The organism is Halopenitus persicus, assembly GCF_900107205.1.
Lineage (GTDB): Archaea > Halobacteriota > Halobacteria > Halobacteriales > Haloferacaceae > Halopenitus > Halopenitus persicus.
Window position 1 is genome coordinate 1 of sequence record NZ_FNPC01000015.1, and the last position, 42,313, is coordinate 42,313.

Annotated in this window: 37 protein-coding genes, 1 tRNA gene and 1 rRNA gene; 22 read left to right on the forward strand and 17 right to left on the reverse strand. The window is 57.8% G+C overall.

Going from position 1 to position 42,313, the window contains the following annotated elements; translation table 11 throughout:
• The 5 genes from BLV25_RS15590 to BLV25_RS17065 all read left to right on the forward strand — a co-directional run.
• Positions 1-708: SDR family oxidoreductase (locus tag BLV25_RS15590; RefSeq protein ID WP_143114497.1), on the forward strand; the 708-nt coding region annotated here is incomplete at its 5' end.
• A 654-nt stretch (positions 709-1,362) separates the two neighbouring features.
• Positions 1,363-1,515, forward strand: coding sequence for a DUF7837 family putative zinc-binding protein (locus tag BLV25_RS17570; protein WP_176819519.1), 153 nt, complete (start codon positions 1,363-1,365; stop codon positions 1,513-1,515).
• A 55-nt stretch (positions 1,516-1,570) separates the two neighbouring features.
• Complete coding sequence (locus BLV25_RS15595) at positions 1,571-1,984, forward strand: TRAM domain-containing protein (RefSeq protein ID WP_176819520.1); 414 nt, start codon at positions 1,571-1,573, stop codon at positions 1,982-1,984.
• A 2,145-nt stretch (positions 1,985-4,129) separates the two neighbouring features.
• A complete protein-coding gene (locus tag BLV25_RS15610; protein ID WP_092735151.1) occupies positions 4,130-5,776 on the forward strand; it encodes a beta-alanine-activating enzyme beta-propeller domain-containing protein in 1,647 nt (548 codons plus the stop codon).
• Positions 5,777-7,210: 1,434 nt separating this feature from the next.
• Positions 7,211-8,404: a hypothetical protein gene (locus BLV25_RS17065; protein WP_143114498.1), complete on the forward strand. Its 1,194-nt coding sequence runs from the start codon at positions 7,211-7,213 to the stop codon at positions 8,402-8,404.
• A 45-nt stretch (positions 8,405-8,449) separates the two neighbouring features.
• Here BLV25_RS17065 and BLV25_RS15625 read toward each other — a convergent pair whose 3' ends face one another.
• The 6 genes from BLV25_RS15625 to BLV25_RS15645 all read right to left on the reverse strand — a co-directional run bounded on the left by BLV25_RS15625 (position 8,450) and on the right by BLV25_RS15645 (position 12,945).
• Positions 8,450-9,199 carry a recombinase family protein gene (locus tag BLV25_RS15625; RefSeq protein WP_092735160.1) on the reverse strand — a complete coding sequence of 250 codons (750 nt, stop codon included), beginning with the start codon at positions 9,197-9,199 and terminating at the stop codon, positions 8,450-8,452.
• A 163-nt stretch (positions 9,200-9,362) separates the two neighbouring features.
• Positions 9,363-9,524 (reverse strand): AbrB/MazE/SpoVT family DNA-binding domain-containing protein, encoded by a 162-nt coding sequence (locus BLV25_RS17070; RefSeq protein WP_143114499.1) that lies wholly within the window; start codon positions 9,522-9,524, stop codon positions 9,363-9,365.
• A gap of 548 nt (positions 9,525-10,072) precedes the next feature.
• Positions 10,073-10,645 carry a hypothetical protein gene (locus BLV25_RS15630; RefSeq protein WP_143114500.1) on the reverse strand — a complete coding sequence of 191 codons (573 nt, stop codon included), beginning with the start codon at positions 10,643-10,645 and terminating at the stop codon, positions 10,073-10,075.
• A 72-nt stretch (positions 10,646-10,717) separates the two neighbouring features.
• Positions 10,718-11,089 (reverse strand): hypothetical protein, encoded by a 372-nt coding sequence (locus tag BLV25_RS15635; RefSeq protein ID WP_143114501.1) that lies wholly within the window; start codon positions 11,087-11,089, stop codon positions 10,718-10,720.
• 159 nt (positions 11,090-11,248) lie between these two features.
• Positions 11,249-11,788: a hypothetical protein gene (locus BLV25_RS15640; protein ID WP_092735169.1), complete on the reverse strand. Its 540-nt coding sequence runs from the start codon at positions 11,786-11,788 to the stop codon at positions 11,249-11,251.
• A 566-nt stretch (positions 11,789-12,354) separates the two neighbouring features.
• Positions 12,355-12,945: a transcription initiation factor IIB family protein gene (locus tag BLV25_RS15645; protein WP_092735172.1), complete on the reverse strand. Its 591-nt coding sequence runs from the start codon at positions 12,943-12,945 to the stop codon at positions 12,355-12,357.
• A gap of 334 nt (positions 12,946-13,279) precedes the next feature.
• Between BLV25_RS15645 and BLV25_RS15650 the strand changes: the two genes are divergently transcribed.
• Complete coding sequence (locus BLV25_RS15650) at positions 13,280-14,173, forward strand: helix-turn-helix domain-containing protein (RefSeq protein ID WP_092735175.1); 894 nt, start codon at positions 13,280-13,282, stop codon at positions 14,171-14,173.
• A gap of 230 nt (positions 14,174-14,403) precedes the next feature.
• Here BLV25_RS15650 and BLV25_RS15655 read toward each other — a convergent pair whose 3' ends face one another.
• The 5 genes from BLV25_RS15655 to BLV25_RS18200 all read right to left on the reverse strand — a co-directional run bounded on the left by BLV25_RS15655 (position 14,404) and on the right by BLV25_RS18200 (position 20,353).
• On the reverse strand, positions 14,404-16,170 hold the full coding sequence (locus BLV25_RS15655; RefSeq protein ID WP_092735178.1) for a PAS domain-containing protein: 1,767 nt from the start codon (positions 16,168-16,170) through the stop codon (positions 14,404-14,406).
• Positions 16,171-16,276: 106 nt separating this feature from the next.
• Positions 16,277-17,878 (reverse strand): hybrid sensor histidine kinase/response regulator, encoded by a 1,602-nt coding sequence (locus BLV25_RS15660; protein WP_092735180.1) that lies wholly within the window; start codon positions 17,876-17,878, stop codon positions 16,277-16,279.
• A complete protein-coding gene (locus BLV25_RS15665; RefSeq protein WP_092735183.1) occupies positions 17,878-18,519 on the reverse strand; it encodes a response regulator transcription factor in 642 nt (213 codons plus the stop codon). The genes BLV25_RS15660 and BLV25_RS15665 overlap by 1 nt, the downstream gene beginning before the upstream one ends.
• A gap of 4 nt (positions 18,520-18,523) precedes the next feature.
• Positions 18,524-19,981 (reverse strand): ATP-binding protein, encoded by a 1,458-nt coding sequence (locus BLV25_RS15670; RefSeq protein ID WP_092735186.1) that lies wholly within the window; start codon positions 19,979-19,981, stop codon positions 18,524-18,526.
• 27 nt (positions 19,982-20,008) lie between these two features.
• Complete coding sequence (locus BLV25_RS18200) at positions 20,009-20,353, reverse strand: HalOD1 output domain-containing protein (RefSeq protein ID WP_176819521.1); 345 nt, start codon at positions 20,351-20,353, stop codon at positions 20,009-20,011.
• A gap of 83 nt (positions 20,354-20,436) precedes the next feature.
• On the opposite strand from BLV25_RS18200, the gene BLV25_RS15675 reads away from it, so the two are divergent.
• Positions 20,437-24,267 (forward strand): PAS domain-containing protein, encoded by a 3,831-nt coding sequence (locus BLV25_RS15675; protein WP_092735188.1) that lies wholly within the window; start codon positions 20,437-20,439, stop codon positions 24,265-24,267.
• 311 nt (positions 24,268-24,578) lie between these two features.
• Here the strand turns inward: BLV25_RS15675 and BLV25_RS15680 are convergent, their stop codons facing one another.
• Positions 24,579-24,770, reverse strand: a complete 192-nt coding sequence (locus BLV25_RS15680; RefSeq protein ID WP_092735191.1) for a hypothetical protein — start codon at positions 24,768-24,770, stop codon at positions 24,579-24,581.
• A gap of 67 nt (positions 24,771-24,837) precedes the next feature.
• Positions 24,838-25,866, reverse strand: a complete 1,029-nt coding sequence (locus BLV25_RS15685) for a tyrosine-type recombinase/integrase (protein ID WP_092735195.1) — start codon at positions 25,864-25,866, stop codon at positions 24,838-24,840.
• Between the two features lie 416 nt (positions 25,867-26,282).
• Here BLV25_RS15685 and BLV25_RS15690 point away from each other — a divergent pair, with 416 nt between their 5' ends.
• The gene (locus tag BLV25_RS15690; RefSeq protein WP_092735198.1) at positions 26,283-26,669 is read left to right on the forward strand and encodes a hypothetical protein; all 387 of its coding nucleotides are present in this window, start codon (positions 26,283-26,285) and stop codon (positions 26,667-26,669) included.
• A gap of 30 nt (positions 26,670-26,699) precedes the next feature.
• Here BLV25_RS15690 and BLV25_RS15695 read toward each other — a convergent pair whose 3' ends face one another.
• Positions 26,700-27,002, reverse strand: coding sequence for a hypothetical protein (locus BLV25_RS15695; protein ID WP_092735201.1), 303 nt, complete (start codon positions 27,000-27,002; stop codon positions 26,700-26,702).
• Positions 27,003-27,253: 251 nt separating this feature from the next.
• Here BLV25_RS15695 and BLV25_RS15700 point away from each other — a divergent pair, with 251 nt between their 5' ends.
• Positions 27,254-28,138 carry an NAD(P)H-binding protein gene (locus tag BLV25_RS15700; protein WP_021074639.1) on the forward strand — a complete coding sequence of 295 codons (885 nt, stop codon included), beginning with the start codon at positions 27,254-27,256 and terminating at the stop codon, positions 28,136-28,138.
• Here the strand turns inward: BLV25_RS15700 and BLV25_RS15705 are convergent, their stop codons facing one another.
• The gene (locus BLV25_RS15705) at positions 28,139-28,567 is read right to left on the reverse strand and encodes a hypothetical protein (RefSeq protein ID WP_092735204.1); all 429 of its coding nucleotides are present in this window, start codon (positions 28,565-28,567) and stop codon (positions 28,139-28,141) included. It abuts the gene before it with no gap.
• 163 nt (positions 28,568-28,730) lie between these two features.
• Positions 28,731-28,805: transfer RNA gene (locus tag BLV25_RS15710), tRNA-Val, on the reverse strand.
• A gap of 236 nt (positions 28,806-29,041) precedes the next feature.
• Here BLV25_RS15710 and BLV25_RS15715 point away from each other — a divergent pair.
• From BLV25_RS15715 to argF, 11 genes are all read left to right on the forward strand, one after another.
• Entirely contained in the window at positions 29,042-30,304 is a 1,263-nt protein-coding gene (locus tag BLV25_RS15715; RefSeq protein ID WP_092735207.1) for a M24 family metallopeptidase, read from the forward strand.
• Between the two features lie 308 nt (positions 30,305-30,612).
• On the forward strand, positions 30,613-31,857 hold the full coding sequence (locus BLV25_RS15720; protein WP_021074636.1) for an argininosuccinate synthase: 1,245 nt from the start codon (positions 30,613-30,615) through the stop codon (positions 31,855-31,857).
• 4 nt (positions 31,858-31,861) lie between these two features.
• A complete protein-coding gene (argH, locus tag BLV25_RS15725; protein ID WP_092735210.1) occupies positions 31,862-33,337 on the forward strand; it encodes an argininosuccinate lyase in 1,476 nt (491 codons plus the stop codon).
• Positions 33,330-33,452: a hypothetical protein gene (locus BLV25_RS18055; protein WP_256335769.1), complete on the forward strand. Its 123-nt coding sequence runs from the start codon at positions 33,330-33,332 to the stop codon at positions 33,450-33,452. The genes argH and BLV25_RS18055 overlap by 8 nt, the downstream gene beginning before the upstream one ends.
• A gap of 151 nt (positions 33,453-33,603) precedes the next feature.
• Positions 33,604-33,774 carry a lysine biosynthesis protein LysW gene (gene lysW, locus BLV25_RS15730; RefSeq protein WP_021074634.1) on the forward strand — a complete coding sequence of 57 codons (171 nt, stop codon included), beginning with the start codon at positions 33,604-33,606 and terminating at the stop codon, positions 33,772-33,774.
• Between the two features lies 1 nt (position 33,775).
• A complete protein-coding gene (lysX, locus tag BLV25_RS15735; protein WP_021074633.1) occupies positions 33,776-34,687 on the forward strand; it encodes a lysine biosynthesis protein LysX in 912 nt (303 codons plus the stop codon).
• Complete coding sequence (gene argC, locus BLV25_RS15740; protein ID WP_092735213.1) at positions 34,684-35,775, forward strand: N-acetyl-gamma-glutamyl-phosphate reductase; 1,092 nt, start codon at positions 34,684-34,686, stop codon at positions 35,773-35,775. Before lysX ends, argC begins: the two co-directional genes overlap by 4 nt.
• Positions 35,766-36,692 (forward strand): acetylglutamate/acetylaminoadipate kinase, encoded by a 927-nt coding sequence (locus BLV25_RS15745; protein WP_394327135.1) that lies wholly within the window; start codon positions 35,766-35,768, stop codon positions 36,690-36,692. The genes argC and BLV25_RS15745 overlap by 10 nt, the downstream gene beginning before the upstream one ends.
• Positions 36,692-37,831 (forward strand): aspartate aminotransferase family protein, encoded by a 1,140-nt coding sequence (locus BLV25_RS15750; protein WP_092735219.1) that lies wholly within the window; start codon positions 36,692-36,694, stop codon positions 37,829-37,831. The genes BLV25_RS15745 and BLV25_RS15750 overlap by 1 nt, the downstream gene beginning before the upstream one ends.
• A complete protein-coding gene (locus BLV25_RS15755; RefSeq protein WP_092735222.1) occupies positions 37,831-39,015 on the forward strand; it encodes a [LysW]-lysine hydrolase in 1,185 nt (394 codons plus the stop codon). Before BLV25_RS15750 ends, BLV25_RS15755 begins: the two co-directional genes overlap by 1 nt.
• A gap of 44 nt (positions 39,016-39,059) precedes the next feature.
• On the forward strand, positions 39,060-39,953 hold the full coding sequence (gene argF / locus BLV25_RS15760; RefSeq protein WP_092735225.1) for an ornithine carbamoyltransferase: 894 nt from the start codon (positions 39,060-39,062) through the stop codon (positions 39,951-39,953).
• A 62-nt stretch (positions 39,954-40,015) separates the two neighbouring features.
• Here argF and BLV25_RS15765 read toward each other — a convergent pair whose 3' ends face one another.
• The gene (locus BLV25_RS15765; RefSeq protein WP_092735228.1) at positions 40,016-40,219 is read right to left on the reverse strand and encodes a hypothetical protein; all 204 of its coding nucleotides are present in this window, start codon (positions 40,217-40,219) and stop codon (positions 40,016-40,018) included.
• A 352-nt stretch (positions 40,220-40,571) separates the two neighbouring features.
• On the opposite strand from BLV25_RS15765, the gene BLV25_RS15770 reads away from it, so the two are divergent.
• Together BLV25_RS15770 and BLV25_RS15775 are read left to right on the forward strand one after the other, a co-directional pair.
• The gene (locus BLV25_RS15770) at positions 40,572-40,889 is read left to right on the forward strand and encodes a non-histone chromosomal MC1 family protein (protein WP_021074626.1); all 318 of its coding nucleotides are present in this window, start codon (positions 40,572-40,574) and stop codon (positions 40,887-40,889) included.
• Between the two features lie 800 nt (positions 40,890-41,689).
• Positions 41,690-42,313: ribosomal RNA gene (locus tag BLV25_RS15775) — 16S ribosomal RNA — on the forward strand; the annotation flags it as partial.

The following is a 42,313-nucleotide window of genomic DNA, read 5'->3' on the forward strand; positions in this document are numbered from 1 at the left end:
CGAGCAACGGCGATCGAATTCGCTCGACACGGTGCATCCGTCGTCATCGCTGATGTTGACGACGACGGCGCAGCAGAAACCGTCGATCTGATTAGAGACGACGGTGGTGAAGCAGTTGCCGTTCATACCGACGTGACCGATATGGATGATGTCGACGGAATGGTTACAACCGCCGTCGACGAATTCGGAAGCCTCGACTACGCAGTCAACAATGCCGGTATCGGCGGCGCTCAGGCACCGGCTGGCGACCTTGACGAAGCAGAGTGGGAACTCACTATCGACATCAATCTCAATGGTGTCTGGCGGTCACTCCGTGCAGAAGTTGATCAGATGACCAGCCAGGACGACGGTGGCGTAATCATCAATATGGCGTCCGTCCTTGGTCACGTCGGGTTTCAGAATGCCTCGGCGTACGTGACCGCAAAACATGGTGTCCTCGGACTGACGAAGACAGCAGCGTGGGAATACGCCGATGATGACATTCGCGTCAACGCTGTGTGCCCTGGATTCATCGCAACAAACATGCTTGATGAAGGCGGTATTACTTCTGATGAAGAGCTCCGTCAAGAGATTGCCGGCCGACATTCACAGAACCGTCTTGGGGAACCGGAAGAGATCGCTTCGGCAGTCGTGTGGCTCTGTTCAGATGCTGCCTCATTTACGAACGGAGAGCCACTGACTGTCGACAGCGGCTACCGAGGTATTTGAATTGGAGACACAGATCAACGTCACACAAGCGGCGGGTTGAATAGAGTTGAAAGGTGAGGGGTCAACAGATCGAATGGTCTATACTCAGCTTCGGCCGCCTCACCAACTAGCGGTTGCATCAGTTCGGGGATGAAAGCCTGCTAAGCCCCCTGAGTGAGTGAAAAGGTACTGGATAGTCAATGGTCGATGATTCAGCAATGTCTCTGAATTCGTGGCTCTGATTGACCTATCTACCAAGGACGCACTATCGTGAAAGACGAAATAGGTATGACCGGATCTGTTGCAATACTCAGGAGATGACACGTTTTGGACTGGTGTGTCTTGAACACGGCAGGCTACTCTGAAATCTGGAAACGTTCTATCTCATCTGACCCACATTTAGGACACTCGTCTGCGCCTGACGCAAGAGTCTCACCGCACTGGCGGCATTCCACGACTACCTCTGTCTCGTCACCGGGCAGTAGCCGAGTCAGTACTGCGCGGACACTCATTGGGTTCCGAAGTTTTGGTGGCTGTGAGTTAATGCTACTGGTAATCAGTATCCCCCGGAAATCCGGTGCGTTCGACCCGTAAAGCTGCCAAAAGCTTATCTTGAAGGCCGATTGACATTCGTTTGGAAGGACCGCTGTCACACGCTCCTTCCACCCCCTTTCTATGAATGCTGACAAATCGTTCCTCGGTCGCTGTCCGGAATGTGGTGAGGACATCTCGGAAGCGTGGGTTCTTGTTGAGTACCAGAAGGACGACGGCACCGAGGGCGTGTGGACCGAGTGTCCAGCGTGTGAGGACGTTGTAGCCCCCGAATAGTCCCAGACAGCAGAGTAAAGTGTTCTTCGTCGCGTATCCGGAGTAAGACCTACAAATGGAGATTTCAGAGCAACTTCGCTGTCTGTTCTCGGGCACGGTCGAAGAGCGTAATGGGTCATATGTGGTTGAGGTACCGGAACAAGAACTCCGTCTTGGCGACCTACAAGCAGACGAAACGTACCGTGTGGCTGTTCTGCCAGGACCCGCAACCAACGAGGCCAACAACACTGCCACCGATCCACAGCCCGAGCAACCACCGCAGAAACCCCCTGTCGAGAAAGGGGAACAACGTACCGTCGAAATCGAAGACATTGGTGAGCAAGGTGACGGAATCACCCGTGTTGATCGCGGGTTCGTCGTTATCGTTCCCGACACTGAACAAGGCGAACGCGTCACTATCAAGATCATTGATGTGCGCGAGAATGTCGCCTTCGCAGAGGTTGTTGAGCGGGTAAGTTACTACGAGTAGTTGAATCGCTAACCCTCTTCGTTACGATCGTCGGGATGATTCTGGAGAGTGAACCCCGTTCCGACTAGTCATCTGTCGCCGACACCTGCTCAAAACGCGCTGCACACCAACCCACCGATCTGGCCGCAGTCATCGGATTCGCCAGAGCAGATAATTCCTACAAAGAGCACTATCACAGGCGTAAAATATATTATTATACAGCAAACAGAACCACACTATGATATATCAAGAATGGGGGAAGATCTGAATGGGAATTATACGTGACATCTTTCTTCTACAAGCGTTGCGGGATTCTGGAAAAAAGAAACTTGCCGAGAGAGATTCTGATGGGAATTCGGTGTGTGGGGGATGTCGAACACGGGTTAAAGAGTCGGCGACGAGTTGTCCGAATTGTACAGCCGATTTGTATACAAAACGAGGAAAGTTCGGGCGTCGAATAGGTACGTTCTTTGGGCTCTCGTTTCTTCTGATGGCATACTTACCCCCCGGAGAAGGACTAGGTGTTGGGCTACTCGGGTCGATAATTCTTGCACTACTGGGGCCTCTTCTCCTTTATTTAGCGATCCAATGGTATCGTAAACGTCCAGTCCGAGAGATGAACGTTCGAGGCCAGCTTCCGTTTTAAACCTCTTTGATAGCGTTGAAGATATTGGTCTCCCGCGAGTATATAAACCAACGCGAACCAGCGTTAGTATGCTCGCTGACAGCGATAAGCACCCGTCAATATACCTGTCACACATCTCGATCAACGGTGAGTCTGAGACTTTAGCATGGTCTGGAGCACACAAGGCGCGAGCATACATCGAGGATCGCGTCCCGGGCGGTGTGGATAACTGGGACACCGAGCTTAGTGATCACGTCCAGTTGCGGCGAGCACTGATGATGACATTGTAGCCCGTGTAGAGCGTATCAAGATTGCTGACCCGGCTTCGCTCGCCAGTACGATTGAAAAATATCCCTCACCGCGGCAGATTATCGATTTGGAGCTACCTGATGACTGTGAATAATTTAGTTGCTGTTTCAGAGCGGCTGGAGTGTTCTGCCGATCAAATCACCTGATGAGTTCCTTGACTGGTTGAGAGAGCCGCCAGCTGGCGTTGAATTGGGTGGACGGGTGAGTGAAGAAACGGCAACGGACACGAATGAATCTGAGAGCGGCAGTGGGGTGCTTGGCCGTGTCCGAGGATTGTTCAGTTGACGCTCCTAAACCAATACCGGAAGCTCGGCCGAACGCGCAGACAGAATTACCGGAGCGAAGCACTCACGTCGAAAAGCCGCGTGGGAAGGGGACTCGCCGGGGGGACGACGAACCAAATTCGGTTGTCAGAGGCACACGATTTGGGTTTCCCGCGCGGCAACTGATCATTTTATTTAGAGCTTATTAACCTTTCTTCGAATGATGTCAAGCTACCATACCACAATATGGATACACCGGCGGTATTGACCGCAGGTGAGTTATAACCCTCACCGATATGAGAATTCAACAGATCCGATACTCATTCTACCCTCTGTATTTTATACACCTCTTGTAACAAGTTACAGGAAAATCAAGGCTGCCACGATACGTGTATTTCCTGTATTGACCACAACCGGGTCAAGACGCGTCACCTACTGAGAGTTTCAAAGAGCTGTTTCGGTGGAAGTCACCAATATATGGAAGCGGCTTTGTTGAAATTCTTGGTCGCTGATAGTTCGTCGAGGCCGTGCTACATACAGAGCGCGGGTATATCACCAGAAATATTATCAAATTCAAATAGTGTTCGTTCGTGGCTGCTGAATATAGAGGAGAAATTTATCACTTATACTCTTAATAAACCAGTTATGGGGCTATTTGACTCACCTAGTGGTGCTTGCCACTTTTGCCGAGGGAAAGTGGAAGAAGGGAATGGGATGTACTGTGATACCTGCGATACGTTTGTCCATACAGACTGCCTGAGACGCAATAATCTTCTCAAAATTGAAAAGAAGAGATTGAGGTCAAATAGAGTAACTGTGAAATGTCCTGGCTGCGGTGAAACTAATACTGTCTATTGACTATCAATTGAGTAGTATGGATCCCCCAAATAAAAATAAAGCGTTGTGTGGGCTACTAGTAAGAATGAGATCCGAATCAGAAGATACTGACGATCAAAATTAGGATCGCATATGACCAAATTTCATAGAATACCGCTATCACGACGGCGATACGTCCAGACAATTGGTGCGATAGTAGCTGTCGGGAGCGGACTCACAAATATCGGAACTGTGGCAGCAGATAGTGGAGACGAGATCTGGTCTTTTGAAACCGAGGATAGGATCAATAGTTCACCAACGGTAGTGGACGGAACTGTTTTTGTAGGGTGTGATGATAGCAATCTGTATGCGATAGATACGGGAACAGGCGAACAAGAGTGGGTCTTCGAGACTGGAGATGGTGTCGTAAGTTCGCCTACAGTCGTAGATGAGACCGTCTATGTCGGATCCAACGATAACCACCTGTACGCAGTAGATGCAGTAGCAGGCGAACAAAAATGGGCTTTTGAGACTGACGACAGGATCAATAGTTCACCAACAGTAGTAGAACAAACCGTCTACGTCGGATCCTACGATAACAATTTGTATGCAGTAGATGCAGCAACGGGTGAACAAAAGTGGGTCTTTGAGACAGACGGTGGTGTCTATAGTTCACCAACAGTAGTTAACGGGATTATCTACGTCGGATCATGGGACGATAATTTGTATGCAGTAAATGCGACGACAGGTGATCAAGAGTGGGTCTTTGAGACAAACGATAGTATCGATAGTTCACCAACGGTAGTGGACGAAACTGTCTATGTCGGTTCTAATGATAAGCATCTGTATGCGATAGATACGGAAACAGGCGAACAAAAGTGGGCTTTTGAAACTAATTATGGTATTGAGAGTGTTCCGACTGTGGCGGATGGCACTGTCTATGTAGGAAGTAGGAAAACCTTGAGTACTGATGGTGGAACATTATATGCGATAGATGCAGCGACAGGCGAACAAGAATGGATCTTTGAATCACCTGGGGTAACCACTGCCCCGATACCTAGTTCGCCGACAGTAGCTGACGGGACGGTCTATGTTGGAACTGATAATCGGACTCTATATGCTGTAGATGCAGCGACTGGTAGTCAAGAGTGGGTTTTTCGATCTGAGGGAGCCATAGATAGCTCACCTATTGTGGTGGATGGAACCCTCTATGTTGGGAGTGATGGTGGGTTTGCAAAAGGGAACCTGTTTGCAATAGAAACGGATTCTCAAGGATCAAGTGAGGATTCTCGGGTGATGCTTGGTGTATTAGGCCATCATAATGATTGGAGATACTCCGGGCAGCAAATCAATGCTCCCCCCACGGCATCAATTCGAGTTGACGCCAATCGCCCTACTGTGGACGAACCAGTAATATTTGAGGGGACTAATTCATCGGATCCTGATGGATCTCTTACCAGCTACGAGTGGGTGATTGATGACACAGTACACAGCGGAGAAACGGTTGAATATGTTTTCACTAGTACTGGGACATTTTCTGTTGAACTGACTGTTACTGATGATGACGGTGCGACGGACACCACGACAACCTCAGTTACGGTCAAATCAGCAGAAATCAATAATGGCAGTAGTGCTATAGATGAATCCGATAGCGATGGAGAGGCCGATAATCAAAACGAGAGTAATGAGAATTCCAGTACCGGGCTAGGTTTTTCTATTGTGATAGCTGGACTTGGTAGTATAGCAGCTGGACTTGGTGGTCTGGCCTACCTACTCAAAAAGCGGTTGAACGACGAATAATAAGTTAACAAGATTGATGCTGTCTTTGCGCTTTGTATGCAGCAGCCGCTTTCTGACAGCATCTGGAGAGAACAAGCCACGCGATGATAGACCCAGACTCTATAGTCAGCACGCACGCCAAAACATATCACCACTCAAGGATTTCAACAGAGCCAATTTAAGCTATTCTGGATAGGTTTACTGAAATTGGCATATTACGGGTCGGGTGCATTACCAGCAAATTCCTCTCGCCGATCATTCACCCTGTCTTGCCACTTATTGCATAAATAAGGACAGCTACGATATCGAATGCCTCATCCCGTGAGAGCACCACACGACTGCCGAACTCACGGTCCGTGAATATTATCTCACGCACTCTACGTTTTATGTTATTGATCCATAGGATAGACAAGTACTATTATAAACCATATTTATACACTATATATGCTGATCGCCTTCGATACCGTTCGTGGAGTCGTTGTTGCTGGTCCAGAAACCCTACCAGATATAGAACCTCGATCATCCGAGGCATATGAACGAATACTGACCGACGGCGGAGTCAGAACACAATGTTCTACACCACCTCGGCCTGCTCCCGAGCACAATTCCCAGCATAAGGATACAGGAGACGTGTTTGGTGATAGCAGGGATTCACGGTATGAGTGCGTTGTTTGTGGTGAACCCGTCACCCGAAATCGAACTAATGTTCGAAAGCAAGAGGCAGATCAGTTCGAAGACGTATTTAGGTGGTTCGAACATACTAACAGAGACGCGGATTGTTTTGGCGATGGGTCGATGGGGGCTTCACACCGGGCAGCAGTCGAACTCTCTGCACGTCGACTCGCTCGTGCTTCTCGGCAACTAACCCGTGACTGGATCTCGGATGATCGAACCAGTTCCGTGCCACGTATCGAACCAGAAAGACGTGTGACTGCCCCAAGTAACGACCAGTGGATCGAAACAGACCTGCATCTGAGGTCTCCACCTATTGCAGTTGAGGTGTTCTCTGAGATTAGTCAACTCGATCTCAGCCGGCGTCTCACGGTACTGTTTGATGCCGGGTACGATGCGTACCTCGTGTTTGACGTTGACGGGCGGTACAATCCAAGTGAAATCGAGGTGTGGTTGCAGGATTTCGCAACGGTACCAGTTCGGGTTGGTCGGTTCGACAAAACACGTGCTGTATCGGGCGATCTGTCGTCATTAACACTTGGCACTCGATTATCGGAGAGTGTGATTGATCCCAGTGCGTTAACAGACTCTAACGTACCTGTGTTTCTCCAGTAAGGTATCACCTGGCGGTTCGCTATCTGAGTTAGAGTGCTATCAATAATGCGTAATTTTGCGAAAAACCACTATTTAAGTGGGTAAATCACAACTCGTTGAGTACCGGGAATCGACTCCATCGAAACGAGTCACGGGTGCTGAGACACCCGCAGACCCGGGCTGCCAATCATGACAGCAAACACGGATACAACCCGCGACCCTAATAGCAGTAACGATCAACCGAGAACCACCGACACTGGCGATGAATCTGGTTCACGTCTTGCGGACTTAACCACGAAACAACAAGCCATAATCATCGCCACACTAGAACACCCGGACGAACCCGCAGTCTCTATTGCTACGCGTGTCGGAACCGCACAATCCTACCCATCCCAAGTCGTTGATACCCATAGAGATGTGCTCGACGCGCTACGGAAACAACTCGAAATCGGTGATGGCGTAGTCGACGTGATTGAACGAGAGCTCAGCGAGCAAGACATAATCGAAATTGTCGACTGCGGCCTGCTTGACCAGGTTAACACGGGCCTCATCGAGAAATACACCGGCCAGAATGGAAGCAACAGTAGAGGGGGTACAGCAGATCTGAATAATGCTAGTGATGGAGACAGTATCCCCGCTGATCGACCTGTCACGAGTCAGCGTTCGTTTATGTCCGCCGCTCCAGACGACACTCAAACCCGCGATTCCAGTACGTGTGACGGTGACTCCGAAACGAACAATATCGGAATCAAGCAAACCACACCTTCTCAGACAAACCCGGACGTAGATACGAACAGCGGCTCTGACGACTATCCAGAAGGTACCAAGTCCAAAGGTAGCGTAGATGAAGAGGAATTACGGCAGTGGTATAATGCGTTGACAGAGAAGCAGCAGGCAATTGTTGATGTAATCGTGGAGAACCCGGATCTAACGGATACACGCATCGCAGAGCTTGCTTCTGAAAAGCTTCCGAGTGGTGAATCTGTCAGTCGTGCTTACGTTTCTATGATACGGTCAGAGGACGCAGCTTTTCTCGGAACTCTGCAAGAGCGCAAGAGTGAGTCACGGATCGAATCCGATTCTAAAGGCGATGGTAATTCGGAAATTCGAAGTGAGGATACCGAACAGAACCAACACAGAATTGCCGCTTCGGACAAGAAAATTCAGTCACAGCGTACTTCAATACCTATCCAGGAACTCAGGCGTGTTCGTGATCGGATTGCCTTCACTGCGGGTGTGATTGAACAAGAATACGCACTTACCCAGGACAGAATGGACAGAAGCGATGAAATCATCCCGTCAAAAACTCACGTCGCTGGAACTGTAGCGTTTGCCAGGCAAACACTCGCTGAAATAAACGAACTCCTAGAACACGAAAAGTAACAACCTCAACTCCAGTATGAGTGTCTGGTGAGTGTTCAAGTAATTTCACATACCCGCTTCGTCGGCAGTCTCACCGTCTATATCAATCCCCTCTGAGATGCTAAGTCCATGCCGGTCCGCACGTGCACGGGCCTGTTCGTATACTTCTCTTCGCTGGATAATCCGGTATGCCGTCGCGTACGCAACGTCTGTCTTTTCCTCGATCTCTCTGTAACTAATGCCGTCGTTTCGAAGTGCTAACACGCGTTCCACGTCGCACCACTCACCTGGGTCCGGCACGAGCCTCTTTCCGTACTCTTCAGTCACGCCGAACTTCAGCCCGTATGGGGCTTCCCCCATCCAGTATTCGTTGTCTTGCCGGGCTTCAGTAACTTCCAACCCCTTCTCAATCTCTTTGAGTTTTTCTTGATGAGCTGCGGCTGCCTGTAGGATCTCGATCGCCGCATGCATCGGATCCGCTAAGTCCAACTGTCCATCCAACACGGTGTGTAGTTCTACGTTGTACTCGCGGAAATCCGGGATAAGACGCATCACCTCGTCAACGTCCCGGGCGATCCGGCGCTTGTCGTGCAGTACGACCACATCCAGATCGTCGTCATCACGAAGCCGCTGCTTGAGTTCACTGTATTCATCGCGGGAGCCGTCCCATCCGGAAGCCTGCTGGCCATCATCGTAGATCCGATCTAGCTTCAGGCCGTGTTCATCACAATACTCCCGGATGTTCTGCTTTTGATTTCCTAAGCTCGTGTCGCTCTTTTGACTGAGTCGTGTATAGCCGATTGCGGTCTGTGTCATAGTCTGTCCACTTACTCTAGGTCAAGTCATTCGGAGTCTGTGTTCCGAAGTCCCTCAATGTGCTTCATCAACCGGTCAGCACGTCCCACTTCTGTCCTTGTGAACGGGAACGAGATGCCAAACCATAGGCACCCACAGTGTTGCCCGTTCTAGATCCTCTCATTCAGTCATCTTTCACTGCCATTTCGAGCTTTTCCGAACTGACTACATCCCACTCAACTGTCTCACCTGCGAGATCCATCGCGTCTGCGAGCGCTTTGGGGATGGTTACCTGGTACTGTCCTTCGGAGTTCCGAGTGACGGTTGTTGTCGTGGTTTTCGGCATCGTTCTAAGTCACCCACCAACAATATTGATTTGAATGTTTGATCTAATAAGGGAAGTCCCTGTTTCAGGGGTGCCGGCCCCTGAAACGCCCTGCCCAGGAACCGAACCCGGTCAAGGCACCAGCCGGGCGTTAATCAAACGTGTTTGAAATGACTGCACTCCCGGCATGCAACGAAACTACGGCCGGGCTCATCACCGAAACTTGGACTGTAGAATTTATCCATCACCCCAGCACAACCCGTCTCTGAATCGCACGGTTTGAACCCGACAATAGTGATGTGGCAGTCATGGTCATCCCACGTCGGGTGGTGCTCTGCTTCTATCTTATGCTTGTTATCAGTATGCTCCTCGCACCACCACTCACCGTACTGTTTCCGCAGACTTTCGGTGGATCCGCACTCGGTACAGTCCCTATCACGCTGCATATTTTGATTCTGACCTGAGGTGTTCTGTGTCATGATAGGTTGTTCACCTGAGGCCCTGCCGCGGAATCGAACCGCGGTGCGCCGTCAGTCCAGGGGAAACGCCTGCTCCCGCAGTCTACGCGTCTACTCGGGCGTCGGCTCGCCGTACGCGTCGTACAACTCCAGCACGAACTCGATACCGTGCGCTGAACCGACCGACTCACCACACGCGGTGCACTCCACGTCCGGGATCTTCTGTTGTACTGGCGCTTCCGGACGAGCGCCCGGTGCCGGGCCGAGACGCGTCGTGAACTTCACATTGTCCCGTGCAGCGAGTCGCGCACCACACGGACACGTTTCACCGGTCACCGGTTCCACGTCCCTGATGTCCGCCACGACCGGGTACTCCGTCCCATCACCGGGGCCGTGCATCGATGGATCGACATCAAGCGGGTACAGCCACACGTTCGTCTCCGCTCCAATTTCCGCGGTCCACGCGTCACCGCGGTACGCAACTGTGTCGCCTTCCTCGACCGGCGACTCGTCCAGCACACGGCGTCGCCGGTCGGATGCGCAGAACGAGCACCACAGTCCACCTTCCGTCACTTCACGACTGTTCCCGCATTCCGGGCACCCCATGCAGTCCAGGCAGTAGTTGATGTGTGGCGATTCCATCGTGACCCCATCGCCGCAGTTCGCACAGTTGATTTCTACCATTAGTAATCTCGGACTTGCGTCCTGAAGCGCGTCGGCGGAATCGAACCGCTATGCGAGCACCAGCTACGCGCGTTAGTCGTCAGTACTGGGCAGCGATACGTCAGCCACCGAGTACAACCGCAGCACCGAATCCAACCCGAATATCGCACCGACAGATGCACCGCACTCACTGCACTTCGCCACCGGAATATGCTGCTGCGCCGAAGCGGGCTCCCGCACCCCTGGTGCCGGTGCGTGCTCCGTTCCGAACTCGACATCTTCCGGGCCCGTTAATCGCGCACCGCAGGCACAGTCCTTGTCGACCACCCCACCGTCAAAAATCTCGATGATGAATACGACATTGTTCCCGGGCCTGAGTTCCGCCGCTAGGTCACTGTCCGCTCCGTTGACCGTGTCGATTACCGTTTCAACGTCGTCGAATAACGTGCCCTGGTCAAATTTCATCTCTCCGATTAGGCGCTTACTCGGGTCGTTTCGAATCTCTTCTCGCCGGTCGTTGCGTATTGTGGTTTCGCTCGTCATTGGTCGGTTACTCATCTTGAGGCACGCCCAGGGGGACGATCCCTGGTTTCGCCGCTGCTCACGTGCGTTATGTTTTGGATACTATCGCTCCTGGATCCTGACCGGGACCGTGGTTCCGACCACTCGGTCTGGGCCAGCTCCGCGCGTCGGGAAAGTGATCTCGCCTACGTCCTCAATACAGGCGCGTACCTCGTTGCGCCAAACCTCTAGGGTTGTTTCGCGCCACTCGTCCCAGGTCGTGTCATCGTCAGCGTCACGCTCATAGATGTCCTTATCTTCGAGGTGGCCGGGGTATTTCGCCCCGCTGTGGACGTTGTGGTAGTACTCGCGTGAGTCTCGTCCGTCTGCGTGTCCGCATAGAAACGCTAGCGGATCAATATGGACCGGGACGGGATCTATATCATCAGCATATCGTGTCCCCGGTTCACTAAAGAATAGGTTCGCTTCGACGCTCCCGCGGAATGGCGGGGTGACGCGAAGTATGTATGTCCCGCGGTTGCTCTGTTTGTGGTTCCGCTGGATGCAGTCGGCTACGTCGTCGGGAGAGATGACGATCTCGTTAATGTCCGCTAGTGGGTGTTTAGTCGCTGATTCGTCGCCATTCGTGGTTGTTTCAACCATTATACCTGTGCTTGTAAAGACAAAGTCATAAACGCCCCCCGGCGATCTCTCCATTGCTCCGAGAACACGCACTCAAAACCTCGACTCTATTTTCATAATTAGCCGATAGCGACACTCCCAATGGGCTTAATCCTACTTGACGACCATCTGTTTGACCGACCTGCCGGGAATTGTGCGATTAGAGTACCGAACACTACATACTGGTAATCAACACCCCGCGATCCCTGTCAGAAATTCTACCACCGTTCCGTACCAAGGCTGTGCAGTCTAGTCTATTATACGGACATTCTGGGGATAGCTTTCTATGAGGGAGAGACCCCCCTCTCCCCCTACATATCATATCCCCCGGAATAGCCCGTATGAATATAGCCCAAACCAGAATCCGTTAACCGATCGAAAATTAGGACTTATCGATGACGAGTGCAGTTGCGTCAAGGAGCGGCGTGAGTTCTACTATCCCCGTGCAGTTGCTTGATCACGTCATCTCATACATCGTCAACATAAACCAGCTAATTTAACGCGAGGAAAACTGGGAGAACAAGCCTTCATCGATAATAACTGTAGGATTACCCACTATCGATGTCGGACTGTACTTTTCGAAGCGTATATGCAGACGTGTGTGTCTCTCTGACGATGTCTTCTTGGTTGATATTCCGATCATTCTGTGATGCGAGTGCGGCCCATAGTGCGCCAGCTGCGGCAGCTGCTGGTGTTCTCAAGAAATGTACCTCGTTGAGGAGATCAGCAGCATTATGCCGGGTTTCGGTATCTGCATCGAGTTTGTCTGTCCAGTGGTCAAGATAGGTTTGGGCGTCGGTCGGTGTAGTGTGTTCACCGGTAACGTGCTGTATCTTCTGTGATTCCCGGGCGATCAGCTTCTCTTTGGCGTCTGTGACTGCGGCGATTTCACTGATGGATCGAGGCTCATCGTGCAACTGACAGGCGACTCGGACCGCTGCGGCAACGCCCACGATGGATCCACGACCTGCTAAACTGGTTCGCTCGTATGCCCTGCCGAACAGGTCGATAATCGTCTTGACGACAGGTGGTGAGAGATCAAGTGTATCGGCGTGTTCGTCGATGAGGTCGTAGACCCTGTCAGTGTCAGTGACCGGGAGATCGTGAATCGGATCCGAAGACGGAATATTTGTGCTCATATATGATCGCTAGGCGTACGGTGTTAAATTCGGATTCCGTCCATCGTTGTGTTTGAGCCGTGGTGGCGTGTGAGCGACTATTTCTATTCCTGTAGTTAGTATCGTAGGAATGCGAGCCAGTCATAGTAAGCACACAGTTTGTGTAGATAAGGGGTGAATCCCCTCACCCGTCTATTACCCTATACACCTATGGAAAATTTCCTGGGTATTTACCTACTAAAGTACCACCAGTTACCGCCTCAGAAGCCTCGAAAAATTTTTTCGCAGGCTTAGCAACACTAAGGGAAATCACACACCCGCCAGAGGTATGTGTGTAAAAACTCTATGTCCATATATGAAAACAATAGTCACATCGAACACCTTGAGTGGGAAAAATCGAAAGTCGATCGATGGGGCACCTGCACCAGATTCGGTCCTACTTATTCCCCGAGAAGAAACCGGATGGATCCAATACACCGAAGAGGCGATCGACGTAATACCCAGTCTTGACCGCGGGGAGATTCAAGATGTTCAATGGAATTTCGATGAGACGAACGCCGCATACGACATCGTCCGTGCATCGCGGCGACCCAGAGAGTATTTGATGTGGATAGCGAGGGAGTGGTGCGACGACGTGACTGAGGCGATCGAAGCGGAGACTTGTACCCGCCTTATGACCCCGAATATCGAGGCACTCCCGCCACGAGCCATCGAGTATGCTGTCCAGCAGGACACTCACGTCATCGGTTTTAACGAGGGACTCACAATCCGTGGAGACTCCGTATTCGACGTACTCTCGGATGAACAGCGCCGCGCGCTCGGTATCGATGCTGAGGCGGATTCAGATGACACCGACATCAACGCTGAATCCCACGAGCAGGGCGACACCAGAGAGGAGCGCGACGGCGACGGCACTGGAACTACCGAATCCGAACTGGACACCGAACCCGATACCGAGGATGATCAGCGGCAGGATCCGGACAAGGACAGCGTTGACGAACTCTCCGGGGAAGAGCTCCTCGCCGGAATCGATTGGGATGCTGGCCGCCCGCCGATTGGCTGCACCAGCGAAGCAGGGACTCTGAAACCTGACGACAACTACACTGACGTAAGAGACGCTCTCCGCCGAGTAGCTCGCGGCGAAATGAGTCAGTCAGCTGCAGCTGAAAGACTCGATTGCACAAGGAAAACAGTCGCTAATGCTCTGCAGCGCCCGCACTTGTACGGGGTCGATCCCGAGCAAGTGTGATCGGGGCAAATAGACTTGTCCACACCGAGTATAAACCCATCACCACCGAACCCTGCTAATCAAGGATTGGACTCTCCAACCCACACGTCGCCGCCGTCGCTTTCAACGAGCGACCGCACAGATACAACTCGATCCCTGTTTCCTCACTGTCGAGGCGCTTCTCGCTTTTCGGGATAATCGCCTCTTACCGTGTGTCAGGTACTCCCGGGCCATATTCGGAATGTCTATCTCTAAGCCATCTGACCTTTACTCGTGTTACGTCGATCCGAAGATGGGAGTTGAAACGTTAAGATAGTTCCTTGTGGTTCGTTGTCAGCGATCGTAAGTTCACCACCGAGTGTCGTTGCTACCCATTCCATCAACCATAATCCAACCCCGAGACTGTGATTCAGAGGTGTCTCCTCTCCCGACTCAATTACATCGCGTTCATCTTTGGAGATCCCCGGTCCGTTGTCGGCAACAGTAATCTGCACTTGGTCATTAGCCGGATCTCGACAGACTGTGATCTCAACTTTGGGAGATGACTGTTCGGTATGTTCGATCGCGTTTTCGACTGCCTCATCAAGTGCCAGTTCAAAGAGGTCTGCATCGGGAATCTGAATACTCGACTCACCATCTATTGTTACTGAGATTCCCGAGTCGGGATACTTGGTTTGATACGTCTCTATAAGAGTCTCTATATCAAGTTGATCCCATGTCTGCTGTTCCTCTGTTGGATCCCAGATCGCGCGAATGTCTGTAGTTCGCTCAGCGATCTTTTGCATCGCTGCAGCTTGCTCTCGAATTGCAGAGACAGACGCTTGCCGGGCATCAGGATCTAGGTCTTCATCTTCTAACAGTTCTGCGTGACCGTCGATCACATTAAGGGAGTTTCGCAAGTTGTGCCGTAAGACCCGGTCGAGCACGTCTAACGTTTGCTCTGTGAGCACCTTGTCGGTGATGTCCTGCTCAATACCCACGAAATGGGTAATATCTCCTTGTTCATCCGAAACCGGAATGATCTTCTGTTTAACCTCGAATAGTTCGCCGTGTTTGGTTTGATTCGTCAGTTGTGCGTCCCAAACTTCACCGGCCGTGATTTGGTCCCATAGCTCTGCGTAGAACGCCTCATCTTGTTGGCCGGATTTGAGAATTCGTGGATTGAGTCCAGTTGCCTCTGCAGCAGAATAACCAGTCAACCGTTCGAAGGCAGGATTAACATATTCGATTGTCCCTTCTGGATCAGTGATCAGTATCGCTTTGTCAGATCCTTCAGCTTGTTCTTTGAAGAGTGTGAGATCTTGTTCGTACCGTTTTTCAGCGGAGATGTCCTGTTGGTAGCCTAAATAATGGGTAACGGTTCCTGATTCAGACCTCATCGGAACGATCGTGACGCGGTTCCAGAACATCGAGCCGTTCTTTCGATAATTCCGCAGTTCGACTGTAACTGGCTCTTCGGCGTCGATTGCTGCCCGCATCTCAGCCACTGGCTCCTCACGTGTAGCATCTCCCTGTAGAAATCGACAGTTCTGGCCGAGAATCTCGTCCCGAGAATAACCAGTGAGATCGCAGAATCCGTCGTTTACATAGATGATTGGATTGTCGGGTTGGGATGGGTCTGTGATCGTTATGCCGATTGGGGCCTCGTCCATTGCGTGATCACGGAGCAGACGACCAGCTGGCGAATCTGCGCTATCGATTGGGAATACAGATGTCTGAACCTGCTGGGTCCCGTCCCATTTGACTAGGGAACTTACTGCGATAACGCTCTGGTGTCGGTCGGTAAATGTCTGGAATTCAATAGCAAGCCCAAACGCGGGTGTGTCGTTACTTTCGACTCGTGTTACTTGCTTATGGAGCGAAGAATGATAATCCGGTGTCACGAGATCCGTCAGTGACATCCCGATGAGCTGTTCTTGTGACTCCGCACCGATGAGCGTACAGAATGCGGGATTTGCATAGACGATCTCCATACCCGAGTGAATGAAAAACACTTCAGAGGGAGAATCAGATGTCATATGTGGTGTAATTAATCAGTTGATATAGTCTCCTCGGTAGAGTATGCCTGTACAGGAGCAGTAGTACTCTGGATAAAGGTGAGGTATGGTTCGTCAGTCACATAGCTCATCCTTCCAGCTCGTTATTCCAGTCTTCAGCAGGAATACTGAACTGGAATCGTGCGCCACCGTCTTCACTTTCCATAAGTTCAATGCCCCAGTCGTGTGCTGCTGCGATTTCACGGACAATCGCCAATCCGAATCCGGTTCCATCTTCTGTCGAGGTGTATCCAGGCTCAAAGACAGTATCTCTCTCGTCTGCTTGGATTCCAGGCCCGTCATCGGCAACGTAGAATCCCGTATACATATCTAACAGTTCGACTCGAACGGTCGTGTTCGGACCGGCGTGTTCAACGGCGTTACCGAAGAGGTTTTCGAGCAATTCACAGATTCGTGACGCATCGCCTGAGACGGTTGTTCCGTCCGAAATAGTACACTCAAGTGTCGCGTTCTCTGTGGGAACCGCGTCCCAGGCATCCTGAACTGTCTCCCGGAGATACACTGGTTCAGGCTGCTGAACTGTCAAGCCGTGTTTTGCAAGCGAGAGTGCCTCGTCAGTAAGCATCTCCATTCGGGTCAGTGCTTGTCTAATTTGGTCGAACTGTTCGTCATCGTTCGTTTGCTCCGCGAGATCAAGCCGTCCTTGGGCGACATTGAGTGGATTTTTCAAATCGTGTGAGAGCGTCCGGGAGAATTCTTCAAGCCGTTCATTCTGCCGCTGCAATTCCCGGGTTCGGCGTCGTAACTCTGTGATCTCATTGTTTATAGCGACGAAGTAGATGATCTCACCTCGCTTGTTGGTGATTGGCGCGATGGTTTGATCAACGACGTACTGTTCCCCGTTTTTCCGCTCGTTCACGATCTCATTCTCCCACACATCACCGGCGAGGATCGTTTTCCAGAGGTCGGCATAGAACGCTTCGTCATGGACACCTGATTTGAGAAGGGACGGGTCTTGCCCGATAGCTTCGTCAGCTGTGTATCCAGTGATCTCTTCGAATGTCGGGTTCACATACAGAATTGTGCTATCGGTATCGGTGATGTATATCGAGTGGCCTGCATAATCGACAGCCTGATAGAACGTCTGTAACGCGAGCGAAAGGCGTTGAAGTTGGACCGCTGTTTGGATCCTAGTTGCGAGTACGTGGAACTGCTCAGTATCCGTATCTTTCTGCAGGTAATCATCGGCTCCGCGGCGAAAGGCTTCACTGGCGACTCTCTCACTTCCTTGGCCAGCGAACATAACAACCGGAAGGGCCGGATATTTCTCTCGGATTTCGTCAATGAGGGTGAGCCCATTCATCTCCGGCATTTGATAATCGGTGACGATACAATCGAGTTTTCCAGATCCCGCTGGCGATTGCTGCTGTGTCTCCGGCTCTTGAGCGTGAGATATGGCGTGTGTTTTGTGCGAGCTGAGTTTCTCAAAGATAGCAGCAGTTGAGGAATTCTTCGAATTCGGCGTAGTCGTAGTGAGATACTCCAGCGTGTCCTCACCTGTTGTTTTGATCGTCATTGTCATTCCGTATTGCTCTCCGAGGAATGATGCCAGACGCGTGGCGAACTCCGAATCATCATCGACGAGGAGAACAGAAACGTCCTCGGGAGCAAGTTCTGTCTCCGGAACGATGTCTGTGAAGCGTTCGAATATCCAAGACCCGCTAGGCATTACTGATCTTCACTCCTGTTGTCAATGTCGGACGGACGGTCGTAAGACTCTGAATCGAAAGTACGGAACACTGCTTCGAACTCCATATCATCGAATTCCGTGGCAGTTTCTTCAAGTTGGTTCTGAACGACTGTGATGCGATCTAGTAGCTCGTCATATTCGTCGCTGGCTCGGAGTTCCGCGTCGGCTTTTTCGGATTTAAGCACAGCTCTTTTCGACGTTAACTGATAAAATTCCTGCACTATCTGATCATAGTCCGTCCGGGTAAGCATCCGTTCCACGGTATGGTGCAGATCATCCCCGTCGACGGGTTTTGTCAGATAATCGTCGAACCCCATCTCGATAACATCGAAATCAGGAGTAACCGCTGAAACCATCACTACCCGACAATCCAGTCCTTGTTCTTGCATCGTTTCGAGTACTTCATCACCATCAATGCTCGGCATACGGCGGTCGAGTAACACGACATCGACCGAATCATCAAGCTTCGTTAGCGCCTCTTCGCCGTCATACGCCGTTTCGACATCGTACGTCTCTGTCAGCCACGTTGCATATAGATCAGCAAGCTGTCGTTCGTCTTCAACGATCAGTACTGATGCGGATTCGCCGTTCGTCTCCGATGGAATGTCTGTGTTACTCATTGGTTTACGTGTTCGTCTTGTTGTCACGTTGTGGGTCCGGTGCGGTGTGTTCTTCAGCAGATAACGGTCGTGAGAAGGATGAGACTGATTCAGGCGGTAGTTTGAGATTCATACGAGTTCCGCGTGGTGACCGTTGTGAAATCGTGATCTCTCCACCGGCGAGCGTCACAACCCAGTGAACAAACCAGAGTCCGAGCCCGCTCCCGTGCAATAGTGGTGTTTCTTCTCCTTGCTCAATTACTGCTTGTTCATCCTCAGGAATTCCAGGACCATTGTCAGCCACCGTAATGTGAATTAGTGGTTGTGATGTTTCTTCCTCTTCTTGGGTGACTCTAATAGTTACTTCAGGCGTATCTTGATCGTTATGTTCGATCGCATTTTCAACGAGTTCTTCCAGGACAGATTCGATAGTGACAGGAGCATTAACCTCAAACTCGGGAAGATCAGCCGTGATTACTGCCTTCGGGTATTTCTCTTCCATCTTAGCACAGACACGTTCAACAGCAGCAGACACTACCTGCGGCTCCCGATATACCTCTTCTTGAAGCTCTCGCACCGTTCGCTCCGCTTTTATGCTAATACTCTCCATTTCCTCAATGTGATCCCGGATTATCTGCACATATTCTGATCGTTCGGCAGCCTCAGCTTGCGACAGCTGTTTCACATACCCATCGATGAGATTGAGTTGCGTACGGAGATTGTGGCGAAGAACCCGACTCAACACCTGTGCTTGTTGGTCACGGACGCGTTCCCCAGTTCGATCAGCCATAACCCCGACGAATCCTGTAATCTCATCATTCTTACTGGTAATGGGTGCAATTGTTTGATCAGCGAAGAAGAGTTCTCCAGTCGCCCGTCTATTCACAAATTCGTCTTCTTCCCAGACTTCACCGGATAAGATCGTATCCCAAAGTTCTTCGTAATATGTCGTAGGATGATGTCCCGATTGTAATATCCGAGGATTTGCACCGAGAGCCTCGTCTTCACTGTACTTCGTTATCTCCTCAAATGCGGGATTAACGTATTCAATTGTACCATCCGAATCGGTGAGGTATACGGCGTGTCCAGCCTGCTCAACCGCCTGCTGAAACTTTTTTGTCTCTTTGACCGTCGAAACTACTTGGTCTTTCATTTCTGCGAGATTATATGAGAGTCTTCCAATCTCATCATTCCGGTCAAGAACAGTAATAGATGTATCAATATCTCCCCGAGTGATGGATTGAACCTCAGCTTGCATTTGCTCAAGCGGACGAACAACGTGTCTGTCGATAGCGACAAACAATAGTATAATAATGAGCAATCCGCCCCCAAAAACCCCAATCAGGAAAGCTTGTAGCAGGATTCCGTGATGAGTCGGAGTTTGAAGAAACCACCATATCGCACTCAGACTTCCTATAAAGAGAAGCAGAATAAGTCCAAGATGGGTCCCTGCTTTCCAACGAATATTGAAATCTTGGTACATATCCACAATTTCCAGATAGCGGTGTTGTTACGGCTTTATCGTCATCTTAGTTGACGATTTGATAGTGACTTGGTATCCTTCATATGTGAACGAGACTGTCGGTGATTGACTGTTCACAGAGTAGTCACGGTTGAACAGCCCTTCAAGATGATCTGGATCAGTGTGATTTGCCAGCAGGTCGAGAGTGTGTGGATCGGTCTCTTTGAGCTTAGAGCTCGCCCGTATGATTGTTACGGCAAGCGTAGAATCCGGGTTATTTGTCACGTGGTAGGTTTCGCTATCTGTGTCACATATGATTGTCAAACCACGCTGGGGTAGGGACTGGTCTGGTCTTTTGGAGTGGTGATCGTCACCCTCGTTGTGCGGGGCCATTATCGTTTACTACATGTCCACGGACAGTAGGGTCAAAAAATACCGCGTTATTTTAATAACGTTTAGTGTTCAAGTGAGGTAATATGAATTACTATGGCAAGTCGGAAAGGGTAGGTGACGCACAGGGTGGCGATAGCGATGATGCAGGACGTGTCATTCTGCTCGTAGATCCATCATCCGTTGCTGATCAGCACGCTGCAAAGCTCGAACGAGAATTCGGCCAGGTCGTTACAGAGGGAACCGTCCAAGATGCTCTTACTCAGTTGTCTACGACGTACATTGATTGTGTCGTTAGCACGTATGAGTTGCCCGACGAGGATGGGCTTGAACTATTGAAACAGGTCCGAACAGAATATCCGACGATACCGGTCATTCTATGGCCAGATTCAGGTGACGAACACATCGCAAGCGAAGCGATTGCTGCTAACGTTACCGGATACGTTCCTCGATGTCGGAATAGCCCGACCGATTACGATCCCATAGTGAACCGCATTCACGATGCAATATCGACTCGTCCGGATTCCTTAGAGTGTGACAGGATCGATACAGCAATCCCGCTCTTATCTGCAGTCTGTTGTGATCTAATGCAAGCCCAGACAAGAGCGGATGGCTTCCAACTCACAGTGCAACGCGTCTGTGAGTACACTGATTGGGATTACGGCGAAGTGTGGCGGCCAGATAAAGGTCAAGAAGCGCTCACCTTGGAAGCATCGTATCCAGTTGATGAACAGTTCACGTCATTCGCTACGATGTCGGATTCAATAACGTTTCAGCCGGATGAAGGTCTTCCGGGCCGTGTCTGGGCAACAAAGTCCGAAGAATGGATTTCTGACGTATCGACTGTCCCGGTTCAGAAATATATCCGCACTGCAGCGGTTGAGGAAACCCATCTCAAAACGGCGTTCGGTGTGCCAGTACGCAGTGACGGGTCCGTAGACGCCGTAATCGTATTCTATTCTGTGAATGACTTACCAGATGAAAGCCCATTGCGAACTATGGTGAATGCCGTCCAACGTGTCCTGAACAAATGTTCGAGTGAACACCCTGTACTTGAGAGGAATGAATCAGGGTCTCTGTTGCCCTTCAGCTTCCAAGAGAATGAGGAAACCAAGCAATTACAGGGGGTTCCTCTCCGCATTCTTGCTGATCACGTCAACGTAACGGTGTGGATGGCAACACCTGATTTCGAAGAAATCATATTTACGGACCCAAATTTCGAACGAATTACGGGTATCTCTCCCGACGAATTTCAGGAGAATCCGCGTTCACTCCTTGATATTGTCCACCCAGACGATCGGGACGACGTACAGTATGTCTGGGAGAATCGGACAGACGAGTACACGCTTGAATTCCGTATTCAGACCGCAGAGGGGGAGATCAGATGGCTCAAAGAGCGAGGCACCCCCGTTAAACTGGACGACGAGCTACAGTATTTTGTTGGAACGGCTAAAGACATTACAGAACGCAAACAGCAGGAACAAGAACTGAGGCAGCAACGGGAACTGCTCCGCCATACTGAAGAGCTCGCTCGAACGGGTGGCTGGATCGCAGATCTAGACACAGGAAAGCAGCGATGGACGAAGGGGGCGAAAGCAATTCACGAGGTTCCCAGCGACTTCGAACCAACAATTGATGCCGGAATCGAGTTCTTCCATTCTGATGATCAAGAGACCATTGAACGTGTTCTCAACCGCTGTGCTGAAACGGGAGAACCGTACGATGTGGAACTCAGGATCATCACTGCGGAAGATCGAGAGCGGTGGGTACGAGCGACAGGAAAACCAGTTAGGGAAGACGGTGAAATCACGAAGGTATGTGGTGCAATCCAGGACATTACCGACCGGAAGAATCGTGAACTGGAGCTCAATCGTGAACGGGAACATCTTCAACAGACCGAACGTTTGGCAAAATCTGGCGGATGGATATACAATTGTGAAACCGAGTCGCTCCAGAGAACAGACGGCACACGTCGCCTATTCGGACTTCCAGCTGATCACGAGTGGTCCCTTGAAGAGTCGTTCGAATACTACCATCCTGATGACCGCGATACACGTATTCACGCGTTTGAGCGGTGTCGACGAACAGGTGAGCCGTACGAGATCGAAGTACGGATCGTTACTTCACAAGGCGACCAACGGTGGATCCACGAACACGGTGAACAAATAACGGAAAATGGCGTCAAGAAAGTCCAAGGCGCAGTCCGCGATATAACCACCAGGAAACGATATGAAAACGCACTAAACGAAGTGAATACAGCTGCTCGTGACCTACTTACTGATGAAACAGATACTGAAATCGCACATACCGTCGTCAATACTGCCACTAACATCCTTGATGGTACTGGAGTAGCAGTGTATCTGTATGATGAACAGAGTGAGGAACTTGCTCCAATAGCCGCTTCCGAGGAAATCAAGCAACTCCTTGATAAACTCCCTCGATTTGCTCCCGGCGACAGCATTGTATGGGATGTCTTCGCCAGCCAGCAGCCCGCCCACTATGATGATGTACGAACTGCTGATGATGTCTATCGTGCTGACACGCCGATCCGTAGTGAATATATTCAACCACTCGGTGAATACGGGATTCTAATTGTTGGGGATACCGAGATTGGTGCGTTCAGTGACCTCACAAGTGACATCGTCACCATCCTTGCGTCTACTGCAGAAGCAGCGTTGACTCGTGCGGAACGAACCCAGGCTCTACACAAACGAGAACGGAAATCCCAACGACAAGCACGACAACTCGAACAAGTCGAGCAATTAAACGAGCATATCAGGTCGATTATCAAAGCTGTTGTGCAGGCAGAGACACATAAGACGATCAAACAAATTATCTGTGACTCGCTTGCTACCCACGAGAGCTTCAAAGGTGTCTGGATCGGTGAGCCAGACCTAGCTATGGATGAGGTGGTTATGACCACAACAAGTGGTCCGATCGAACAGTATTTAGAATCGGTATCACTTGAATTAGAAGCGGAGAATACGCTTCCTGCAGTGCAAGCGATTCGTGATCGGACATCAATTGTTGAAGGGAATATCGCTGAACAACCCCATCAAGATGACTGGCAGCATCCAGCCTTACTCTACGACTTCCGGTCAGTGATCAGCGTGCCATTAATATATAACGATATTCTGTATGGCGTTCTCACGATTTACAGTACTCAACCAGAGGTGTTTGATGACCCTATCGTATCGGTGCTTACAGAACTAGGAGAATTGATCGGATATGTACTAAATTCACTCACACAGCGGCATGCACGTCTTGCTGATGAAATGATCGAATTGACGTTTGTAGTCAGCGGTGCAGACGACCTGTTTGTCGAGATGGCATCGCAACTTGATACTTCGGTTCACATTGAGAATGTTAGTGTCCGATTTGAGGACCGGTTTCTCGTTCACTTCACCGTTTCAGATACAGACCCAGAGGACGTGATGGGGGTCGCTGAATCCTTACCGTCAATTGAAAATATAAAGTTAATAGGTGACGATTCGTCGCCCCGATTTGAAGTGATAACGTTGGGCGAATGTGTCGGGACACAGATTGAGCGATTGGGAGCGCGTCTTCGCAAAGTGACTGTCGACGAAGGATCGTGTGAGCTTCAGGTTACAATTCCACATAACAGGGACATAGAAGCGTTCGTTCGACATCTTAATGAACAGTATCCTAATGCTGAACTCACCACCCAACAAAATAATACAGATACAACATCCTCGTCGTATAGCTGGTTACTCGATGACTGTCTCACTGAGAAGCAGAAAGAGACTCTGACAACCGCGTACTACAGCGGATACTTTGATCAGACGCGGAAACAAAAAGGGGGTGAGATCGCGGAGTCACTAGGTATTTCACAACCAGGGTTCGCAAAGCAACTTCGGGCAGCTCAATATAATCTACTTTCCGCTATATTGGAATAACTGAAGACCCCCGAAAACGATATAGACAGTCGATATATCATAGTACTATCTTGTAGTCAATCACTATACAAGAGGGGTTAGGGGACATTATGATAGGCTCCTGAAAATTTTTGAATGTGTGACTGAAACGTCTGTTTCTGGGTGTTTCAACCTGTTCAAACTCTGTAGGCGGCATAAATGACCAGTCTCCTATCCATCGAACCAGTTCTGCAGTATCACCCGAGAAATCGAATATCTGGAGCGACGTATCCTGTGATTTGCGTTCGAGAGGCTGTGTTGAATCGCCATACAGCAGCGAGGTAGCCGCTAAATCAAAGGAGTTGAAGCGGGACGATTTGAGTATCGAAGCTGAATTCTTTCCCGAATTCGCCATTACCGCTATCGGCCATTTCACATTCGACGATGATTGAGCTGGGTGTGTCACTGGTTTCTTCAGCTGCAACGTAGTCGATGAGCTCTCGGACCGGTGGGCGAATCAGAGATATAAAACGGTCCGTTTCCATACTTAGTCACCACAGAGCCGCGTAAAAGGTATTATCCGGCGTTCATACAGGTAGGTATTACAACTATCTACAGATCATCAAAATACTCCCGTCGTAACTCCATTTTTTCTCTCTCTGATCTGTAGTCGTATACATCCTCAAGAGTCCGCTTCTGCACATCAAGCCTATCTGATACAATATCAGCGGGAATATCACTATCTAGATAATCCGTAATCGCACCGCGACGCAACGCGTGCGTCCCCGCCGAATCTGGGCACTTCGATGCCGTCATCCGTGACTGTACCGCCTCACACGACTCTGGATCCCGGCCCTGCGGGCAGTCCATCCCGTACTGGCACGGCCGCGTCACCCGGTACGCGTAGCAGCGAAGCGTATTGACGGTCGCACGGCCGTGACGTGACGTGATCAACGGCTCCCTGCTATGCTCGTCCGTTCGATCCCACCGGTTCTCATCGATATAATCCTCTAATATCCTGCACGTCCGGGTACTGATAGCGATCGCGCGCTCACCATTCGACTGATTCTTCAGCGGCGTCCCGGTCTCTGGCCGGTGCACAGCTTCGATGTACTCGTCGTCTAGGTGCACGTCGTCGTCTAGGTCAACGCCGTGCAACGTCCCCGCGCGACACCCAGTTTCCCACAGCAGCCGGAACACGACGTGCTCGACAGTTGCGTACTCGTACTGTGAGAGGTACGCGAGTATCTTAGTCGCCCGTTCTTCGGGGACGATGTCCTGATCGAGTTTCCCACCGTCCAGTGACGGTGATTTAATGCTCTCTGCGACGCCGTCGACGACCGCATCGATCCCTTCACAGAATCGGATCCACACACGGAGTGTGTCCATATTCGATTTCAGCGTGGTCGTGTTGACTTCATCTGATCGGGAGATTTTGAATCGTTGAACGTCTCTTCCGCCGACATCGTTCATATTGTCTATTCCGTTCTCATCGCACCACTCGATGAACCTCGTGATCCGGTATCCGTGTGATTGCAGTGTCTGTTCAGCTAGTTCGCTCTCGCGGGATTTTTCGTACAGTGTGAGTGCTTCCCGCGGGGTCAGGGGTTCAAGATCGGACCCATCAGGTGATTCAGGCATTAGTAATCACTGGCCCAAGCGCTTGTGCAGACGGGTGGGAACGCAGCGTGAGTTCCCTGCCGGTGCTGCATTTTGTATAACTTGTCTGCCTTCGCATTCGGTGGAAGCCCGCCCGGCGGCCGCAGGCCGCCCGGCAGGACCCGCGAAACCGGTTGGAGCGCCCGATCCGCGATGGTGGAAGCGGAGCGCAGGGACGGCTGTGCCGTCCCGAGCACCGAACCGCGAAAACGTCCGAATCGCTGCGCCGCGAGCCGGTGAAACCGGCTCGCAAGCGGGTCTCGCGCCGGCCCATAGGATACATATACCTTTTCCACCTTTTCCTGACGGATAGCGGCCGTTTCGTGCCGCCCCGGGAGAGACGCCATCGACCCCTTGGATAGTTGATAAGCTTGATACGTACACGGGCCGATCGTCGGATGGATGAGCGAGCGATGACGGACGGCCCCACGCGAATCCGGTCGGCGATCGTCCGCCTCGACCAGTTGACTGGCTATTTCGACGCTCGTCGGTCGGCGGTGTGGGCCGCGGCGGTGGCGTTCTTCGTCGGCGGCGACCTCCTCACGACCGGGATCGGGTTGCGGTACGGCTCGATCGTCGAGGCGGGGCCGGTCGCGGCGCCGCTGCTCGCGGCGCACGGGTTCTGGATGATCCTTCCGTTGAAAGCCGCGGCGCTCGCGGTCGCAGTCGGCCTCTACGTGACCGTGCCGCGGCCGCACGACGTCGGCGCGCCGCTGGGACTGGCCGCGGTCGGCGCGGTCGTCGTGGGCTGGAACCTCGCGATGATCGCGTTGACGATCCCGTGAACTCACTCCCGTGAACTCACTCCCGTGAACTCACTCGAGGGACCGCCGCGCGTCCGTCCCCGTGAGGTGTTCCCAGGTGAACTCGATGGCCGCCCAGGCGACGAGCCACGCGAACATCAGCACGAACGCGATCACGGTCGTCGAGAGTCCCCCGAACGGTTGCGCCAACTCCAACAGCATCGGCAGCGCGAGTAACACGGCGACCACCGCGGTGGCGCCCCCGAGCAGACAACAGAGATACGTCGACAGCGAGTCACCGCCCGCGGGCGCATCCGCGATGCTCCGGGTGCTCCGGTCGTACTCCTCCGTCCCTGCCCTGTGTGGTGTGGGCATACATACCACTCCCGTCTTAAATATGGTGATCGATCGTTATAAATATGTTCCGCGGGTAGCCGGTCGCGTTACGTTGGAGGATGGGACGGCCGAGTTCCGCGTGTCCATACCGAAATCCGACCATCTCAACGAGCGTATCGCGTGGATCGATTCGTCGTTCGTGACGCGAGACCGAACGTCGCGCTGGGCGATCGAGGGAGGGATCCGAAGTCAACCGAACACCCATTGCGTAGCATCCCCTACGCTCGCCAATGCGTGTTCTCGTCGTCGGAGCGACCGGGTTCGTGGGCGGCCGACTCATCGAATCACTGCGCTCGGCCGGCCACGACGTCGTCGCCTTCTCCCGGAGCGCGAGCCGGTCCGGATTCCCGGCTGACGTCGAGACGTTCGAAGGCGATCTCGGCGATCCGGCATCGCTGGAGGGGCTCTGTGAGGACGTCGACGTCGCCTACTACCTGATACACTCGCTGACGGCGGAGAACTTCGCGGAGCTCGACCGGACCTACGCCCGCCGGTTCCGGGAGCTGGCGTCGGCGGCCGGCGTTGACAGGGTGATCTACCTGAGCGGCATCAGCGGCGACGAGCGGAACCTCTCGCCACACCTTGCCTCCCGCCGGGAGGTCGAGTCGGTGCTTGAGGTCGGGCGCTTCGATCTGACCGTCCTCCGGGCGGCGATCATCATCGGAGCCGGCAGCGCGAGCTTCCGAATCGTCGACGACCTCACCGACCGGCTGCCCGTGATGGCGGTCCCGAAGTGGGTTCGGACGCCGTGTCAGCCGATCGGCATCGACGACGCCGTCGCCTACCTGGTCGGCGTCCTCGACGTCGAGGAGACTCGGGGTCGAATCTACGACATCGGCGGGCCGACGGTGTGGTCCTACGAGTCCCTGCTGCAGTTGACTGCCGAGGAGAAGGGAAAGCGTATCCTGATCGTGCCCGTGCCGGTGATGTCCCCGAGACTCTCCTCACACTGGCTCCGGCTGACGACGGACGTGCAGTACGCCATCGCCCAGCCGCTGGTGGAGAGCATGCGGAACCCCGTGACGGTCGATCCCGAGCGGGACCTGCAGTCGGTCGTTCCCATCGAGCGGACGCCGATCGAGATCGCGGTCCGCCGAGCGCTTGCGGAGGGTTGATCAGGGCTCCTCCGCGGAAGCCTCCTCGACCGGGATCTCCCGAACTTGGCGGAGGTCCGTGAGATGGGCCGCGGCCGCCGCCGACAGCGGGAACGTCCCGTCGAGGTCCGCCACTGTCCGTCCGTGGATCAGCCGGCCGACGGAGGCGCCCCACGCCGCGTAGGATCGTTTCAACCCGTCAACGAGCGAGTCAGCGAGGCCCAGCCGATCGAGAACCCGCCCGACGGTTTCCGCTCCGACGTGGACGGAGTCGTCCTCGATCAGGATGAACGCGAAGGGGCGGCCGTCGAACTGCGCTTCCAGGAACGCCTGTATCGGATCGGAGTCCCACCGGACGGCAACGACGTCGTCCGACCGTCGGGTCGCCGCCGTCACGGCCACGCGGAACAGCGGGTTGCTACCGTCGTAGACGAGGAGCGACTGTTTCACGGACGGGGTAGGTGCTTTGGGGCTTTGAGTGTTTGCGAGCAGTCCGGAGCGGTCCGCTCGGCCGTCCTCGAGCGTCTCCGGAGATTTTGAACTGCTACTCACGGGGACCGACTCCGCTGGTATAAAGGGACCTCTCCGTCTCGCGATCTGCTTTATAAGAAAGTGGGTTGGGGCGAATTTGAATCGCCGGCCTCCTCCATGTCAAGGAGGTGTCATAACCAGACTAGACCACCAACCCGTCCGTGGCTCGTCCGGCGCGTTTTCTGCTACCCCGGGAACGTAATTGAACCTTTCGAATCGATGACGGCGGCGGTGGCGGCCCCCGTTCGTCGCGTCGCCGACTGACCCCTATGCGGCGGCAGTCACGCCCGTTCGTTCGTCCAGTCGTCCGCTCTCCGTGCTCGTCCACCCTCGTCGACTCGTCCGCTCGTCCACACTCGTCCGGTTCAAGTGGCTCGACGGGCATCGCCACGTATGGTCGACCGCTCCGCCCGTGCCGCTCGTCTCGACGACTTCCTGGACGCCCGCGACCTCGAAGCGGTCTGGTTCGCGCGGCCGAACGGCTTCGCCTGGCTTCTCGGCGGCTCGAACGCCGTCGACCGAACGGCCGGCATCGGCGCCGCCGCGGCGGGCTACGACGGCGAGTTCCGGGTGATCGCCTCGGCGACCGCGGCGGACCGGATCCGCGAGGAGGAGGTCCCGGACGACGTTCCGGTCGAGTCGGTCCCCTGGCACGAGTCCTCGCTGCCGGCGGCGATCGCGGACCGCTCGCCGCTGCCGGCCGCCCTCGACGTCGCGGCCACGATCGACGATCGCGCCGGCTCGACCGCGGCCGACGCGGCTGCTGCCGCCGGCACTCCCCACGGCGACGTCGGCGAATCCGCCTTCGAGCCGGTCGACGCCGCGCGGCTCCGGCAGCCCCTCACCGACGACGACGTCGAGCGGTACCGCGAGCTCGGCCGCGAGGCCGCCGCGGCGGTCGAGACCGTCTGCCGCCAGCTCGAGCCGACCGACCCCGAGTACGAGGTCGCGGCCGCCATCGAGATCGCGTTGGCCGCGCGGGACGTCTCCACGCCGGTTCTGCTCGTCGGCGGGGGCGACCGCGCCTCTCGGTTCCGCAGCCCCACGCCGGGCGACGCGGAGCTCGGCGACTACGCGGTCGTCTCGGTCACCGCCGAGCGCGCGGGGCTGCACGCGTCGCTCACGCGCACGGTCGTCTTCGATCCCCCGGCGTGGCTCCGGGACCGCCACCGTGCGGCCGCCCGGGTCGAGGCCACCGCGGTCGCCGCCACCGAAGCCGCGGTTGCCGCCGATCCTGCGGCCTCCACCGATCCTGCGGCCTCCACCGATCCTGCGGCCTCCACCGTTCCCGTAGCCGACCGCGGGCTCGAGACCGCCGGCGATCTGTTCGAGGTCGTCCGGGACGCCTACGCGGCGGTCGGCCACCCGGACGAGTGGCGCGCGCACCACCAGGGCGGCGCGGCCGGGTTCGACGTCCGCGAGTGGCTCGCGCGGCCCGACGGTACGGAGCCCGTCACGGCGCCGATGGGGTACGCCTGGAACCCGACCGTCGCGGGCGCGCGCAGCGAGGACACCCACCTCGTCGCGCCCGACCGGACCGAACTCCTCACGAAGACCGGCCGCTGGCCGACCCTCGAGGTCGAGACGGCCGACGTCGACGGCGTCCCCTCGCGGCGGTACGACCGCCACGCGCCGGTCGTGCTCTCGGACGAGTGATCCCCGCTCGGCCGGAAGCGCTACTCCTGACGGCACGATCGGGAAAGGTTTTTGTGGGAGAGCCGACCTACTACCCGGTAATGAGCGCGGACGCCCGCCGCGACGCTCGACTCTTCCGAGAGCGGCGAGCCCCGCGACCGCGACGACGACCGGCCCTTTGAGGCCGATATTACCCATTCCCCATCGTCGTCGCACGCCGCCGTTTCGTCCACAACGTCCAGTTCCCGGTCGGTTAGCGTCCGCCATCGATTTTTATTCCGAATCTAAAACCGCTGAATTTAAGGGTCTAAGGGGCCCAGCACACGGTAATGACACGCGTCGCACTCGCGTTTAGCGGGGGACTCGACACCACCGTCTGTGTACCGCTGCTCGAGGAGGAATACGGCTACGACGAGGTCATCGGCGTCACCGTCGACGTCGGTCAGCCCGAATCGGAGTTCGAGGAGGCCGAGGAGACCGCCGAGGCGCTCGGGCTCGACCTCCACGTCGTCGACGCCACCGAGGAGTTCGCGGACCTCTGTTTCGACGCGGTCCGCGCGAACGCGACCTACCAGGGCTACCCGCTCGGGACCGCGCTCGCGCGCCCCGTCATCGCCGAGGCGATCCTCGAGGTCGCCCTCGAGGAGGACTGTGACGCCGTCGCCCACGGCTGTACGGGCAAGGGGAACGACCAGCTGCGGTTCGAGGCCGTCTGGCGCGGCTCCGATCTCGAAGTGATCGCGCCCGTGCGCGAGCTCGGGCTCACCCGCGAGTGGGAGATCGACTACGCCGCCGAGAAGGACCTGCCCGTCGAGGCCGGCGACGGCGGCGTCTGGTCGATCGACACGAACATCTGGTCGCGCGCGGTCGAGGGCGGCGAGCTCGAGAACCCCGACTACGTCCCGCCGGAGGACATCTACGAGTGGACCGCCGAGCCCGAGGGCGAGACCACCATCGACGTGACGTTCGAGGAGGGCGTCCCCGTCGCGGTCGACGGCGAGGAGATGGCCCCCGTCGAGCTCATCGAGCACCTCAACGAGTACGCGGGCAGTTACGGCGTCGGCCGCACCGACGTGATGGAGGACCGGATGCTCGGCCTGAAGGTGCGCGAGAACTACGAGCACCCCGCCGCGACCGTCCTCCTCACCGCCCACTCGGCGCTCGAGGACCTCGTGTTGACGAAGGGCGAGCGCTCGTTCAAGACGGGCATCGAACAGGAGTGGTCCGAGAAGGCCTATCAAGGACTCGTCTTCGCGCCCCTGATGGACGCGCTCGACGCGTTCATCGCCGAGACCCAGGACGTCGTCACCGGCACCGCCACGGTGAAGGTCTCGGGCGGCAACTGCCGCGTCGTCGCCCGCGACAGCGAGTACGCGGTCTACTCCGAGGAGATGGCCTCGTTCAACACCGCCGACGTCGCCGGCATCGCCCAGGAGGACGCCACGGGCGTCGCCAAATACCACGGCCTTCAGGAACGCCTCGCGAACGCGGTCTCCGCGGACGTCTCCGACCTCGAGCTCGCCGCCGACGGCGGCGACGGGTCGGACGGCGCCGACGCCGACGCCGACGAGTAGACCGATGACCGACGGAACCCCCTCCGAGACGGCCGTCCGCCGCGACCGCTTCAGCGGCGGCCCCGCACGCGGGTTCCTCTCGAGCCTCGCGGCCGACGAGGCGATCTTCGCGGCCGACCTCGCCGTCGACCGCGCGCACGTGGTGATGCTCGCGGAGCAGGGGATCGTCGAGGCCGACACGGCCGGAGCGATCCTCTCGGCGCTCGCCGACGTCGAGGACGCGGGCCACGGCGCCCTCTCGGAGGGCGAGGACGTCCACGAGGCGATCGAGACCGCCGTTATCGACCGGATCGGTCCCGACGGCGGCCGGATGCACACCGCACGCTCGCGCAACGACGAGGTCGCGACCTGCATCCGGTACCGGCTCCGGGAGGACCTGCTGGCCGTCGCCGAGGCGACGGTCGCGCTTCGGGAGGCCCTCGCGGCGGCCGCGGCCGAGCACGTCGGGACGACGATGCCCGGCTACACGCACCTCCAGCCGGCCCAGCCCACGACCGTGGCCCACTACCTGCTGTCCTACGAGGCAGCCGTGGCCCGCGAGACCGACCGACTGCTCGACGCCTACGACCGGACGAACCGGTCGCCGCTGGGCGCCGCCGCGTTCGCGGGCACGCCCTTCGGGATCGACCGCGACCGGAGCGCCGAGCTGCTGGGCTTCGACGGGGTCGTCCGGAACGCGATGGACGCGGTCTCCGCGCGGGACTTCCTGCTCGAGGCCGCCGCGGCGTTCGCCTCCCTGTCGGTGACGCTGTCGGGGCTGGCCGAGGACCTGGTCGTCTTCGCGAACAAGGGGTTCCTCGAGCTCGACGACGACTACGCGTCGACCTCCTCGATCATGCCCCAGAAGAAGAACCCCGACACGCTCGAGCTGACGCGCGGCGTCGCGGGCGACGCGGTCGGCGAGCTGACCGGCGTGGCAACCGCCTTGAAGGGACTCCCTCGGGCGTACAACCGCGACCTGCAGCGGGTCCACCCCGGCGTCTTCGAGATCGCGGGCGTCGTCCGCGATGCGACCGACGTGGCGGGCGGGGCCGTCGCCACCGCGACGTGGGACGAGACCGCCCTCGAAGCCGCCGCCGGCGAGGGCTTCTCGACGGCGACCGGGATCGCTGACCTGCTGGCGATGGCGGGGCTGCCCTTCCGGTCAGCCCACGAGATCGTCGCGCACGCGGCGGCGTCGATCGACGACGCGACCGACCCGACGGCCGCGGCCGCAAAACTTGACGCGGCCGCCGAGGACGTGCTCGCGGAGTCGTTGTTCGCGTACGTGAGCCGCGACGACGTGGAACGTGCGCTCGACCCCGACGCCAGCGTCGCGAGCCGCGACTCCGCCGGCGGGCCCGCTCCCGAGGCGGTTCGAACCGCGCTCGCGGACGTCGACTCGCGGATCGCCGCGGACGGCGACCGCGTCGCGGACCGGCGCGCCGCGCTCGACCGTGCGAGCGACCGGCTCGAGGCGGAGGTGGCCACGTATGTCTGAGACCCGGTTCCTCGTGCATCCCGACGTCGAGCAGCCGCGACGACGCCGGTCGATGCAGCGGCTGCGATCGCCGCCGAAGCCACGGCAGCCGCCGCGAACGCCGCCGTCCCCGTGAGGGGACACATATTACTACGAAATCTGATGTTTGATTTCGAACGGCCGTGTTGACGCGTTCTGTGTCCGTTAGGGGGTGCTCCGTCTATTGTGTATTCTTTGATAAGTTCGAAGGTTTTATGTATGAACGACGGTGACCTACGGGTACGACAATGACACAGGCAGAATGTGTCGAGTGCGGGGCCGACGTGGACCTGTACGACGACCTGGAAGTGGGAGAGATCATCGACTGTGGAACCTGCGGCGCCGAGCTGGAGGTCATCGACGTTTCCCCGCCGGTCCTCGATCGAGCCCCGGAGCTCGAAGAGGACTGGGGGGAGTGAGATGAAGGTCGGCATCCTCTACTCCCGGATCCGGAAGGACGAGAAGCTCCTCCTCTCGGAGCTGCGCGAGCGCGGCCACGAGGTGGAAAAGATCGACGTCCGGAAGGAACGGTTCGCCCTCGACTCGACGACGGCCGACGTCGACGACCTCGACGTCGTCGTCGACCGGTGTCTCGCGACGAGCCGGTCGCTGTACGCGACGCGGTTCTTCGCGAGCTACGGCGTTCCCGTGATCAACGCGCCCGAGACCGCGGACGTCTGCGCCGACAAGGCGAAGAACTCGCTCGCGCTCGCGGAGGCCGGGATCCCCACGCCCGAGACCGAGGTCGCGTTCACCACGGACGCGGCCCTCGAGGCGATCGAGGAGTTCGGCTACCCCTGCGTGCTCAAACCCGTCGTCGGCTCGTGGGGTCGGCTGATGGCGAAGATCGACTCCCGAAACGCCGCGGAGGCGATCTTGGAGCACAAGGCGACGCTGGGCCACTACGAGCACAAGGTGTTCTACGTCCAGGAGTTCGTCGACAAGCCCGGCCGCGACGTTCGCGTCGTGGCCGTCGACGGCGAGCCCATCGCCGCGATGACCCGGACGTCGGACCACTGGCTCACGAACGCCGCCAAGGGCGGCCACGCCGAGGAGTTCGAGCTCGACGAGACGGCGCTGGACCTCGTCGAGCGCGCCTCCGATGCCGTCGGCGGCGGCCTGCTCGGGATCGACCTGATGGAGGTCGGCGGCGCCGGCTCGGGCGAGTACACCGTCCACGAGGTGAACCACACCGTCGAGTTCAAGGCGCTCAACGACGCGGTCGAGGCTGACGTCCCCGCCGCGGTCGTCGACTGGCTCGAGACGCGCGTCGCGGCCGCGGAGGCCGAGGAGGGAAATGAGGAGCGGACGGGAGTGACGGCGACGGCATGAGCGGCGCCGACGCCACCGCGACCGACGCTGATGCCCACGATGCTGACGCCGAATACACGGCCGGCGTGATCGGCGGGACCGGGTTCGCGGGCGGGGAGCTGCTCCGCCTGCTCGCCGGCCACCCCGACTTCTCGATCGTGCAGGCGACCTCCCGGTCGGCCGCGAACAAGACCGTCGGGTCCGTCCATCCGAACCTCCGGTCGCTCGACCTCCGATTCACGGAGCCGTCCGACCTCGAGTCGGTCGACGTGCTGTTCGCCGCGACGCCGCACGGCGTCTCGATGGAGCGCATCGACGCGTACTTCGAGGCGGCCGACACCGTCGTCGACCTCTCGGCGGACTTCCGGCTGCCGAGCGCCGAGCTGTACGACGAGTGGTACGAGGGCCACGACGCGCCCGAGTACCTCGAACGCGCCGAGTACGCGCTGCCGGAGCTCAACCGCGAGAACCTCGCGGGCGCCGACCTCATCGCCGGCGGCGGCTGTAACGCCACCGCGACGATCCTCGGACTGAAGCCCCTCGTCGACGAGGGGATCCTCGGTCCGGAGACCGGCGAGGTCGTCGTCGACGTCAAGGTCGGCTCCTCGGAGGGCGGCGCCGGCGGCGGCGCCGCCTCCTCGCACCCGGAGCGGTCGGGGGTCGTCCGCCCGTACGCGCCGATCAGCCACCGCCACGAGGCGGAGATCGGGGCCTACCTCGGGCTCGACGTCTCCTTCACCGTTCACGCGGTCGACATGGTTCGTGGCGCCTCCGCGACGTGCCACGTCTTCCCCGACGGCCCCGTCTCCAAGGGCGACCTGTGGGGCGCCTACCGCGGCGCCTACGAGGACGAGCCGTTTATGCGGCTCGTCTCCGGCGGCGGCGGAGTCTACCGCTACCCCGAGCCCAAGGCGGTCGCCGGCACGAACGCCGGCGAGGTCGGGTTCGAGCTGGATGCGAGCAACAAGCGCGTGGTCGTCTTCTCGGCGATCGACAACATGATGAAGGGATCCGCCGGCCAGGCGGTCCACGCCGCGAACGTCGCGCTCGGCCTCGAGGAGACGGCCGGGCTCGAGTTCCAGGGGCTCCACCCGGTGGGATCGCCGTGAGCGCCGCCGAATCCACCGACCCGCCCGTCGTGGTCAAGGTCGGCGGCGCGAAGGCCGTCGACCCCGCGGGCGCGATCGGCGACGTCGCGCGACTGGTCGCCGAGGACCGCGACGTCGTCGTCGTCCACGGCGGTTCGACCGCGGTCGACGAGACGCTCGACCGGCTCGGGATCGACCCCGAGTACGTCGAGTCCGCCTCCGGCGTCACCGGCCGGTTCACCGACGCGGAGACGATGGAGGTCTTCGAGATGGTGATGGCCGGCAAGCTCAACACCGAACTGGTCGCGTCGCTGCAGGAGGCCGACGTGGACGCCGTCGGCCTCTCGGGCGTCGACGGCGGGCTCCTCTCGGGTCCCCGAAAGTCGGCGGTTCGGGTGATCGAGAACGGGAAGAAGAAGATCCGCCGCGGCGACCACTCGGGCAAGCCCGAGTCGGTGAACGCCGCGCTGCTCGAGGGACTCGCCGCGGACGGCTACGTCCCGGTCGTCTCCCCGCCGATGGCGGGCCAGGAGCGCGACGGGGGCGTCACGCCCGTCAACACGGACGCCGACCGCGCCGCCGCCGCCATCGCCGGCGCGCTGGGCGCGGAGCTCGTCCTGCTGACGGACGTCTCCGGGGTCTACGCGGACCCCGACGACCCCGAGACGCTGATCGGATCCGTCTCGACGCCGGCCGACCTCGAGGCGCTCGAGTCGGCCGCCGAGGGCTTTATGGGAAAGAAGGTGATGGCCGCGGAGGAGGCGCTCTCGAACGGCTCCCCGCGCGTCATCGTCGCCGACGCCAACGCCGCGGACCCGATCGTGGACGCGCTCGCCGGCGGCGGAACGCACGTCCACGCGAACGCGATCGCGGACGGCGACCGGACGGACGCCGACGCGAACCAGGCTGACGCCGACACACCCACGGAGGACGCCTGATGTCCGGGTTCGTCTTCTCCGAGAAGCCGATCACGATCGAGTCGGGCGAGGGGGCGACCCTCGTCGCCGACGACGGCACGGAGTACCTCGATTTCGGCGCGAGCTACGCCTGCACCCCGCTTGGCCACTCCCATCCCGCGGTCACCGACGCGGTTCAGGAGCAGGCCGCCGAACTCACCTACGTCCAGGCGTCGTATCCCGTCGAGACGCGCACGGAGACCTACGAGAAGCTCGCCGCGCTCGCGCCCGGCGACCTGGACAACGTCTGGCTGTGTAACTCCGGGACGGAGGCCAACGAGGCCGCGATGAAGTTCGCGCGGGCGGCCACGGGCGAGGAGAAGATCGTCGCCACCAAACGCGCCTTCCACGGGCGCACGCTCGGCGCGCTCGCGATGACCTGGAAACAGAAGTACAAGGCGCCCTACGAGCCCCTCGCCGGGGGCATCGAGTTCGTCGAGTACGGCGACGCCGCGGCGCTCGCGGAGACGGTCGACGAGAACACCGCCGCGGTGTTCCTCGAGCCCGTGCAGGGCGAGGGCGGGATCCATCCCGCCGCGGTCGAGTACCTGCAGTCCGCCCGCGAGGTGACCGCTGAGGCGGGCGCCGCGCTCGTCCTCGACGAGATCCAGACCGGCGTCGGCCGGACCGGGACGCTGTGGGCCTGCGAGCAGGCCGACGTCGTGCCCGACGTCCTCACGACCGCGAAGGGGATCGCCAACGGGCTCCCGATGGGCGCGACGCTGTGTGCCGACTGGATCGCCGAGGACTTCGGCGACCACGGCTCGACGTTCTCGGGCGGTCCGGTGGTCTGTGCGGCCGCCAACGCAACCCTCGAGACGGTCGTCGAGGAGGACCTGCCGGCCCACGCGGCGGCGGTCGGCGACGACCTCCGCGAACGGCTGCAGGCGGCGGCCGACGACCACGACCTTCCGGTCCGTGACGTCCGCGGATCCGGGCTGATGGTCGGCATCGAGGTGAAACGCGGAGCCAACCGGATCCTTCGCGACCTGGCGATCGACCAGGCCGTGCTCGCGCTGCCCGCGGGCCGCTCCGTGGTCCGGCTGCTTCCGCCGCTCGTCGTCGACGAGGCGGACGCCGAGCGGTTCGTCGACGCGTTCGTGGAGGTGCTTTCCGGGTGATGACCGACCCCGAGGCGGCCGGGTCCGGCGGTTCGGATCGCGACGGGATCGCCGATCGCGAGGTCGTCGCCGGCGGCGAGGGATCGTCTCCCGACGCCTGCGACACGCCGGCCCGCAAGCTGCTGTTCGATCTGGTCTCGATCCCCTCCCCGTCCGGCGAGGAGGACGCCGCGGCGGACCGGCTGCGCGAGTTCTTCGCGGCCAACGGCCGGGAAGCGTGGATCGACGAGGTCGGCAACGTCCGCGCGCCGGCCGACGATTCGGTGCTTTTGACCTCCCACATCGACACCGTTCCGGGCGACGTCCCGGTCGAGGTGAAGCCGGCGGACGAGGACGCGTACGACCTCGACGCCCTGGCCGGGACTGACGGCGACGCGGTCCCCGACGCCGCGCTGTGGGGCCGCGGCTCCGTCGATGCCACCGGCCCGCTCGTCTCGATGGCGGTCGCCGCCGTCCGGACCGGCGTCTCCTTCGTCGGCGTCGTCGGCGAGGAGACCGACTCCCGGGGCGCGCGCCACCTCGTCGCCGACCGCTCGGCTGCGCCCGGGGCGATCGTCAACGGCGAGCCCTCGGGCTGGAACGGGGTCACGCTCGGCTACCGCGGCTTCCTGGCGGGGACCTACGTCAACACCAGCGAGTCCGGCCACTCCTCGCGGCCCGAACCGAACGCGATCCAACACGCGATCCGCTGGTGGGCCGGCGTCGAGGACGTCTTCGATCCCGAGGACCCCGACACCCCGGTCTTCGAGCAGGTGACGACGAAGCCGGTCTCCTTCGACGGGGGACTCACCGAGGACGGACTCGCGGTCGAGGCGACGGCCGAGGTACAGCTCCGCGTGCCGCCGTCCCGGACGGTCGACGAGGTTCACGAGATCGCCGAGGGCCAGTTGACGACCGGAACCGTCCACTGGAAGGAGCCGATCCCGCCGGTGATGGAGAGCCCCAGAACCCCGCTCGCGCGGGCGTTCCGCGTCGCGATCCGCGGGACGGGCGGCGACGTCAGGCTGCTCCGGAAGACCGGGACCAGCGATATGAACCTGTTCGCGGCGGCCTGGGACTGTCCGATGGTCACCTACGGCCCGGGGAACTCCGACCTCGACCACGCGCCGAACGAACACGTCCCCCTGGCGGAGCTCGACCGCGCCGTCGACGTGTTGACCGCGGTCTGCCGTGACCGACGATAGCCGGCTTTTCTCGCTCCCGATTCACACCACACACCACTCCACCGATGGCACTCCAAACGACCGACTTCCTCGACATCGACGACCTCACGCCGGCGGAACTCGACCGCGTGCTCGACCGCGCGTCAGCGATGAAGGCCGGCGAGGACGACGCACAGCTGCCCAACCACACGCTCGCGATGATATTCGAGAAGCCCTCGACGCGGACGCGCGCCTCCTTCGAGACCGGGATGACCGACCTCGGGGGTCACGCGATGTTCCTCGGGCCGGACGACATCCAGCTCGGCCACGGCGAGCCGCTCCGGGACACCGCCCGGGTGCTCGGCCGGTACGCCGACGGCGTGATGGCGCGGCTGTTCGACCACGAGGACGTCGAGGTCCTCGCGGAACACGCCGACTGTCCCGTGATAAACGGCCTCACGGACGAGGCCCATCCCTGCCAGACGCTCGCTGACCTGTTGACGATCCGGGAACACGCCGGCGAGGACGTCCGCGTCGCGTGGGTCGGCGACGGGAACAACGTCGGCCAGTCGTTCGTCGTCGGCGCGGCGATGGCCGGGATCGACGTGACGGTCGCCACCCCGGCCGAGTACGCGATGGACGGGGCGGTCTTCGACCGCGCCGCCGACTTCGGGGCGGACCCGACGGTGACGACCGACCCGGCCGCCGCGGTCGCGGACGCCGACGTCGTCTACACCGACGTGTGGATCTCGATGGGCCAGGAGGATCGGCGGGAGCGGAAGCTCGCGGCCTTCGACGGCTTTCAGGTGAACGAGTCGCTGCTCGCCGGCAGCGACGCGGCGGTGATGCACTGTCTGCCGGCCCACCGCGGTGAGGAGATCACGAACGACGTGCTCGAGTCGGACCGCGCGCTCGCGTGGGACCAGGCGGAAAACCGGCTCCACGCGCAGAAGGCGCTCCTCGTCGAACTCCTGGCGTAGGAACGACGGGTCCGCGTCAGCGGCGGGTCCGCCGATCGTCGGTTCGGATGACGCCCGCCGATTCAGAAGTCGTGCTCGAGTTCCTCCGGATCGGAGTCGGCCTTCTGGATGATTATCTTGCCGTCGCGGACGCGAACGAACACCTCGTCGCCGATCTCCATACCCGCGACCGCGAGCTCGTCCTCGTGCAGGTTCACGTGAACGTTGTGGTACTCGCCATCCTTGTCTTTGGTCCCACTCGGGCTGAGCTTCTTCTTGCGAACCATCGGCGGGTTTCTGCGTGGGAGTTCGCCGTACGAGATACATAAGTGTTGTTTCCCCCGCCGAACGTGGCGGTTTTCGGCCCGCCGCAGGCTCCGCGGATCGGGAACGGCCGCTCGTCGTCGGTCCGCGGAGCGCGTCCCCTCGCCGGTTCCATCCTGCGATCGATCCGCGCGCCAGCGTTCGAGGCCTCGATTTCCCCGCGGATCGGGCGTTTTTGCGCCGTCATCGCCGTCTCATTCCGCCCGAGACCCCTCGATCGCGGGCCACATCGACGCTTGATGCCACTCTTACCCCCGTTTCCCCGATATATTTATAACAGATTATGTGCTGGATTGCCATGGAGGTCAACAAACCATGGTACGTGACGACGGTAAGCGAAACTTCGCGCTGCGGGAGGGTGACGGATCGGAATCGAGCGTGTTCTCCGGGAACACACCGCGGCAGGCGGCCCTCAAGGCCGCTCGGCGGATCGATCCCGCTTCCTCGGAATCGGACGCCGACCGGACGAAACTCCGGCTCCGCGAGAAGGGCACCGACAAGGTGCACGTGTATGAAGGGTGGGCCTGGGAGGAGGAACCGCCCGAAAACAGCCCCGACTGGCTCGAGGACCAGGACGCGATCACCGAAGCGAACGTCTCGAAGCAGGGCATCAAGCACCTCGACGAGGAGTAGCACGTCGCGTTCAGTTCGCGTTTTTCGACGGCTTCTTCCGGTCGGCGAGCCGACGCTCCCGGTGCACGGCCCTCACCCGGTGGGACGGACCGTGTCCGCGGCGGATGACCACCCGGCCTCCGGCCGTGACACATTCTCGACGACGGGTCGACTGACGACCCTCCGATCGTCTCCGGATCGATCACCGCTCGGAACTGCTCGGAACCGATCGCTGTTCACTGAGGGATCGCTCCGATGACGACGCTTCCCTCCGGGCTGCGGCGAACGCGGTTTCCTCCGAGCCGCGACGAACGCGATCGCCGTGGGATCACCACCGACGTGTGTGAACGCGACCCTATGAAATCGCCTGACGGGGCGCGGATGGAACGACGGGGTTAAGTATTCACTACCCTTCGAGTGAATTGCAACGGTCGCCCCGTCGGGGGTGCCCGGCCGGCCGCTCCGCGGTCGGTCGAATCGTTCCGACGCCCTTATCAACGGGCGTCCATTCGGAACGTAATGCGAAGAACGAAGCGCGAACTCGGGCCGTTCAACTCGGCCCGGTTTCGCCGGACTCGGGGTTCGGGTCCGATGGGTTTATGGCCCGTCGACCCGAAACACCGGGTCCCCAAGGAATGAGGATGTCGCCTCTGCGGTCCGCCGTCAGCCGACATCTGATGTGAGCTCGATGGTCCGGTGTCATCCGGCGCTGCCGGCGACACCGGGCTCGGACCATGCAATACAACGGTGATCGACAACGACCACACGGTCGTTCGACATCCCGCCACCCCCTCGTGCGGGGAATCACGCACGAGGAACCCATTCCGGTTGATCCTGCCGGAGGCCATTGCTATCAGGGTCCGATTTAGCCATGCTAGTCGCACGAGTTCACACTCGTGGCATATAGCTCCGTAACACGTGGCCAAACTACCCTTCGGAGACGCATAACCTCGGGAAACTGAGGCTAATTCGTCACACGGCTTTCAACCTGGAATGATGAAAGCCTCAAACGCTCCGGCGCCGAAGGATGTGGCTGCGGCCGATTAGGTAGACGGTGGGGTAACGGCCCACCGTGCCGATAATCGGTACGGGTTGTGAGAGCAAGAACCCGGAGACGGAATCTGAGACAAGATTCCGGGCCCTACGGGGCGCAGCAGGCGCGAAACCTTTACACTGCACGACAGTGCGATAAGGGGACCCTGAGTGCACAGGCATAGTGCCTGTGCTTTTCTCAACCGTAGGGAGGTCCAGGAACAAGAGCTGGGCAAGACCGGTGCCAGCCGCCGCGGTAATACCGGCAGCTCGAGTGATGGCCGATCTTATTGGGCCTAAAGCGTCCGTAGCTGGCCAGGCAAGTCCGTCGGGAAATCCACGTGCTCAACATGTGGGCGACCGGCGGAAACTGCCCGGCTTGGGACCGGAAGGCGCGACGGGTACGTCCAGGG

Coding starts and splice junctions, on each gene's coding strand:
- BLV25_RS17570 (WP_176819519.1), top strand. CDS start 1,363: ATGAATGCTGACAAATCGTTCCTCGGTCGCTGTCCGGAATGTGGTGAG.
- BLV25_RS15595 (WP_176819520.1), top strand. CDS start 1,571: ATGGAGATTTCAGAGCAACTTCGCTGTCTGTTCTCGGGCACGGTCGAA.
- BLV25_RS15610 (WP_092735151.1), top strand. CDS start 4,130: ATGACCAAATTTCATAGAATACCGCTATCACGACGGCGATACGTCCAG.
- BLV25_RS17065 (WP_143114498.1), top strand. CDS start 7,211: ATGACAGCAAACACGGATACAACCCGCGACCCTAATAGCAGTAACGAT.
- BLV25_RS15625 (WP_092735160.1), bottom strand. CDS start 9,199: ATGACACAGACCGCAATCGGCTATACACGACTCAGTCAAAAGAGCGAC.
- BLV25_RS17070 (WP_143114499.1), bottom strand. CDS start 9,524: ATGCCGAAAACCACGACAACAACCGTCACTCGGAACTCCGAAGGACAG.
- BLV25_RS15630 (WP_143114500.1), bottom strand. CDS start 10,645: ATGGTAGAAATCAACTGTGCGAACTGCGGCGATGGGGTCACGATGGAA.
- BLV25_RS15635 (WP_143114501.1), bottom strand. CDS start 11,089: ATGAAATTTGACCAGGGCACGTTATTCGACGACGTTGAAACGGTAATC.
- BLV25_RS15640 (WP_092735169.1), bottom strand. CDS start 11,788: ATGGTTGAAACAACCACGAATGGCGACGAATCAGCGACTAAACACCCA.
- BLV25_RS15645 (WP_092735172.1), bottom strand. CDS start 12,945: ATGAGCACAAATATTCCGTCTTCGGATCCGATTCACGATCTCCCGGTC.
- BLV25_RS15650 (WP_092735175.1), top strand. CDS start 13,280: ATGAAAACAATAGTCACATCGAACACCTTGAGTGGGAAAAATCGAAAG.
- BLV25_RS15655 (WP_092735178.1), bottom strand. CDS start 16,170: ATGACATCTGATTCTCCCTCTGAAGTGTTTTTCATTCACTCGGGTATG.
- BLV25_RS15660 (WP_092735180.1), bottom strand. CDS start 17,878: ATGCCTAGCGGGTCTTGGATATTCGAACGCTTCACAGACATCGTTCCG.
- BLV25_RS15665 (WP_092735183.1), bottom strand. CDS start 18,519: ATGAGTAACACAGACATTCCATCGGAGACGAACGGCGAATCCGCATCA.
- BLV25_RS15670 (WP_092735186.1), bottom strand. CDS start 19,981: ATGTACCAAGATTTCAATATTCGTTGGAAAGCAGGGACCCATCTTGGA.
- BLV25_RS18200 (WP_176819521.1), bottom strand. CDS start 20,353: ATGGCCCCGCACAACGAGGGTGACGATCACCACTCCAAAAGACCAGAC.
- BLV25_RS15675 (WP_092735188.1), top strand. CDS start 20,437: ATGAATTACTATGGCAAGTCGGAAAGGGTAGGTGACGCACAGGGTGGC.
- BLV25_RS15680 (WP_092735191.1), bottom strand. CDS start 24,770: ATGGAAACGGACCGTTTTATATCTCTGATTCGCCCACCGGTCCGAGAG.
- BLV25_RS15685 (WP_092735195.1), bottom strand. CDS start 25,866: ATGCCTGAATCACCTGATGGGTCCGATCTTGAACCCCTGACCCCGCGG.
- BLV25_RS15690 (WP_092735198.1), top strand. CDS start 26,283: ATGGATGAGCGAGCGATGACGGACGGCCCCACGCGAATCCGGTCGGCG.
- BLV25_RS15695 (WP_092735201.1), bottom strand. CDS start 27,002: ATGCCCACACCACACAGGGCAGGGACGGAGGAGTACGACCGGAGCACC.
- BLV25_RS15700 (WP_021074639.1), top strand. CDS start 27,254: ATGCGTGTTCTCGTCGTCGGAGCGACCGGGTTCGTGGGCGGCCGACTC.
- BLV25_RS15715 (WP_092735207.1), top strand. CDS start 29,042: ATGGTCGACCGCTCCGCCCGTGCCGCTCGTCTCGACGACTTCCTGGAC.
- BLV25_RS15720 (WP_021074636.1), top strand. CDS start 30,613: ATGACACGCGTCGCACTCGCGTTTAGCGGGGGACTCGACACCACCGTC.
- argH (WP_092735210.1), top strand. CDS start 31,862: ATGACCGACGGAACCCCCTCCGAGACGGCCGTCCGCCGCGACCGCTTC.
- BLV25_RS18055 (WP_256335769.1), top strand. CDS start 33,330: ATGTCTGAGACCCGGTTCCTCGTGCATCCCGACGTCGAGCAGCCGCGA.
- lysW (WP_021074634.1), top strand. CDS start 33,604: ATGACACAGGCAGAATGTGTCGAGTGCGGGGCCGACGTGGACCTGTAC.
- lysX (WP_021074633.1), top strand. CDS start 33,776: ATGAAGGTCGGCATCCTCTACTCCCGGATCCGGAAGGACGAGAAGCTC.
- argC (WP_092735213.1), top strand. CDS start 34,684: ATGAGCGGCGCCGACGCCACCGCGACCGACGCTGATGCCCACGATGCT.
- BLV25_RS15750 (WP_092735219.1), top strand. CDS start 36,692: ATGTCCGGGTTCGTCTTCTCCGAGAAGCCGATCACGATCGAGTCGGGC.
- BLV25_RS15755 (WP_092735222.1), top strand. CDS start 37,831: ATGACCGACCCCGAGGCGGCCGGGTCCGGCGGTTCGGATCGCGACGGG.
- argF (WP_092735225.1), top strand. CDS start 39,060: ATGGCACTCCAAACGACCGACTTCCTCGACATCGACGACCTCACGCCG.
- BLV25_RS15765 (WP_092735228.1), bottom strand. CDS start 40,219: ATGGTTCGCAAGAAGAAGCTCAGCCCGAGTGGGACCAAAGACAAGGAT.
- BLV25_RS15770 (WP_021074626.1), top strand. CDS start 40,572: ATGGTACGTGACGACGGTAAGCGAAACTTCGCGCTGCGGGAGGGTGAC.